Here is a 57,671-nt window from a genome sequence, read left to right as displayed (position 1 = left end):
TAAATACGCACTCAAAAAGCAATAATAGCAATAGAGGAAGAGGCAGAAGATAATTTATCTGCTGTAAGTTGGTGAACTTATAGTTTATCCAAATCGGGTACTGTAAGTTCATCAATTTTCCAATTTGCACGTTTTGCGCCAGCTTGGTAAGCACTTTCTAAAAAATCTAAGACAGCCTGTCTCGGATTGCTAGCATTTTTTACCATTTCATAACTCAATAAAGCCATGGGGCTTCCATTGCTATATTGCCATCTTGCATCATCTGGTTTCAAAATTTCTTCATCAATACCTTCAGGCGCTGGGAATATGTATGAATAATACATGGGTTCGCGCATATTATCGTCGCCCACCCAAAACCCAAAACTAATCTGCTCGTGCGAGTAGCTATCTTTTTCTAAAACCCTTGCAGAGGCATCCATTGGCGGTAATTTCTTTCCAGAGAAGCGCGTTAACACAAGATCTAAATGGTGCCAATAAATATGAACGGGGCATGATTTTCCATAAAATCTACCACTAAATTCCTGGAAAATGCCGTTATTCCATTGCATAATTCTCCAGAATTCTTCAATATATTTCCAGTCATAATGATGGTATTCTGTAATTTTCGTGAAGGGTTTGTCAATATTCACATCAAAAGGCTTTTCCACATATTTTGTGCTTAACCCAGTTCCTTTTATTTTAGAAGTATATTTCTTATAAAATGCAGCGATAGTAGGGTTTTCCTTGAGAGAAATTACAAATTTCTCCCCTGCACTTTGCGTGATTATTATTGCTTTTCTTGCAATATTAAACGTTATTTCAACACTTTCTAATCCTTCATTTACAGAAATACTATTTGTTGTAAACCCCTGAGGCGAAACGAAAAGCGTTAAATTCCACCAATGATTTTTTCGCGGATTAGAGGCAAGTCTAGTTTTACCAATTATTTGAAGGATGAGGTGTACAGTAACGCGCGTATTGTTCCAGTTTTCAAAAGGCAAAACGGGTAGTTTTTCTGAATTCATAAGAGTAATTTTTAATTTTTTATCGGTTATGCTTTCACTATCAACGTACTAAGTTACTTCTAAAAACTAAAATAATCAATAAACAACGTTATTATACCTTTGGCGGAATAGGAGCCGGCACATTGTTTTCCACTGGTTTTATGGTTTTTAAATATGCGAAAATTGCCTTTAAATCTTCATCGGGAAAAAACGAAATTGATTGCCACGGCATAGGTGGAAGTAGATCTCGGCTATTTTCCATTCCTTTATATTTTCCTTTTTTAAGGGCGTAAAGAAATTGAGCTTCGGTCCAATCGCCAATTCCGGTATCGTCAGGTGTTAAGTTCGCCGCAAAGGTCGTGCCCCAGGGGCCAATGGAAGCTGTAAGTCCGGGTGAAAATAAAACATAAGATTTCGCTGTTTTTTCATCATAGGTAGGCAACTTCTCATTAGCGGGATGGCCAGAAAGTAAACGGTCGAGATCTAGAATTGGTCCTGTACTAGTCATCTTTTTCGGGGAATGGCAATCATTACAACCAGCAGCATTTACGAGCATCTCTCCGCGTTTAATTGGAGATATTTCCGTTTCGGCCGTTTTGCCTTCGTACATTGCAGGTGTAGAGTTTTTCTTTTTTTCCGAATCGCAAGCCGTCAATGAAATACAAAGAGCAGCCAGCACTAAAAGTTGTTTTTTCATGATTTTGTTGATTTTAATTGTATTATTAAATGTAAGAAATAAAACGATTTGTTTGAAAAAACAATACTTCTTTTTAACTGAAAACTAGTAAGTTACGTTTTCTTAAAAAATAGGTTCAAACAAATTATATCCACAATAATTTGAATATTCATTTCCCTTTTAGAGTTGCTATCTTTATACCGAAGCAAATTGTAATATGCAAAACCGCAATTCAGAAAATTTATATTTTTTTCAATCCGTAAATGATATTCCAACAACACATTGGAATTTGCTTGTGGCAGATACTAATATTTATTTGTCCATTCCGTATTTATTGGCTTTGGAACAAACAATTGCTTCTAGTGTAAAACCAATTTACCTTTTAGCTTACGATGAAAAAGGACAACCCATAGTAGCGGGCGTGTTTCAAATTTCTATTTTCACCTATAAAAAGGAAGCGCAAAAACACGTATTACTTAGGCTTTTTCACGATTGCCGAACGGAAGATGAAGGGGTTTCTATTAAAGGTTTAGTTTCAGGAAATATTTTCGCAACGGGGGAACATGGATTTGTGCATTCACAGCATACATCAAAAGAATCCGCACTGCAGATTCTGAATAAAGCTGTAAAACAGATCCGAAAAGATGTGCGTTGGAAGGATATGTTTGAAGTAATTCTGTTTAAGGAATTCTGGCCAACCACTCAAAACGGTTCTATTTTAGAAAATTATAAATATCGCGCCTTTCAGGCAGATGTAAATATGGCGTTCAAGCTTCAACCGTCTTGGAAAACTTTTGCCGACTACCTGCATAGTATGAAAGCAAAATATCGTACCAAAGCAAATAGTGCCTATAAAAAGTCAGAAACTCTTGCCATTCGTTCCCTTTCTTCGGATGAAATTGACAAAGAGCAGAACAATATTCAGCAAATGTTTAGTAACGTCCTCAATAGGTCTGAATACCGTTATGGCGAAAATTATCCTGCTTCCTTTTCAGCTTTAAAAGCAAATTTGGGCAATTTGTTTATTTGCAAAGGCGTGTTTTTGGATGATAATTTAATAGCATTTAGCACCGCCTTTGTAAATGGAGATACTTTGGAAGCCAATTATGTGGGCATTGATTATAATTATAATACCAAATATGCAGTTTACGAACGACTGTTGTACGATTATGTGGAAGAGGCCATTGCGTTAAAAGTTTCGCAATTGCATTTGGGCCGTACCAGCGAACTTATTAAAAGTGCTGTTGGCGCTGTGCCGGTTAATATGACTTTATATGCACGCCACACTTCCAAGCTTAAAAATGTACTTTTAAAACCGTTTTTGGAAAATATACAACCAAGTGCGTTTGAGTTGCGGAGACCTTTTGGTGAGCGTTGAAAGATTCTTCAGCAGATTTAAAATTAGTTATACGTTGCAGTTTCTATTCCGTTATTCTTTTCTTTAAATCCATATTTTCGTGTAATATTCTCGTAATCTCAACATAATTTTCGTTTAAAGTTCTGTAGAATATTATATGTCGATTTGGTTTTATTCCGAAAAGTTGCTTTGCTATTCCTTCATAGTTTTTTCCTAAATCTTGATTTTTCGCAATTTCGCGGAAATTAGAAATTAGCGAATCGTAATATGTGTCTGCTTTTTGTTCTGACCAAACTTCAAAAGTATAATTCCAAATCTTCGATAAATCTTTAACAGCTTTGTTCTTAATTTATAATCAGCCATTCAAGCGTTTTTTTGCCTTTAGAGATTCAAGGTGTTTTTGCTCATTTGATTAAAATTTTTCTCGAATTGTACACAATGGTCTTAACTGATAATTTGACGGAGGGTATCAAAAGTACCCTTGTACAAGCAATTGCTTATAATCTTTAATTAATAATAAACCGAAGTTTCAGAATTTGGAAAGGTAAATTTATTATTTCCAGGATAAAAATTATCTATGGTAGGTAAAGTTTCCCGTTTACTTATCATTTCTTTTTTCTGAATTTTTGAACCTTCATTCTCACAATCTCCAATTTCTTCTTGGTAAATAATCTTACCGTTTGAAAGATTATAATCAAAATTATAAAAATAGTCACAAGGTGCGCCAAAATTTACTGTAGCTCCGATTAACTGAAATGCGCCACTTTGATACCTAAACCTATGAGTATAATACCATCTTTGGCGACCTCCTCCTGAATGATTAATTACAAGACAGTTTCTATCAATCGAAATCCCTTCAAATGGATCACCCATCATTCCACCGTGTTTACTTGGTAATATTGCTCCAACAGATTTTTTCCACAATTCCCATTTGGAATGGTTCTTTTTGTAAATGTATATTTGTCTTTCTGTTCCTAGATCAGTTTCTTTTTGAGTATCGTAAACTATAACTTTTTCAAAGATTCCATCTTTGTCTAAATCTCCTACTTTTTCATCAAGAATTTTAAAATATTTTGGTGTTTCGATTATATCTGTTTTTTTATTCTCCTGACTTTCACAAAACATAAACGAAAATAGAAATAGAACTAAAATATATGTAGGTATAGGGTTTTTCATATTGTTGGGAATGTGTTTTTAAGCAAATACAAACTGAATAGAAAATCGGCGAAGATTTTTGTGAGTAGGCTAAAACTAAGCAATTAATTATATGCGTCTTAAGTTTAATTTTTAATAATTGTATACTTTTTTTACATTTCCATTTTCAAAATACTCAATTGATTCTCCTTTCAATTCACCGTTTTTATATTTCCATTCAAATTTCTTTTTTCCACTTTCGTAATATTCTGTCGAAATTCCTTCTGCTATTCCATTTTTATAGCTAAAGTCAGTCTTTTTTTCTCCAGTTGGATAATATGCGATTCCACTTATTAGAATATCATTTTTGAATTCCCAAATTGATTCTTTTTCTCCAGTTTCGTAAAATCTGGTGGCCGTACCTTCTTTTTTACCATTTTTGAAAGTATATTCTTGTAGAAGCTTCCCACTTTTGAAATAGGATTTTCCCTCAATAAGTTGCCCGTTTTCATAATTCCATTCAGAGTAATTTCCGTCTTTGTGATATTCTTTTGGAATTCCATATTCCCTTTGGTTTAAGTTGAAATTTATTTCCACCGGATAACATAATTACTGCATTAGAAGCATACCACTTCTCATAGATTAATTCTCCAATTTTTTCATTGTCACAGGTAAGATAAAAAGCTAGAGAGTCTGTTGAGCTTGCTGTGTAATTAGCCATAAAATATATTTATTTATTAAATTATAAAAGTTCGGTCGTAGCCTAACCGTTAACGTGTTCGTATATGGCAGGTTGTTTTGGTTTAGCAACTAATTTAGCAAATAAAAACTGAATAGATTATCCGCGAGAATAAGTAGGCAAGAACCAAGTCATTAAATATACAATGTAATGTGCATCGTACTTTTAAATAATCAAAATTTCATCAAAAATACTTTTTACGAAAATCCAAAGGCGTCATACCTGTCTTTAATTTGAAAAATTTTGAAAAATACGCGTAATCCGAGAATTCCAGTGTATAAGCAATATTGGCTAAATTCTCGTGTGAATGAACAATCAATCTTTTTGCTTCTAAAATGATTCTTTCAGAAATTAATTGGCTTGTCGTTTTATTAATTGTTTGTTTTACTACTCTATTCAAATGCTTGGTTGAAATGCTTAATTTATCAGCATAAAATTTAGGGAATTTTTGACTATGAAAATGGGCGTTAATTAAATTCTCTAAAGTTTCAAGTATATTGAAATAGTTTGGCGACTTAAACTTTTCAATATTGACGTCAATTGTATACGCCCTTGTTAATTCTATATAAATGTTGTTTAGTGAATTTACTATTTTTAATTCTCTTAAAAGATTGGTTTGTAAATATTCAGCATAAGCTTCTTTAAACTTAAGATTCAATTCGTAAAGTTTTTTAGGAGCTAAATCTAAAAAAGGAGGATTTTGATTCGAATAAAAAAATGGAAATGAATGGAGCTTATGTTCTAAAAACTTTAGTTCATAAAATTCTTGAGAGTGAAAAAAAATAAATCCTTGGGGTTGTGTCTCAAATTTCCAAAAATGTGTTTGTCCTGGTTTTAGAAAAAACACCTTCCCTGGTTTTATACTATAAGAATTAAAATCAATTTCGTGCGTACCTGTACCTTCGGTAAATAGCACACATAGATAGAAATTATGACTATGTGGTTTATTAATTAAATCCTTATTACGCTGTAAGTGATTCGAAATAGAATTTATATACACATCATTTAGAGGTGCGGATTCTTTAAATTGACTAATATTTAAAACAGGTATTTTCATATTATATGTCCTAAAAGTACAAAAAGTTGCGAACATTTTATAAGACTATTAATTATTTACAGTCTTAATTTTGCGCTATAAAACATATTGTGATGAGCAAAGTTATAGATGCATTGAATTGTAAGTGTCCGAATTGTCAAAAAGGAAAGATTTTTATGAATGGTGGGAACATTTTATTGTTGAACATTCCGAAAATGAATGATAGATGTCCAGAGTGTAATTATAAATTTGAAAGAGAAACCGGTTTTTTTATTGGGGCTATGTTTGTGAGTTATGCGCTCGCTGCGGCACAAATGATAACAAGTCTTGTGGTATTTTGGTATTTTATTGATTTGTCGCCTTTAAGAGTTTTCGCCATTATTGCTGTGATCGCATTTTTATTAAGTACGACCAATTTTAAACTGTCAAGGTCTATTTGGATATATTTATTTTATTAAGATGAGCTTTGAAGTTCGTTGTTTGTATTATGCTAACGGTCTTGTATATGAAAAGTAGCGCTGAAAATAAGCGTTATCTATTCGGATGAAACACAAGCCGAATTTTTAAATTTTACTATTTATTTTATTTTGAGAAATCGTCAAATTTAAAAATTTGGCGACTACCTAAAAATGCCCAAACCTTTGTGTTATCAACGACTCGCGCTATTTTTTATATACGTTGTTGCCAGTAGTTTTTATTCTGATTTCTGAACTAATTGAAGAACTTCTAAAACGTCAAATGACAGAACAGTTACAATGTCATCTACAACTTTATTTAGAATTTCGAGTTTTAGAGCTTCTTCTTTTCCTTTTTTGATTGCATTAAGTGCAGGGAATGCTTTTAATATATTCTCTTCTAGCGTATGACCTTGATGGTGAAGATACCAAACCGGAATTTCGATTTGTAAATTATTAACCAACTTTGCATTGGTTGATGTGGTATCTGTTGGTTTAACTATAGTTGAAACTTTTGTGGTAACATAATCAATAATTACTTGAAGTCTTTCTTTTTTAAAATGTTTAAAGTCAATATAAGTTTCACTTAATTCTAGACCTAAATCTTCTTTAGAAACAATTTTTTCTCTTAGTAATAATGCTCCAATCAAAATTGGGTCTAAAATATAATTTTCAATACTATACCTATTACCATTACCTATAGTTTTTATTGCTTCAGTACTTGTATTCGTTGTATCCCAATCAACAATACCCGAAACAAAATTGTTTCCAGCAGTTCTAAGAGTTTCCGTTATATTAATAACTTGTCCACAATTAGATATTTTAATACCGTTTTTGTCTGTTCGACTTTCTCCTGATGAAATGAAAATAAGAGAAATTTCGGGAATCAAATAACTAGATAATTGATGATATAATTTTTCGTAGTATTTAACATCATAAGGACTTTCTACAAATATTTGTCTTCTGTTTTCGTAATTAACACTAAATGATGGAATACCAGCTGTTAATATGTTTAATGCTTTATCTTTATTTACCTTTTCTAATCTAACACCTGTCTTGTTTACAATAAAGATTGATTCATCGGTTGTTAAAGCTACTGTAGATGCAGAATGTGTTGTAATAATAACTTTAACTTTCTTTTCATTTACAAAAACCTCTTGAATAACATCTAAAAACTTTTTAGACATTGTTGGATGAAGAGAAGCATCAGGTTCATCCATAAGCAATACTTTAGGGAATTCAATGTCAAAATTTGAATTATATAATGCTAATGCAAGTGACATTAATACTTTTTCTCCAGATGATAAATCGCCAAATTGGATTTCGGTTTTATTATGATTATTTACAAGCTTTAATTCAAAAGGTGCATCTCTGTGGCTGTTTTCAGGTGAATTGATAAAATAATCTAAGCTAGCTTCTTTTATTATTTTATTTACAAATTCCCAAGGTGCTTCTCCAAAAGTGTTTTCAAATTCTTCTTTGGTTAAAAATGATATTTCTGTATGTTTTTTAATTTGGTTTCTATATTGTCTATATTCATTATCATCAAGCTTATCTTGATACCGCTTAAATAGACTAGAAAAATTTTGATAAAAAACATCTGTTTGACTAAGACCGTCGTCTAAAGGATAGTGATTGAAAAAATCATCTGAACTTAACTCTTCCCTTACTTTATTTGCGCTTTTTGCAATTTTATCTATTAGTTTTATCTGAGGAGCATTTTGTCTAAAAACATTATTTTCAAGTGTGTAATTTGGATTGTTTTTTCTTTGATTTAAGTAACCACTGAATTGTTCCCATAAATTTTGAGTATTGGCATTTAATTGCTCCCGAGTAACAGTCGTACTTTCATTCGGTGATAAAGTTTGTGAAGTGACATATTTTTTTGGATTTAGTTCAACACCATTTGCATCAGTAACTTTTAATAAATTTTGAGTAATTGCGGTTAACAATTGTGTCTTACCAGCTCCGTTTACACCTGTTAGAACTACAAAATTAGGTAGTTCAATTGAAAAAGGTTCTAATGATTTAAATTTTTTCTCTAAAGATAATTTCATTCAGGATATGTTTTTTTAAATTACTGGCAACATGTAAATATACGAATACAGCTTTGCCATATATATCACATATCTACCTCATCTCAATTTGTTTATCCAATCAAATATAAAATAAATCTTCCACCAAACTTTACGGAAATCCGCAGTCCTTCAAAAAAAGTAGAAAACAAAAAAATGCTTCATATTCCAAACGTGAAATAAAAAGCATTTGTGTAAACTTATTAGTACTAAAACGAAAAGTCCTCTACCCTTTTTTAGACTGCGGAATTTGTTTCGGTGGTTGTGGTAAAATGATTGTGTAGCAAATAATAAAAATAGCTTACATAGCTATTTTATCTAATCTGTAGTGAGTCCATCTGGATAAACACATAATTTAACACCTTTTTTCTCAATTTAAAAATCCGCAACAGTCAATACTTCTTTAAAATTATTTTGCAGAAATTCCACGAAAAATACTATGAATACTATAACCGTTGCGTTAGCCCCAGTCCTACCTCCATCTGGCACGTGTGGGACGCTCTCACATTTAATATGTTATTACTTTATTTAAAGTATAAAAAACCTTCTAAGCGATTTTTTAAAAATGCTAAGAAGGTTGAAATACAAACAAAAAATATATTTAATCGTAAAGTCTTTTTTGGAACCAAATATTTTCTAAACTGAGATTGATGGAAATTAAATGAAATTTTTCTTGAATAATGCTATTTGATAGAATGCCCTGTTGGCCATAGGTATACCCTATGTTTAGCATAGAGTTGGTATGTTTATTAAAAGGTAGGCCAAGCCCCAAAGTAATTTGGGAATTTTTTATACGGTTGTTGTTTATTTCTAAATTTCCATTGTCATAATTTACACCACCTCGGTACATTACGCGTTTCCAATATTCTGTGCCATTTTTGTTAGGGATATATTCCATGCCCAATCCCACAAAGTCGTTGTTTACAAAATTTCCACCGTTATCAGTTTGGTCTGTGGCGTTCCAAAAACTTTTCTTGTAATCTACATTTATTAAAAGATTTTCACTCATTCTTGTTTGCAGTCCCATCCCCACTTCTATGGGCAGTTTAAAATTATCCAGGGTTTTAGATAGTGTTTCTGCAGTGTCGCTATCTGCCTGAAATATTGTTAAATCCTGTTCTCCCTTTAAGCTTGTTGGAACATTTATCGTAGCTCCAATGGAAAAATTTTCATTTATATCATATTGCATCCCAGCGGTAAATTGGATACCCCTATAAAAATTTTCTTCACTAATATAGAGCGCATCTCCACCGATATAATTTGTTTCTTCTTCCGTAATTTTTCCAAATAGAAAGGAGGTAGTAAAACCTACACGAAATTTATTGTTAAGAGAATAACCAAAATTTGCTTTTAGGCTATTGAGACCTCCTGAGCCATAAATATCTGAGAAATAGGTGTCTGTAGATCCCTCAATTTCGTTCCTTACGCCTTTAACAAAATAGCCAACATTTGTATATGGCAAAAGGGTTAAACCCATTCCCAATTTTTCTGTAATGGGAAAAGCAAATGCAAGTCCTGAAAAGTTTGCATTGTTTCTCGGTTCGTTTATCCCATCTTCAACAAGTGTCTCGCGCTGAACTTTTATATCTATTTCATATAAAAAGCTATTAGGTGTAATACCACCAAAACTCGCTGGGTTTATAGTATTGATAGTTCCATCAAACGGCGCGGCAATGCCTGTTTTACCCATAGTATTTGATTTTCCTGTATTTAGATTATTAAGCAATCCCAATCCATACAACGAATATGGCGAGCTTGATAAATCATTAGTTTGGCTAGATGCTTTTAAAGCTATTAAAAAACATATTAAAATAAGAAAGCTTTTATTCGTCATTATAGAGGGCATATGTTATTTCGAGTTTAACCCTACGTTTATTTGAACTTTCGTCACCATAAAAAATATATCTATCCATAGAAGAATTGAATTCGTTTGAGTAAATAGCCAAGTAGTAGTTATCATTATTGTTTTCTGTGTCTAATTTAATATTGAGAAATGTTTTTATTGGAATGTTATAATATGCAATTCCGAATTCAGAATTTTGTTCGTCGTAAATACCATAAACCTTATCACCATTTACTGTATAAAGATCTTGAACATAATCGAAGTTATTATCTACAATCATTACATTCAAGGAATCTCGTGGTGTTATTTGTTGAGATAATGTAGTGAGCGCAATTGCAAGGTTCGCACTAATAATAGTTCCTTCTCCCTCAATTTCATAAAGCGTTTTGAGATATGGAATATCAATATGGGTTAATACCCCTACCCCAGATTGAACAAAGGTTTGATTGTCGGCTTGGTCACTTGGCAACAAAATTTCATTATCGTTTAATGTTTCAAGTATGGTGCCCCCTCTGTCGCTATAAATATGATTAAAGCTATTTACTTCAGATCCAGGAATATCATAATAGGCTTCCGTATTTCCATCCTCATCACTAATCTTGTAATAGAGGCGCACCCTACTCTGCTTTCCAAAACCAAGGATTGCAGTATTATTTTCATCAGCCTTTATGGCTAACCCTTTATAATTTAATAGAAATTCATCTAAAGTGTTTATCTCGTTGGTTTGGATAGCTGTGAATAGATTTTGCCCAAAGTCTTGTTGCAATCGTATTTGCAGCGTATCCTTTCCCAAAGGCCTGGGGTAGAAAGTTAAAGTTCCCAGCGCCGCCGCCTCTGTAGTAATGGTGGTAGTATTATAATAACTATCATCCTTCGGTTTAATATTTGCCAAAACTCTTTTTACATTAAAAGTTTGCATTGGAATGGTGTCATTATAATAATACCCATCGTAATTTAATATCAACGCAATGGAATCGAAAACAGCTTCTGAAGGAATGTCATACCCGGTTGGAACAAATTGTACAAAACTTTCACTTGCAGAATTTCCAAATATGGGATCATTATATGAACCAACAAGAAGTCTTGCGGGGCTGCCATCTGAAACTATAAGTGAATCGAATTTAAAAGTTCCTGCCTTAATTGTTAAAGTATCAATAAACAGTAAACGGGTATCACTGTTAATCAAGCTTCCTCCAACCACCAATGATTCGTCTTCATTACTGCAGGATATAATAGCAAACAATAGAAAGCAAATACCCAGAACATATTTCATAGACTTTTTTTGGCAAACCTATTTTTTAAATCCCCCAACGAGAAATTAATTATACCAAGCCCTTAATTTGAATGTAGTAGAGGCGAAAAGTATCTATGAAACCGTATCTAAAGTGTTGGTAGATAGAATTTGTCTCTATGTAGAGAGATAAGCTCTATCCGTCCAATATTTTTTTTAGAATTGAAGAGAGATTCTACATTCGCCAATAAAATTGTTAGGAAAATATAAAATAACTATGGCAAAATTTAAGAACAAAAAAATAAATTATCAATACGCTTTAATACCACTACTGCTATTTATTATGTCCAGCTGTTCATCTGATGATGATACAACTCGAGGAAACTGGATAGTACGTTCTGTATTTGACGGCGCTCCACGAAGCAGCGCAACCTCGTTTGTTATTGATAATAAAGGGTATATGGGTACAGGCTATGATGGCGATGATTATCTTCAGGATTTCTGGGAGTATAATATGGATGGAGACTATTGGGCTCAAAAAGCCGATTTTCCCGGAATTGCCCGCAGTTCTGCCTCCAGTTTCAGCATTGGCTCAATAGGTTATTTAGGAATAGGTTACGACGGAGATACAGCGAGTGAATTATCCGACTTTTATGAATACAATCCTGCAACCAATACGTGGACGCAAAAAAATGATGTTGCAGGTGGAGCTAGAAGAGGAGCAGTTTCCTTTTCAATTGGCGATGCTGGTTTCCTTGGCACTGGTACTGACGGGGATAACGACAAAAAGGATTTTTGGAAATACACCCCCGCAACCGATGAATGGTCGGAAGTAATAGGCTATGGAGGTTCAAAACGTCGCGATGCCACGGTTATAGTAATCAACAATAAAGCTTACATAGGTACTGGTGTAAGTAATGGAATATACCTCGACGATTTTTGGGAATATGATCCCACAAATGAATCTTGGACCCGAAAAAACGATTTGGATGTAGATGATAACTATGCAATAATGAGGTCTAATGCGGTTTCATTTACAATAAATGGTTATGGATATCTTTCGTGTGGGTATAATTTAGGGGTTACTTCCACAACCTGGGAGTATAATCCTTCTTCAGATTTATGGGAATCAATTACCGGATTGGAAGCTAGTAATCGTCAAGATCCAATAAGTTTTTCAACAGGTACTAGAGGATTTGTTTCACTTGGCAGATCGGGAACCCTTTATTTAGATGATGTTTATGAATTATTCCCACAACAATATTATAACGAAGACGACTAATAAATTTTTATAACAAGTATTCCTTTGATTAATATCCCAAGGATTTCTCGATGTTTTACAGTAGATGGTTCACAAAGAGATTTTCTTGGGTTTTTTAACAATACTCACTTCAAATGAAAACAAGAAAATATATTATAGTTTCTTTAATGGCTATTGCAGTTGCACTAACCTATTTTGGCCTTAAGAACCCAGAAGCAGCTATAATAGATAAAGACAGTACTATTAGTATTAAAACCATTGTACTTAAAAATGGTTTTGGATACCAACTAATGAGAAATGACAAAATTCTTATAAAGCAGGAAAATATTCCTGCTGTAAAAGGAAAACAACTTTTTTGTTCTGAAAAGGATGCCAGGACAATTGCTGAAATAATTAAAAATAAAATTGAAAATAAAGAATCGCCAAGTATCTCTAATTTAGAGATAGCAGCGAGCAATATTTCTTTAAAATGTCCACAAAACATCAAAGATGATATCGTTCCTCAAACGTAACCGTACTTTACTACTACATATTATCACGTGGCTTTTATTTATTGCCATATTTATTTTACAGGAATATTATGGCAGAGGTAATGTTTCCGTCATATTTTTTATCAATATTTTCCTAAATATCCTGTTCTTTTACATAAACTACCTCATATTTATCCCTAAGCTCTTAATTAAAAAAAAAATCCTAATTTACTTAATTAGCATCACGGTTTTGTTAGTGATCTCTGGTATTATATTTAATATTTTGACATATTATTTTCCGCCAGATTTTATAGTCGATAAAGGATTTATCAACGATAACAGACCCAAACCAAGATTAATAGGATTTCCAATTATAATTAATCTTTCATTCTTAATTATTGGTACCGCAATTAGAATGTATGTTGAATGGAACCGAAATGAAAACAAAAAAGAGGAAATTGAGAAATTAAGTACAACAAGTCAATTACATTTTTTGAAGAATCAGATAAATCCACACTTTTTTTTTAATTCCCTAAATACCATTTATTCCTTAGCTACAAAAAAATCTCCCGATGCGCAAGAGGCCATAATTACGCTCTCGGACCTTATGAGATATATGCTATACAGAACTAATAAACACTTTGTTCCCCTACAGGAAGAACTCGATTATATTAATAATTATATGGTACTGCAGCGATTAAGAATAGCCGATAACAGTAATGTTTCCATAAATATTTTTGGCAGTGTTGCCAATCAAAAAATATGTCCATTAATTTTAATTTCATTTATTGAAAATGCGTTTAAATATGGTACTGACTATAAAGGGAACACTGAAATTAAAATAATCATTAATATTGAATTAAGCCAGTTGCACTTCTCCTGTGTAAATCTAGTGGGTTCTGGTAGAAAAGAAGATGTAAATTCAGGAATCGGACTTAAAAACACAATGGAAAGATTGAACTTGCTTTATCCAGAAAAGCACGAATTAACTACCAATGAAGAAAATGGTAAATTTATTGTTGACCTAACTTTAAAACTCAATTAAATGAAATGTTTAATAATCGATGATGAGCCTTTGGCAATTGAAGTCATTGAAAATTATATAACTAAGATTGGGGGTTTAACAATCGTAGACAAATGTACCAACCCCTTTCAGGCTATTGATGTTTTAAGTAAACATAAAATAGACTTAATTTTTCTTGATATTGAAATGCCAAACATATCTGGTATAGATCTCGTAAAGTCAGTTGAAAATCTTCCATTATTTATTTTTACCACTGCTTATCCCGAATACGCCTTAGAGGGTTTTGATCTTAATGCAGTAGATTATCTAGTTAAGCCCATCCCCTTTCATCGTTTTATAAAAGCGGTATCCCGTGCAAAAGAAAAATTTGAGACCGAAAACCAGTCCACACTAAAAAACTTAATTTCTGCAAACAATAGTGACCCTAAAAGAGAAAATGAGAGGGATTTTATTTTTGTAAAAGCAGAGTATGAAAACCAAAAAATCAATTTAAATGATATAAAGTATATTCAGGGGCTTAAAGACTATTTAAAAATTCATCTTACAACTTCCACAAAACCATTAATACTTTTATCAAACTTCAACGATATTTTAAATAAGTTACCCGAAAATACATTTATCAGGGTTCATCGCTCCTACATCGTGAATATTTTTCATATAAATGCGCTGCAAAAAACTAAAATTATCATCGAGGACTACAAAATTCCTATAGGAGATACTTATAAAAAAGGAGTAATAGAAAGATTGGGGATTTAAACAAAGATGGATGTTGCATCTTCATTTTTGTAGCTGCGAAAATGGAAATTCCAAATTATGGCAATAGATTTGTGCTGGAAAATTGGCGCTTGGCGCAGCGTGCGGCTTGAAGCGGCGAAAGCAACCAACATCTTTTTGTTCCAAATTAATTGAGCCGCGTGCGAATCAGCAAGGCTAGCGAGTTCGTATCTTTCGGAAGTATAATTTATTAATATTTATTGGAAATTTTCAATTATTACAGAGGAGTGCTATAAATTCGTATACGCTGTTGGCAATAGTTTTTATTCCGTTTTATTTTTTTGTTCAGTTAATTCGTCGTCAATCATTTTCTTTTCAGCAAGACGTTCACCTTTCCAAAAAAATCGTTTTCCAAATTTCCTTAAATGTTTATGCCATTCAGAATCGGTTGTCAATTAACCTTTTCCTTTATTTCCCATTTCTCTATTCTATTGGGTTTTCTACTTGACTTATTTCTCTCAAAACACTTGCTAGTCTATCGAAGTCAACAAATGTGGCAACTCTGTCTTTATCAGTTGTCAATTTTTTTAATTCCATTACATCGTCTTGTAAGTCACCTTGGTCAATTTCAGATGCAGAAAACCAATCTTCAGGTTTCTCAAACTTATTCCACTTTTCGGTTGGAATCAGTCTGTAAATTGTTGTTTTTAATTCCATTTCAGCATCAGAACTGTATTCCGTTTCGAGTTTCTCAATAACTCTTTCGAATAATGTTTTTAGTTCTGAAACTTTAATTGTCCTCATTTGTTTTAATTGTTGCCAACATGTGGATAAAGGCCATTATTGCGTTTATTCCCCTTATATGGTTATATTGTTCAATTCCAAATATAAGTTTTTTAAATACATATTCTATAGCCGCACCAAAAGCCTAAATCCAAAAACTTTATCCTTAAATTTGCCCGCAATTCAGAATATGAAAAACAGTATCATTAAATTAATTGACGCCTTTTACTTTTTATTTCGGCGATTTCTTCCGTTAAAAACATATCGTTATGCGGTGTGTGGCGGCGGCAATTTGGTTTTTGATATTATTCTCTACTTTATAGTTTACAATTTCGTCTTTGTAAAACAGAATGTCGATGTGTATTTTGTAGTGCTAAGTCCGCATATTGCTTCCTTGTTTTTTGTTTTCCCAATAACTTTTGTCACAGGATTTTTACTTCAAAAATTCATCACTTTTGAAGCTTCAAATTTGCCGTGGAAAGTTCAGTTTTTTAGATATATTATTGTGGGAATGGGAGCTTTGGTGCTAAATTATATTTGCTTGAAAGTATTTGTAGATGGTCTAGGGTTTTACCCAACGCCGTCTAAAATATTAGCCACTTTTATTGTCGTGGCATACAGTTATTTACTTCAGAATAAGTTTAGTTTTAAAACTGTTTGATAATTACTGCTTGCTCAATTGCAACCGATATTCTTCGCTTTTTGCCTCTAGAAATTCAATAATTTCGATGCTGCTTTGCTTCATTACCGTTTGATAATCGGGATCGTCTTCGCAGAAAAATATAAAGGAATATACCTTTAACCTGTCTATTTGTAGTCCATCTGTAAAATAGCTTTCAGGAAATTTATCGAGAAGCGTTAGTGTAAGTGCCGCTGTTTTTTCGAATTCTAAATGCTTTTTCAACATTTTTGTTCTGCCCGAAAGCATATTTACAAGCGCATCAACGGGGCCAGAATTTGCGGCATATAATTGCCTTCGGATTTTAGTTAGTTGCGGTAAATCTGCGTTGGGCAAGCCAATGGAAGTGGCGGTAATTGGTTTCTGAATAGGAATTATATTAGCATCTGTTCCTAAATAGCCAGTAAGTGCCCGCCGTAAAGTTACCGTGCTTAATTCATTCATTTTCTCGCTGAGGTTGATAACAATTTTTTTGTTTTTTAGCTGTTCTTCGCCAATAATTAGTGTTGTGCTCTTAATTTGAATAGCAGAAATAGAAAGGGTGTCGTTTACAGCAACCGCAATCTGAAACTCTCCATTTGCAGCGGTTACAGTGCCTTTATTAGTAGAAAGGTTAAAAATATTTATGCCTTCAATCTCAATATCGTCTGCGGTATTTACTTTTCCTTCTAAGTTTGCCCTTTGCGAAAACATACTGTTTGAAGCGAAAATTAGCAATATAATAAGTATCCTTAAAATTGTAGCTTGCTTTCGGAATAGGTTTGTTGAGTCGTTTTGCACCATTTAAAACTATGATTAGTTGTAGCCTTTAAAAGGTAAAAATGCGGGAAGTTTATTTTATAAAATCTATTTTTTCTAATATTTAACTTAAAGTGAATAACAGCAGTCAATTTCCCAATTCGTATTCCGCTTGAGATTTTGATAATTCGAAATTATAAGAGGGGTTTTGCTTATATAAATGTAAAACTTCACCGCAGTTTTATAATAATATATTATGTGCAATTGTGAAGATTAATTTGAAGCCAGACTTTCAAAAACATATTTCATTTCAGTCGCAATCTGCTCGCTACGTTCCATATAAATTTGTTTTTGTAACGATGTGCCGTCAGAACTTTTGGGGTCTTCATAGGTTACAGGAATCCGTTTTTCTGAACCTGTAACAAATGGACAGCCTTGATCGGCTTCGGAGCATGTCATTATTGCCGCAAAACCACTTTGCGGATTCGACTCGTCGTCATATTTTTTTGAAAAGCAAGGAATAGCCGGTAAACTTTCTGAGTAACTAATTTTATATACGGGATTGCTAGCTTCATTTTCTTTGGAAATTTTAAAGCCAACGTTTTCCAAAGTAGAAACCACCATTGGGAAAAGGGCAGTGGCCTCCGTTCCGCTAGAAAAGCATTCAATATTTTGAAAATTAAAATAGGCCGCCGCAGTTTGCGCCCAAATTTGCGCAAAATGACTTCGCCGTGAATTGTGGGTACAGATAAAATTGAGAAGAATGGGTTGGCTTTGCGATGCTTTACTATTTATATAATCAATCAAAGGTTTTAGCAACCCTTTCCGTTCTTCCGAAAGGGTTGCCGCATCCAATTTTTCAATATAATATTTTAGATCTTCGTACAAACCTGGATTGCTTTTCATTAACAGCACCCGGAATTTGGAGCACAGCTAGAACCTTCTTCCTGTAATTCCACCATTTTTAGTTTCGGCTTGTCTGCTTTTGTTCCAGGCTTTTCAGCATAAACAGTGATGCTGAAAATACCCGTTCCTGCATTGTTGAAAGTTTTAACTTCTTCCGAAGAAAGATACTTTTCAAGAATATCATTTGGGATTACGATAGGTTTCTCTTTTTGAATTTGAATATTTTGAAAACCTGCGTCTTTTATAAATTGTAAGTACTCCGTTTTTTGAACGGCACCTGCAACGCATCCTGCGTACATTTCTGCATCTTCTTTTAAAGCTTCGGGTAAGTTTCCTTCTAAAACAATATCGGAAATGCTAAAATGCCCGCCCGGTTTTAAAACTCTGCTAATTTCAGCAATTACTTTTTGCTTGTTCGGCACCAAATTTAAAACACAGTTGCTCACTATTACGTCTGCAACGTCATTGCTTACTGGCATTGCGTCTATATCTCCTTCGCGGAATTCTACGTTATTAAAACCTAATTTTTCTGCGTTTGCACGGGCTTTTTCTATCATTATTGGCGTAAAATCTACACCTATAACTTTTCCTTCGGCACCTGTTTCGTGTCTTGCTACAAAGCAATCGTTACCAGCGCCCGAACCCAAATCGATTACGGTATTGCCTTTTTCAATTTTCGCAAATTGCGTAGGAAGACCACAGCCCAATCCTAAGTCTGCATCTTCTACATAACCGCCCGTTTCAGAGTAGTCGTCCATCATAATATTGTACACTTTATTTGAAGGCGTTGTTGCACCACAACATGAAGCAGCGTTTTCAGCTTTGCCCTGTTCGGCAATTTTAGCGTAACGGTCTTTAACAATGTCTTTTAATTCTTGTTCGTTTTTCATTTTTTGAAATTTTTGGGTTGTATTTCAGTTTAAACTTTTTTAACAACAGGTTTCTTTCGAAATATCTTGGTCTAAAAACTGCATAATTACTTTCTTCATTTTGGTCCAATTTTCTGTATCTATACAATAACAAATGCTAGTGCCATCAATACTTCCCTTAATCAAGCCAAGGTTTTTAAGTTCCTTTAAGTGTTGACTAATTGTAGGTTGAGCCAAGCCAATTTCTAGAACCAAATCGCCACAAATACAAGTGTCTATTTTGTATAAATGCTGAAGAATTGCGACTCTCGCGGGATGCCCAAAGGCTTTAGCAAAAGTTGCAATCTGGTTCTGTTGGTCTGTAAATATCTCAGTTTTAGTGATTCCCATAATTGTTATATATGTTCATTGCAATATTACGATTAAAGAATGATTTTATTGCAGTAGTTGAAGTTTTTTTTTCAAGGATTAGTGAATTAAATCTTCAGCAAATTTTCAAATGTTTCAAAATGATGCGCTTCAGTTCTAAGTGAAATGGTTAAAACGTCATCCTTCAGAATAATAGAATAAACTTCGCCAGACTGAAAAAGATGTTCCAAAATAGGGTGTAGTTTGTTTAAAAGAGTCGCTTTATTTTCCGTGCCACGGATAACGTACTGTTTCAATCCGTAGAATGGTTTTGATTCATTAAATAGCTTCTTTATAAATTCAAAATTTCCTTTTTTTGTAATAGCAAATTCTGAATTAAAAGAGCCAGCCATTTGGGTTGACCATTCAACAAGGGTAAGCAGGTTTTGTTTTTTGGAGGAAAGAATCAAGTTTCCTGTGGAAGTGTAGGTGGCTTTTTTGTATTTTAATTTCCAAGGCAATGGAGCCAATATTTTAGCTTGAATAAAATAAGACCAAGCATTGTAATTGCCTTTTACACTACCATTTTTACTAGCGATGTAGTTTTCAAATTCTCTACAGAAATCTTGGTTTATTTTATAAAAAGGAGAGGTAAGTTCGGAAGAAGCAGCGTTAGATTTTAGCTTCATTAGATAATCTTTTTTAGTAATTTCTCAAAACAAATACTTTTTTCAACTCCTTTGTATTGCCCGTAGTTTTCAGAAATTTGATAGTCACATTTTTTATAAAGCGCAATTGCTTCGGGTTGTTTAATGCCTGTTTCTAAAATACATTTAGTATTGCCTAATTCGGTAGCCCAAGTCTCTAGTTCTTTTAAAATTGCAACCGCAACTCCCTTTCCACGCTGCTCTAGTGGCACAAACATCCTTTTCACTTCCATGGTTCCAGCTGCAAACTGTTTAATGGCGCCGCAGCCAATAGGTGTGTTGTTTTCATCAAAAGCAACGATTACATGTTTTATGGAATCTAACTTATTGAATTGGTCGTAAAAAGCATGGTCGTCGCCATCACGAATGGTGAGCTCAACATCAAGGTGCTTCACCAAAGCAATAAAATCTTGATTTTTAGAATCTGTACGTAAAAGCTTCATTGGAGTTCTCTTTCGATGCAGTGAAGATAAAAAAACGCGTCTAATTTTCACTTAGAAAATCGAACGCGTTCATCTAAAATATAGAAATAGTAGATTTTTATTGAATGATTATTTTTTGAGATGTTGTATTGTTATTGTTTGTTATGTTGAGAACATATTCACCAGCAATTAGATTGCTCACATCTATTGTAATTGAATTTTCAGAATTATTGATTTGCTCTTTTACTTTACGAGCATTTAAATCGAAAATTTCCACTGTAGAATTAATTTGAGATATTGGAAAATTGATTACCAAAATATCTTTGGTTGGCACAGGATAAACTATGTAACCTTGTTTAACTGGAGAATTTGTGCCCAATTGTATTCCGTTGCCTTCAACTACCAAGTAAGTATTATTTTCCTCGATATCAGTAAAAGTTTCCACTGCTCCCGAAGGCCATTCAATTATTACTTCAGAAACAGTTGTAGCATCGCCCAATCCAAAATGGTTAGTAAAACTGTTTTGGCTACAATAACCGCTTGCGGCCTCAATTTGGCGGGTTTGCCAAACCTCATTCCCGTTTATAGAGGCTTTTATTTTAACCTTTGCGCCAACCGCAGAGCCATTTGATGGATTTCCAGCACAGCGAATTTTTATCCAATTATTTCCACTTCCTGTATTTTTAAATAACGAATTGTTCTGGTTTTCGTTAAGTGTATTAGCCAAAATAACATCCATCCAGCCATCATTGTTATAATCGCCAAAGGCACAACCGAAGGTGTTTCCTTGATGGTTTGCCAAGGCACCGTTTGTGATTTTGGTAAAATTGCCGTTTCCGTCATTTATAAAGAGTGAATTTGTAACCTGCCCTGGGAAATATGCGTTACAAACCAACAAATCTAAATCGCCGTCGTTATCAACATCGGCAAAAGCAGAGCCAAAAGAGCTTCCGGTTTCTAGCGCAATTGCAGAATTTGTTTGTTCTATAAAAATCCCGTTTTCATTTATAAAAAGCTGATTGTTTTGTCCGTCCCAATTCGCCACAAAAAGATCGAAATCTCCGTCGTTGTCAACATCTGCCCACGAGCTGCCAGCAGAATTCTTCCCGTTTTGTGTAATAGAAAGATTTGTAATTTGGGTGAAATTATCTGGGCCATCATTTTTGAAAAGTGAATTCTTGGCATTGTTTTCATTCGCAATAAACAAATCACTGTCGCCATCGCCATCGTAATCTATCCAGTTAATAGAGCGTGAAGCTAGAGTTTCACTAGTAATAGACAAGCCAGTTACCGCTTCAAATGAGCCATCACCTTGGTTCTCAAAATAAAGATTTCGGGTTGAAACTACGCTGTTTGTAACGTAAGCATCTAATAATTGGTCGTTGTTGAGATCGATCCAATTTGCCATTTCGGAATACGTTAACGGAATTCCAATGGCGTTATCGGATTCGTATGTAAAAGTGCCGTTGCCATTGTTTCGGTAGAAATAATTTTTTTTCCCTGTGCCATTTCTTCCGTAGGTTACAACTACAGCGTCTAAATCGCCGTCGTTGTCAACATCTGCAAAGCTCGCGCCATCTGAGCGGTCATTGTCCAGAACAATATCGTCGTCATTTACAGTAGTAAAAGTACCGTCGCCGTTATTAATATAAAGCATGTTGTTCTGGCCAGAGGAAGGGCCATTAGTAAAGAATATATCGTCCCATCCATCGCCATTTACATCAATAAAATTTGCACTTCGCGAGGCAGAGGGTGTTGTTGTAATGTCTTGAAAATTTTTTTCTTCAAATGATTGTGCCCTTGTTTTTGGGATGAAAAATAAAGAGGCGCCAAGGATAAAAAGCAGTAATGATCGTGTCATAATTAATGGTTTTTGAATTTGTTTTAAACGGTTACAAGCGTTTTGTAAATGTGAAATTAACACGAAATCTCACTGAAGTATGGGGTTATGTTGTGAACGGAAGAATATTGTTTTGAATCACCTTTTAATTGTTGTAAAAATTAATTCGATATTTAAGTTTTCAAATCGCAAAGCTGAAAACCAACAGTTAAATAGAATGATACAAACAGCTCAATCTTTGATGTGAATCTCCTAAATAAGGGTTTGAAAGATGGTGATTTTGAAATGGATAATTACAAATTCATTAAAATGATTGCTAGGTTTGCTACATTTACTTTTAAATATCTTTAAAATCTAAATTGATTACTCCTTACAATGAATATTAGTTGCCTAATAATTGATGATGAACCTTTAGCAAGAAAACGTTTGCTCACTTTGGTTGACGAAATAGAAGATTTGCAATTGCTCGGGCAATGTAAAACAGGAAAGGAAGCAATTTCGGCTATAGAAAGCTATAGGCCAGACCTTATATTTTTAGATATTCAGATGAAGGATATGAGCGGTTTTGATGTTTTGCAAGAGTTGCATATTTCTAAAAAGCCAATGGTGATTTTTGTTACTGCTTTTGACACTTACGCTGTAAAAGCTTTTGACACCTTGGCACTTGATTATTTGTTGAAACCCTATAAAAAAGAACGTTTTCGACAAGCCGTTGAAAGAGCAAGACAACAATTTAAATCTAAATCTGAAAACACTTTAGAAACTAATTTTCAGAAGTTATTGCAATATATTGAAGATGGAAAAACCAACCATAGAACTGACGATTTAAATAGTAAACTTCCTGTAAAGACTGGCAATACCGTTTCATTTTTAGAATATTCGGATATACAATACATTCTGGCCTCTGGGAGTTATGTTGAAATCTGTACACTCGATAAAAAACATGTGCTTCGCGATTCGCTTCAAAATCTTATGGATCATATGAAAAGCAAAAAAATGCTCAGAATTCACCGCTCCACTATAATAAATACCAATTTTTTAGAGAAAGTAATTCATTCAAATTTTGGTGAAATTGATGCACAAATGAAAGATGGTTCACTTTTCAGAGTAAGTAAAAGTTATCGAAAAGATTTCCAAAAAATTATTGGAGTTTAAACAATGCTGAAAAAATACATAGATATAAAGCTTCTTAAATACTTAGCTATTTTTTACACCATTGTGGTGATATTGGTGCAAATAAAAAAGAGTTATTGGAAAGTTAAGGGCACGAGCAGTTACGGCCCTTTAAGTTGGGGGGAGTTGTTTAGTTATGGCGTTTTTGTAGATTGGATAGTAGTGATTGTTTTTATGGCTTTTATAAGCTACATCACAAAATTAATGTTTGAAAAATGGGGCGCAAAAGGGTGGAAAAAAATTATTTGGGTACACCTTTTCTTCTCCTTTTTTATTGGCTATTTTATTTTTGCAGTAACTGCTCTCATTTCAATAATTGTAGGTGACATAGCTTTGTCTCAGGCTTCGCGATATCTTTCTTTCAATCAATTTATAGCAGTGGTGGAGCTTAATTTCTTGGTGTATTTTGCAATGATAGGTATAATAAATGTCTATTACTACATAAAAAAAGTGCAGAATATTGAGCTTCAAAAGGCTCAAATTGAAATTCAGTTAGCGACATCTAAACTAAATATACTCAAGGCGCAACTGCATCCACATTTTATTTTTAATACGCTAAATAGTATTTCGGCCTTAATTGAGATCGATAAGGAAAAGTCGCAAAATTTAATTGCAGATTTTGGTGATTTGTTTCGTGATATCTTAGATTTTAAAGACGAGAATTTAATAGCACTTCATAAAGAAATAGCGCTTCTCGATAAATATATTTCAATAATATCTGTTAGATTTTCAGACCATCTGTCTATTGAAAAGGATATTAAAAGCGATGTAGAAAATGAATTAGTACCACATATGCTTTTACAGCCAATAGTTGAGAATGCTATAAAACACGGGTATGGATATAATACCACGGAACTAAATATAAATCTGAAAATTTATAAATCGTCTAACTACCTAAATATCGAAATTTATAATGACGGAGAGCTATTAAACGCTTCCTTTAAAAAGTTACTTCAAGCAGGAACGGGTTTAAAAAACACACAAGACAGATTAAATTCGCTTTACGGAAACGATGTTTATTTTACAATTGAAAACGCCGAAGGTAAAGGCGTTTTCACTGTAATAAAAATTCCTTTGAAAAAAGTGATTTAATCTTCTACTTGTTTGCGATTAGGATTGTGATTAAATCCTCCCTTAACAGTATTAAAACGAAGAATACTAAAACCAATTATAGCAGAAAGAGTAGACCCAATAAGGATTCCAATTTTAGCAGAATCTATATACTCTGGACTGCTATTAAAGGCGAGGCTAGCAATAAATATAGCCATCGTAAAACCTATACCTGCCAAGAATGAAACACCCACGATCTGTTTGTTGGAAATGTCTGACGGCACATCTATAATTTTTAGTTTACGGGCGGTAAATATAATTGCCGAAATACCAATACTCTTTCCTAAAATAAGACAGATTATAATGTTTACAATTAAAGCATTTTCCAATCCGCCGTCACTAGTAAGGGCTACCCCAGCATTGGCCAAAGCAAAAACAGGGATTACCAAATACGCCACCCAATTGTGCAGCTTATGCTCTAAATGTTGCAAGGGTGAGCGGTATTTATTTCCCCAACCTTCCAAGTCGTCAATTAGGTGCAATTGTTCAGAAGAAAGTAGCGGTTTTTGAAGGACGGTACTTTGTTTAATGTTACCAACGATTATTTCTAAATGATCTGTAAACTCGTGTGTACTTATTTTTTGACGAACGGGAATTGCAAAAGCCATTAATACTCCGGCTAGAGTAGGGTGTAAGCCAGCTTTTAAAAATAAAAGCCACACAATAATACCAGCAATAATGGTTATAAATTCTGAATAAAGCCCTTTATAACTCATTAAGTAGATTACAGCTAAAAGTCCTAAAGCGGCTGCTAAAAGTACCAGATTTAAGCTACTACTATAAAATACTGCAATAACGAGCACGGCGCCTAAATCGTCAACAATTGCAAATGCTGTTAAGAATATTTTTAAACTTAAGGGCACTCTATTGCCAAGCACTTTTAAAATTGCCAAAGAAAAAGCAATGTCAGTGGCCATTGGTATTCCCCAGCCTTTTAAGGTGTCTGGATTTTCGTTTAAAACAATGTAAAGAATTACTGGCAAGGCAATTCCGCCTAGTGCTCCAAATAGCGGGAACATTACCTTTTTGGTTGTGTTTAGCTCGCCAATTAGAAACTCTCTTTTAATTTCAAGTCCAATTAAAAAGAAGAAAATAGCCATCAACCCATCATTCACCCAAAGTAGCAGCGATTTTTTGAGTTCAAAACTATCAGTAATCACGCCTATTTCATATTGCCAAAAAGATTGATAACTATCGGCGAAGGCAGAATTTGCCCACACTAAAGCAATAATTGTAGTTGCCAACAGCAATATTCCGGTAGAGCTTTGGAGGTTGACGAATTTTTGAAAAGGAGAGAGTACTTTTTGTTTTATCATATTATATTTTCGAAAGTGCAATATACCAAAATCGGCAGAATTTATTTAGAACATACAGCCGTGAATTCATTTCAGAAAAATTTTAAAATTCTTCAAATATTGTTGGTGAAAGCTTCTAAACCGAAGCATAAATGATGAATAATGAAAAAAACCCAATGCTCAACCAAGTCGAAGCACTGAATACTGCCTACTTTTTTTTATCTTTGCACCGCGAACTCCGAAGCATTTATAAAGGGGGTCAACTATTAAATAGAAAGTAAGAATATGTTCGATAATTTAAGCGATAAGCTAGACAAAGCGTTGCACGTACTGAAAGGTCACGGCAGCATTACCGAAGTAAACGTAGCCGAAACTTTAAAGGAAGTACGCCGCGCCCTTTTGGATGCCGATGTTAACTTTAAAACTGCTAAGGAATTTACCAATACAGTGAAAGAAAAGGCTTTGGGTCAAAACGTATTAACTACGTTGCAGCCAGGTCAGTTGATGGTGAAGTTGGTAAAAGATGAGCTTACTGAATTGATGGGTGGCGAAACTGCCGGAATCAATTTAAGCGGCACGCCAACGGTAATTTTAATGTCTGGTCTTCAGGGTAGTGGTAAAACTACTTTCTCTGGAAAACTTGCCAATTATCTAAAAACAAAAAAAACAAAAAAACCACTTTTGGTTGCCTGCGATATTTATCGTCCAGCGGCAATAAACCAATTGCACGTGGTTGGTGATCAAATAGGCGTTGAAGTTTATAGTGAACCAGAAAATAAAAATCCGGTTAAAATTGCACAAAACGCCATAGCATACGCTAAAGAAAACGGCTTTAATGTTGTAATTGTCGATACTGCTGGTCGTCTTGCCATAGATGAGGCAATGATGACTGAAATTGCTGACGTTCATAAAGCAATTGCTCCGCATGAAACACTTTTTGTAGTTGATGCAATGACAGGGCAAGATGCTGTAAACACTGCAAAAACCTTTAATGAAAGACTTAATTTTGACGGGGTTGTACTTACAAAACTAGATGGTGATACTCGCGGGGGTGCTGCAATATCTATTAAAAGTGTAGTAGACAAGCCGATTAAATTTATTGGTACAGGCGAAAAAATGGACGCCATAGACGTGTTTCACCCAGCCCGTATGGCCGATCGTATTTTGGGGATGGGAGATGTTGTGTCTTTGGTTGAAAGAGCACACGAACAATTTGACGAAGAGGAAGCCAGAAAACTTCAAAAGAAAATTGCGAAGAACCAATTTGGCTTTGACGATTTCCTTACCCAGATTCAGCAAGTTAAGAAAATGGGAAGCATGAAAGATTTGGTGGGAATGATTCCCGGCGCCGGAAAAGCGTTAAAAGATGTAGATATTGATGACGATGCTTTTAAAGGCATTGAAGCAATAATTCACTCTATGACCCCAGCCGAAAGAACCCAGCCTACTGTAATAAACGGAAGTCGAAAAAAACGAATTGCTTCAGGAAGCGGAACCAGCGTTCAACAGGTAAATCAGCTGTTAAAACAATTCGAACAAATGAGCAAAATGATGAAGATGATGCAAGGTGGTGGCGGAAGAAAGATGATGCAAGCAATGGGGAAGATGCGTTAAAATAAGTTGCAGTATTCAGTGGCAGTAGGTAGTTGTTTCTGTTTTAAGTTTAGTTAAATATGAGTTTCAAAACTTTATTGGCGTATCAAAAAGGATTTGCTCTTTCAATGGAAATTTTTGAAATCTCCAAAACCTTTCCCAAAGAGGAAACTTTTTCACTTACTGACCAAATTCGATGAAGTTCTCGTTCTGTCTGTGCCAATATTGCTGAAGCTTACCGAAAAAGAAAATATGAAAAGCATTTTATCAGTAAGTTGACTGATAGTGATGCAGAGAATTCTGAAACACAAGTATGGTTACAATTTGCTATGTTTTCGGGGTATATTTCAGTTGAAATAGAAACTGATCTCAATAAAAGAAGTGAAGAAATAGGCAGACTAATAAATTATATGATTGATAATCCTGGCAAATTTGGAGTTTGAGTTACTGAAAACTGCAACTGCCACTGAATACTTTTACAAATGACAATTTTAGACGGAAAAAAAGTAAGCAACGATATTAAAAACGAAATCGCAGCCGAAGTTGATAAAATGAAGGCTAATGGCGAAAAGGTGCCGCATTTAGCAGCTATTATAGTTGGCGATGACGGTGCTAGCCTTACATACGTGGGCAGTAAAGTGCGGGCTTGCGAACGCGTTGGATTTGAATCTACGCTTATAAAAATGCCACATACTACCAGTGAACTGGAATTGCTGAAAAAAATAAAGGAACTTAACGATGACGACAATATTGATGGGTTCATCGTGCAATTGCCACTGCCTCCTCAAATTGATACGCAAAAAGTATTACTTACCGTAGACCCTTCAAAAGATGTTGATGGTTTTCATCCGGAAAATTTCGGAAAAATGGCGTTGGATATGAGTACGTTTATTCCTGCAACTCCATTCGGTATTCTTGAATTGCTTCAACGATATGAAGTGGATACAAAAGGAAAGCATACAGTTGTTATTGGCCGTAGCCACATTGTTGGCCGACCGATGAGTATTTTAATGAGCCGTAGAGGTTGGCCGGGAAATAGTACCGTGACCCTTACACATAGTAACACAAAAAACATTGCACAAATTACTACCCAAGCAGACATTATTATCTCAGCATTGGGCGTTCCAAATTTCTTAAAAGCCGAAATGGTAAAGGACGATGTAGTAATTATAGATGTAGGAATTACTAGAGTTGAAGACGTAAATCATCCCAAAGGTTACGTTATTACTGGCGATGTAGATTTTGAAAACGTTAGTAAAAAAGCATCTTTCATCACACCAGTTCCAGGAGGAGTAGGGCCAATGACTATTGCCATGCTATTGAAAAATACATTACTAGCGCGGGAGCAACGAAAAGCTAATTAGAAAATTTAATTCGATTTGACTGATTTTAAGTAGATTCTGATTCTCCTTCTTTTAATCTCCAGTCTAAATATTTATGCAGGTCGGTTTCAATCCATCCCATACCAATGGAAAGAACTGCCAAGTCATCAATATAACCGATGCCAGGAATAAAATCTGGAATTAAATCTAATGGATTAAAAACGTACAATAAAGCCACTGCAATAGTTGCGATAGTAAACCATGGCACATGTGGATATTTGCCTTTTTTCACATCCTTAAGCATGGCAAACATAATTTTACCCAATTCCGCGTATTTGCGCAGGGGCCCTGCATTGCTTAGTTTTTTTGAAATAGCTTCTTCATTGTCCATTACCAATTCAATTTCGTGATCTTGAATTTTGGTAACTTTTTCTTCCACATAACTTTCACTCACCTTGGAGTCCATCATAGCTATATTGGATAATTTCTTATCTTTCTTTTTTCCGAAAAACATAGTTTATTGTTTTTATTTTAAAAGTAATAAATTGAAAAATGAATACTTTTAAAATTATGTTATAAAAATTTCAGTAGTACGTAAACTATTGAAAATACAAAAAGTAGCAACAGAAACCAATACGGTTTTAATTCTTCCGGATTTTTTCCGAAGAAGAGCTTTGTAAGCATAAACATAAAACTTCGATGCTTTGCTATAAAATTGTAAGTGTGGTCGCTAACATTCGTAAACCAGTTGTATTCTCTGTACCACTTATGCCAGCGCGATGTGCTATCTTCAAAATAAGTAAAACTTTTATAGGCAGAATCGGGACCGCTATATATTGTGCCGTCTGTTTCAATGAGGCGTGATGCTTTTTTAAATTCTTTTAAAGGTATGTCTTTAAAGTATTGAGCAACTTCCTGAAATGTTTTATATTCAATACGATCTTCGGTTTTAGAATGCCAGCGCGTAATCCAATATTTACAAAAACCACATTCGCCATCCCACACCATCATTGGTTTTGTGGTGGGAGGAAAGGCCGTTTTTTCAATTTTCGAAAACATATATATTGTTATTATTACAAACTTTCCAGCTTCGTAATACTATCTTCTTTTCCGTATTCTTTCCTATAAATACGAACGATAACTATAAATAGACTAATAAGTAGCGGGCCAAAAATTAAACCTATAAAACCGAATAACGGCACCCCAACAATTACCCCAATAAGTGTAATTAATGGGTGAACGTTATCTAATTTCTTCAAAACATACAGCCGTATTATATTGTCTGTGGAGCCCACAACCACAAAACCGTAGATAAGTATTCCCCACGCTTGAAAGCTGTGACCGGTGGACAGTGTTAGTACGAATACGGGAAGAATTCCTATTAAGGTTCCCACAAAAGGAATCATACTACCAATGGTAACAATTACGAACCAAAAGAAGGGATCTTCAATACTAAAAATTAAGAATCCAATTAGCGCCACGACACCTTGTGCTACTGCCACCAACGGAATTCCTAAAGCATTGGAACGCACCATCGTTTGAATTTCAGCGCCAATTTCTTTGAGGTTTTTCTGATCCATTGGGATATAATCCTTTAATGAGCCGCGTAATTCCTTACGGTTTGTAAGCATATAATAGAGCATAAAATACATTAGCCCAATTGCAATAAATGCGTTAAATGTTCCTCCTGCAAGACTTTGTAGATTCTCAGAAATCCACCCAGTAATTGCTGATGTGTCAATTTGAGAGCTTAAATCGTAGCCAAATTTATCTTCAATTGTCCCGAGTTGTTTCTTAAAGGCGCGAACAACTTCTTCAGAATTTTGAACTGCTTCACCTATCTTATTTGTAAGCATTAAAACAATACCTGCAACGGGAATAAGTATACCCACAAAAGAGCATAACATAAGTACTGTTGCGGCTAGGGATGGGTTCCAATTTTTTTTATTCACTAGTGTAGACATCCACTTTCGCATTAAAACATAAATGGTAATGGCTCCTAAAACACCCGTAAGATAAGGCAGCATTTCCCTAAAAATAAGGCTGCCCATCAGGATTACAAGCAGAATAACAAATACTTGTCGAATTATTTGAGGGGGTATTTCTTTAATCATTTTGCGAATAATTGTGTTAAATCTGCGAAGGCTTTAAATTCTAGCGCGTTTCCCGCCGGATCTTTAAAAAACATGGTAGCTTGTTCTCCCACCTGTCCTTTAAATCGGACGTAAGGCTCAATGATGAAGGTAACGTTTTTTTGTATTAGTTTTTCAGAATATAGTTTGAAACTCTCCATATCTAGCACAACGCCAAAGTGTGGTATTGGCACATCTTTACCGTCTACCGGATTACTGCTTTTATCTTCTTCAGATATTTTTTCTTTTAAATGAATTACAAGCTGATGACCAAAAAAGTTATAATCTACCCAATGATCGCTGCTGCGACCTTCGGGAAGTTCAAGTGTGTTGCTGTAAAAAGCTCGGCAACGTTCCAGATTATCTACAGGAATTGCCAAATGGAAAGGTCTTAATTGGTTGCTCATTAATTATTTCTTAAAGCGTGAATGAGTTCGTCTTTAATTCTTGGATTTGCCATAACAATGGGTTTAAACATAGAAAACCCTTTGCAAAACAAAGGGTTTTTGTAATTAATATTTATGTTTCGTCTGTGTCTTTTCGGCGTTTTAGGAGTCCGATACCGGCAAAAAAGAAAACTATTCCAAGAATAATCAAAGCCCAAGGACTCATTCCGATGTCCATACTTCCGAACACACCAAGAATTCCCATTACCAAACTAATTCCGCCAGCAATGGTTAAAATAAAACCTAAAATCTTTATCATAATTAATCGAATTTGATGGTTAATTGGATTAAAATTAAAGTAAAAGGTTCAAGTACTAACGCACCTTAACAAAATCTTTGCAGGAAAAATTTATTCACTAGCAGCTTCCCAGCCAATCATAAAATATTTAATTGGCGCATCATCTGGTATTTGACTGGCTTCAATTTCAATATTCATATCGTAGCGAAGTTCTGCCGGAAGGTTTTTCTTATCGATGGTTAAATAAACATCAGTTTCCTTTAAGAAAATCACCACTGCGTTAATAGTAGTTTCTATGTTATCGATAGTGTAATTGGCCTTTACGTCTTTAAAAGTACTTGCAGTATTTAAGCCTTTTTCAGTTTTGTAACGTGAATCGAAAACCTGAATATTAGTGATTGTTGAGTTAGGATCGTTTTCATCATTAGGAGATAACAGTAAAAGTTTTACTCCGCCTTTTTCATAAATTTCTACTTCACCTTGTGTTTCCAGCGCATTGGGAGATGAATTTATTTTTACTATAGAATCTTCTGCAAAAATGGAGTCTATTTGTTTGATTTTTATTTCCTTGTTCAAGTTTCCGATAGCGCCATTGTTGATTGCAAAAGGATCAGTATTTTTTCCGCATTGAACAAAAGCAAGTGAAACTATTCCAATTATTAAAAGTGTCTTTTTCATTTATTGTTTTTAGTTATTTATATTTAAAATTAATTTTATTAATTGCTGAAATTACCGCATCATTTTCCCTAAAATGCCCAAAACACTGCGTATTACAGTGGGGCTAGATAGTGTTTTTATCCACGGGTTTGAAGTGCTCCTGCGACTTGAACTTCTACTAGAACTGCTAGTTCGCCTTACAGATTCTTTTTCTTTTTGTGCTTTTTCCTTTGCTTCTTCTTTGTTAGCTATCTCTATTTTTTCAGTCAGCATTTCGTAAGCACTTTCGCGGTCTGTTACTTCGTTGTACTTCGGAATTAATTTTGACACTTTCAATAAGTCTTTCAATTCACAATCGGTCAGCACATCCATTCTGCTCATAGGCGCACGAAGCATGGTGCGCGCTAGCGGTGTTGGGATTCCTTTTTCGTTAAGGGCACTAACTAACGCTTCTCCTATTCCTAAAGACGTTAAAACCTCGTCTGTTTTATAGTATTCAGAGATTGGGTAATTTTCCGCAGTCAGTTTAATTGCTTTTCTATCTTTTGCCGTAAAAGCTCTAAGCGCATGTTGGATTTTTAACCCCAACTGACTTAAAACAGCGTCTGGCACATCTGTTGGATTTTGAGTTACAAAATAAAGTCCAACCCCTTTTGATCGAATTAATTTTACAATACTTTCTATTTGATTGAGCAGTGCACTACTTGCTTGATTGAAAATTAAATGGGCTTCGTCTATAAATATAACAAGCTCTGGTCTTCCGCTATCGCCTTGTTCAGGAAACGTGGCGTAAATTTCTGCCAAGAGGCTAAGCATAAATGTTGAAAAAAGCTTCGGTCTATCTTGAATATCTGTTAGTCGAATTATATTGATATAACCTCTTCCGTTTTCATCAATTCGAAGTAAATCGTCTGTATCAAAAGATTTTTCACCAAAAAACAAATCGCCGCCCTGTTGTTCCAATTCTACAACTTTCCGAAGTATTGCGCCAGTGGAAGAAGATGAAACACGACCGTATTCTGCAGCAAATTCATCTTTGCCTTCATCGGTAGTGTATTGTAATATTTTTTTGAAGTCTTTTAAATCTAGCAGTGGCATTTTGTTATCGTCGCAATATTTGAAGATAACCGAAACAATACCAGATTGTACATCGCTCAAGTCTAAAATTCTAGAAAGCAAAACAGGTCCAAATTCACTAACTGTAGCCCGAAGACGAACTCCTTCTTGGTCTGAAAGTGTAAGAATTTCAACAGGAAATTTCTTTGCTTCAAATGGAAAACCAATTGCATTATGACGCTCTTGAATTTTAGGATGGTTAGCGCCAGGCTGTGCAATCCCGCTGAGATCACCTTTTATATCCATCATAAGTACTGGAATTCCTTTTTCAGAAAGATTTTCAGCAATAATTTGAAGCGTTTTTGTTTTTCCTGTACCCGTAGCGCCAGCAATTAGCCCATGGCGGTTTAGTGTTTTTAGAGGAATTTTTACGTATGCGTTTGTAACGGTTTCGCCGTCCAGCATTGCCGCGCCAAGATTTATAAAATCTCCCTTGGTGGTATATCCATTATTAATGTGTTCAAAAAAAGCCTCTTTGTTTGCCATGGCACCTAATTTTGCTCAAAAGTAATAAATTATAGGGCACTAAGTTTTTTAAAGTATCAAATTCCAAGTAACTAAACATCTTTATTTGCAATTTGCTTCCCGATTAATTTAATTTAAGTTACAATTCGAGTACTTTTGCGCCCATGACAAATGAAGTGCTGGAATTGGTGAATAAAGGAGTGATGCTCCCTTTAATGGAAGAATTTTACACAATTCAAGGTGAAGGATTCCACAAAGGAACAGCCGCCTATTTTATTAGGGTAGGTGGATGCGACGTTGGTTGCCATTGGTGCGATGTAAAAGAAAGTTGGGATGCAGAATTGCATCCGCCAACGGCTATAGGCCAGATTGTTGAGAATGCCGCCAAACATTCAAAAACCATTGTTGTTACAGGTGGCGAACCCTTAACTTGGGATATGGGCCCGCTAACAGAAATGTTAAAAGCGCAAGGCATGCAAATTCATATTGAAACTTCGGGAGCCTATAAACTAACTGGAACTTGGGATTGGATTTGTCTTTCACCCAAAAAAATGAAACTTCCCACTGACGAAGTTTATAAAGTTGCGAGCGAGCTAAAAGTGATTGTATTTAATAAAGATGATTTTCGCTTTGCAGAAGAGCAAGCGGCAAAAGTGAATAAAGATTGTATACTTTATTTGCAACCGGAATGGAGTAAGCGCGACAAAATGAGTCCGCTAATTGTAGATTACGTTATGCAAAATCCGAGATGGAAAGTTTCTTTACAGACGCATAAATACCTCAATATTCCCTAAAATATATTTCAAAATAAAAGCACCAAATTCCAGCTCTTTCGGAATTTGTGCTTTTATTTTACGACTGTTGAAGTGTTACTACTTTTTGAATGGAATTTCTACATAATGGTCATCCCAACCTATCATTAATGTTGTCCCATCTTTTTCAGGTCGAAATATCATTGAAAGCGACTCGATAGGAGCTACAGCGTCTTTACATTCAACTTTAATGCGCGCAACATCCTTTTCTTTTTTGTAGCTATAAGCGCCCCAAACATTTGTGTCGCTGTTTACAATAACAGTCCATTCGTCTTCGCCAGGAATAGTATAAAGCGTATAAGTTCCGGGTTTCAAAACCGTTTTTCCGAATTTTAACGGGGTGTAAATTGTAAGTTCGGTAGCCTCGTTTGCACCGGTTCTCCACACTTCGCCGTAAGGCACCAAATCGCCAAAAATATCGCGTCCTTTTTTCTGAGGGCGGCTATAGATTACCCTAGCCAACGGTGGGCTATTTTTGTCTTGTATTGCCAAGGCTAAATCCATTGGAGAGGCATCCATCTGTGGAAAACTCTGTGCGTGTAAATTTTGAAAGGCAAGAGAAGAAATTATAAAGAATGTAAAAAGGAATATTTTTTTCATATAAGCTTATTTAAAGAGGTAATACAATTTTAGAATAGGACTACTTTTTAAGTTGAAAGTTTCATTTTCACTTAAAAAAATCACGAATAATATTTATAGCGAACATTTGTTTCGTCGAAAATAGTACACAACTATTACACCAAAATCCGAAACTATTCTAAAACGTCAAAAAAAGAACGTTTTTCCACAGTTATTTGTTAATAACTTATCACTTATAAAATACGTAAACCCCTAGTTTTATTGTGGGTTTGGTTATATTTGTTCGTTACGAAAAAAACTGAAAATCATTCAAATTATTATATGAGCGAAGAACAGAAAAAAGGCAGTTACGGCGCCGACCAGATACAAGCGTTGGAAGGGATGGAGCACGTGCGCATGCGCCCATCAATGTACATTGGAGATGTAGGCCCACGTGGTTTGCACCATTTGGTTTATGAAGTGGTGGATAACTCCATCGATGAAGCAATGGGTGGATTTTGCGATACCATTGAAATGTGGATTAATGAAGATAATTCTATTACCGTAAAAGATAACGGTCGTGGAATTCCAGTAGACCTTCACAAAAAAGAAGGCGTTTCTGCACTGCAGGTTGTAATGACCAAAATTGGTGCAGGTGGAAAGTTCGATAAAGATTCTTATAAAGTTTCGGGTGGTTTGCACGGGGTTGGAGTTTCTGTAGTGAATGCTCTTTCTGAACATTTAACGGCTACTGTACATCGCGATGGTGTAATCTGGCAGCAGGAATACGAGCGTGGTAAAGCAATGTATCCGGTAAAATCTGTTGGTGAAACTGATTACCGTGGAACTGTTGTTACTTTCAAACCAGATCCAGATATTTTTCAACAAACGTTGGAATATAGTTATGATACGCTAGCAAGTAGAATGCGTGAGTTGTCTTATTTGAATAAGGGAATCACCATTTACTTTACAGATAAAAGACATAAAAATGACGAAGGGGAATTTGAAACTGAAAAATTCCACAGTGATGAAGGTTTAAAAGAATTTATCCGCTTTTTGGATGTAAATCGTGAGCCAATTATTGCTGAGGTAATTTCAATGGAAGGCGAAAAGAACGATATTCCAGTTGAGGTTGCAATGGTTTATAATACTTCGTTTAGTGAAAATCTTCACTCTTACGTTAACAATATTAATACGCACGAAGGTGGTACGCACCTTGCCGGTTTCCGATCTGGATTAACCCGTACGTTGAAGAAATATGCCGATGCTTCGGGTATGCTCGATAAATTGAAATTCGAGATTGCTGGAGATGATTTCCGTGAAGGATTAACGGCTATCATTTCGGTAAAAGTACAGGAGCCACAATTTGAGGGCCAAACAAAAACGAAATTGGGTAACCGCGAGGTTACTGCGGCAGTAAGCCAAGCAGTTTCAGAAATGCTTGAAAACTATTTGGAAGAACATCCAAATGATGCAAAAACAATAGTTCAAAAAGTAATACTTGCAGCACAAGCGCGCCATGCGGCACGTAAAGCTCGCGAAATGGTACAGCGTAAAACCGTGATGAGCGGTGGAGGCTTACCAGGAAAACTTTCTGATTGTTCTGAGCAGGATCCAGTAAAATGTGAAGTATTCCTAGTAGAGGGAGATTCGGCGGGTGGAACTGCAAAGCAAGGTCGTGACCGTAATTTTCAGGCTATATTACCGCTTCGTGGTAAAATTCTTAATGTGGAAAAAGCAATGCACCACAAAGTTTTTGAAAACGAAGAGATTAGAAATATCTACACTGCACTCGGTGTTACCATCGGTACAGAAGAAGATAGTAAGGCGCTAAACTTAGAAAAACTACGCTATCACAAAGTAGTTATTATGTGTGATGCGGATGTGGATGGTAGCCACATTGCAACTTTAATTTTGACATTCTTTTTCCGCTATATGCGCGAATTGGTTGAGGCTGGGTGTGTTTACATTGCCACGCCACCGCTATATTTAGTGAAAAAAGGAGCCAAGAAAGAATACGCTTGGAGTGATAAAGCCCGCGACAAATTAAACGAAGAATTTGGAGGCAGCGCTTCTATCCAACGTTATAAAGGTTTGGGTGAAATGAACGCAGAGCAACTTTGGGATACTACAATGAACCCAGAATTCCGTACGTTGCGCCAAGTAACCATAGATAACGGTACTGAAGCAGATAGAATATTCTCAATGCTTATGGGCGATGAAGTTCCGCCAAGACGTGAGTTTATTGAGAAAAACGCAATTTATGCGAATATTGACGTGTAAGCATTTCGTTAAACTTTTTACAAAGACCCTCACCTTTCGGTGGGGGTTTTTTAATTTCAATGTGTTTTAAACAAAAGCGTTATGAAAAACCTAATCTTACTTTTTGGATTATTATCAAGTATTTCGATGATTTCGCAAGAAAATCTTGAAGATCTTTTGGCAGCGGGTGTAGAAGATGCGCAAAGATTTGCTGGAAATTATATTACTCCTGGCGCCGAGGCAATGCTTTACAATACCTCGAACGGTTGGATGCAGTCTGCCGAGGTTAAGAAGCCACTTAAATTTGAAATTTCAATAGTGGGTAATGCAACCTTTATTAAAGATGAAAACAAAACTTTCACTTTAAACACTGCCGATTACAACAATTTAAAATTCAGAGATGGTAGCACTGTGAAGCAAGTGGCAACTGCTTTTGGCGAAAACAATCCAGATATAGTTGTCTATGCCGAAGTTCAAAATGGAGTGTTTACCGAGGATGTTGAATTTTTGTTACCTCAAGGCTTGGCTTCGGTAAATGTAAATGTTTTACCAACCGCCTTTTTACAAGGTCGGATTGGTGTTTTTAAAGCAACGGAATTAAAAGTTCGCTACTTTCCAAAAATTGATCGCGAAGATGTGAAAGTTGGAGTTTTTGGCTTAGGAGTACAACACGAAATTACCGAATGGCTTCCAGCAAATAAAATTTTCCCGGTTGCAATTTCAGGATTGATAGCTTATAATAATTTGAATGCGAATTACGATTTTACCAATGATGATATAATTGAAGGTGAAAATCAACAATTCGATTTGAAACAGAATTCGTGGCTATTTCAACTTCAGGCATCCACAAAACTGCCAATATTCAATGTTTATGGAGGTATAGGTTATCTTTCAGGAACTTCAGATTTTGATGTTTTAGGAACGTATCGGGTAAAAGCTGGGATTCCATTATTCGAAACTACCAGCGAATTTACAGATCCCTTTAGTGTAAAAAATAAAGTTTCGGGAATACGAGGTACGCTTGGAGCAAGCTTAAAATTAGGGTTTTTCGGACTTAACGTAGATTATAATATTGCTGAGTATAACAATGCTACCTTGGGAATGCACTTCGGAATTTAATAGGCTTGTTTCTCGACTTTTATATTAGATAATTGTATTTTTGTGAAACATTTCAACCTTACTAAATTTGAACCGAAAAATAGGTTCGTCTCTAATTAGAAAATAGTAATAATCAATAAAAAATAAATAAATGAAAGTAACAGTTGTAGGAGCAGGTGCTGTGGGCGCAAGTTGTGCAGAGTACATTGCCATCAAGAATTTTGCAAGCGAAGTAGTTTTGTTAGATATTAAAGAAGGTTTTGCTGAAGGAAAAGCAATGGACTTAATGCAGACGGCTTCTTTAAATGGTTTCGACACCAAAATTACGGGTGTAACAAATGATTACTCTAAAACTGCGGATAGCGATATTTGCGTAATTACAAGTGGAATTCCACGTAAGCCAGGAATGACTCGCGAAGAATTAATCGGTATCAACGCAGGAATTGTGAAGGATGTTTCTTCAAGCCTTGTTAAGCATTCTCCTAAAACTATTATAATCGTAGTGAGTAACCCGATGGATACTATGGCGTATTTGGTTCATAAAACATCAGGTTTAGACAAAAGTAAAATCATAGGAATGGGTGGTGCTTTAGATAGCGCACGTTTCAAGTATCGTTTGGCAGAAGCTTTAGGCGCGCCAATTAGCGATGTGGACGGAATGGTAATTGGCGGTCACAGTGACACTGGAATGGTGCCATTAACACGTTTAGCAACTAGAAATAGTGTTCCTGTAAGTAAGTTCATTTCAGAAGAAAGAATGGATCAAGTAATGGAAGACACCAAAGTTGGTGGTGCTACATTAACCAAATTGTTAGGAACTTCAGCTTGGTACGCACCGGGTGCTGCAGTTTCAGGTTTGGTTCAGGCAATTGCTTGCGACCAGAAGAAAATGTTTCCTTGTTCTGTAATGCTTGATGGTGAATACGGATTGAAAGATATTTGTATTGGTGCTCCAGTTATTTTGGGTCGCAACGGTATCGAAAAAATTGTAGAATTAGAGTTGAGCGATGATGAAAAAGCACACATGAAAGAAAGTGCTGAAGGTGTTCGTAAAACGAATGATTTGCTTGAATTATAGTTTAAGTGAAACTTTATAAAATTTAAAAAGCCGGCTTGTGCCGGCTTTTTTATTTGAGAGAAAATTTACTACTATTTCTATTATTTAGACCTGTCAGGTTTTCAAAACCTGACAGGTCTTTTTTATTGAAAAACCCCAAAGGTTTTTAAAACCTTTGGGGTTTTAGTCTTAAGTCTTACAGCTCAGCGGTCTTAAGTCCTACGTCTTTTTTTACCCACATTTTGAGGACCCACAATCTTTGCAAGTCAAACAACCTTCTTGGTAAATAAGCGAAGTACTATTACAGTTTTCACATTTCTGTTTGCGTGCTTCGGTACCATCTGCAACATAACGTTTTAATGCACGAGCAACACCGTTTTTCCAAGTATTAATGCTTTCGGTATCTAATTGAAGACTGTTGATTAATTCTACAGCTTTTTCAATTGGCATTCCGTGACGGAGTGTGCTTGAAATTAGTTTTGCATAATTCCAGAATTCTGGATTGAATTTATGCGAAAGCCCTTCAATAGTGGTTTTATAACCTCTTTTGTTTTTGTATTGAAAATCGTAACGTGACGTTCCGTCTTCATTTCGGTTTTTTATAATAGCACCGTCATTTACCCAACGCGGAATTAAAATACCATCTTCGTCATCTGCAAAACCAGTAAAGATTTCATAAGGTTTTTCGTCAATTAAGCCGATAAAAGCAATCCATTTGTCTTTGCTATTTTGAAAACGAACTACATCTGCATCTAAACTTTCGGGACGTTTGGTTGGGAAAGCGGTAAGTTTTTCGTTTACTTCTTCTTTCTTTTCTTCGTTAGAAATTAAAACTCCAGAACGAGAACCATCACGGTAAACGGTAACACCTTTACAGCCTGCTTGCCAAGCTTCCAAATACAATTTGCCTACTAATTCTTCGGTAGCATCATTTGGTAAATTGATGGTCACAGAAATTGAGTGATCCACCCATTTTTGTACAGCACCTTGCATACGCACTTTGCTCAACCAATCCACATCGTTAGAAGTAGCTTTGTAGTAAGGCGATTTCTTAACTATTTTATTTAATTCTTCTTGGCTGTAATTTTTACTAGTGTCTATGCCTTTAACTTCCATCCATTGCTTAAAACGGTGGTGAAAAACTACATATTCTTCCCAGCTATCCCCCAATTCATCTACAAAGTCAATACGCACGTTTTTGTCGTTCGGGTTAACTTTTCTTCTTCGTTTGTAAACAGGCATAAATACTGGCTCAATTCCAGAACTGGTTTGAGTCATTAAACTAGTTGTTCCGGTGGGTGCAATAGTTAACAATGCAATATTACGACGGCCGTATTCTAACATATCGTAATACAACTTTTCATCGGCATCTTTAAGGCGAAGAATAAACGGGTTGTTTTTTTCTCTTTCAGAATCGAATATTTTGAAAGCACCTCTTTCTTTCGCAGCGTAAACGGAAGCGCGATACGTTTCCAAAGCCATTTTTTTATGGATTTCAACTGAAAAATCGTTACCTTCTTGAGTTCCGTATTTAATGCCTAAAGCAGCTAGCATGTCGCCTTCTGCAGTGATGCCAATACCGGTTCTTCTGCCTTCTTCTGCTTTATGTTTAATATTTAACCAAAGATTTTTTTCAACGGCTTTCACCTCTTCAGTTTGTGGATCTGCGTCAATTTTTTCGATTATGGCATCTACTTTTTCAAGTTCCAAATCGATTATATCGTCCATTATTTTTTGGGCGATACCAATGTGTTTTTTGAATAATTCAAAGTTGAATTCAGCCTTATCTGTAAAAGGATTTTCAACGTATGAAAACAAGTTCATGGCTAACAAACGACAGGAGTCGTAAGGGCATAATGGAATTTCGCCACATGGATTGGTAGAAACAGTTTTGTAACCCAAATCTGCATAGCAATCTGGCACTGATTCATTAATAATTGTATCCCAGAAAAGAATCCCTGGTTCGGCAGATTTCCACGCGTTGTGAACTATTTTTTTCCAAAGTTTACCAGCTTCAATTTCTTTAGTATTCTTTGGGTTTTCACTAAAGATTGGGTATTTCTGGGTGTAATTTTTTCCGTCTTTTACGGCTTGCATAAAAGCATTGTCCATACGCACAGAAACATTGGCGCCAGTAACTTTGCCTTGCTCCATTTTTGCGTCAATAAAATCTTCAGAATCTGGGTGGTTGATGGAAACTGAAAGCATTAATGCTCCGCGACGCCCGTCTTGAGCAACCTCGCGAGTGGAGTTTGAATAACGCTCCATAAAAGGAACGATCCCAGTTGAAGTAAGTGCAGAGTTTTTTACTGGAGAACCTTTTGGGCGAATATGTGAAAGGTCGTGCCCCACACCGCCGCGACGCTTCATTAATTGTACTTGCTCTTGGTCTATTTTCATAATTCCGCCGTAGGAATCTGAATCGCCGTTGTTACCAATTACGAAGCAATTTGAAAGCGAAGCAATCTGGTATGGATTCCCAATTCCTGCCATCGGGCTACCTTGTGGTACTATGTATTTAAAATCTTTTATTGCGTCAAAAACCTCCTTTTCCGTTAATGGATTTGCATAGCGTTGTTCCACGCGCGCAATTTCTTTTGCGATGCGGTGGTGCATGTCATTCGGTGTTTTTTCGTAAATATTCCCGTCAGAATCTTTGAGGGCATACTTGTTTACCCAAACTCGGGCGGCAAGATCATCGCCTTTAAAATATTCAACTGAAGCATCAAAAGCTTCATCTTGTGTGTAGGTTGTCGGAGTGGAGACGGCGTTTTTTATTTGCATATTCTGAAATGGGTTTTGACGGTTATTATAATCATATTTTAAAGTAGGTAAATATAATGAATTAGTATTCCTCATTTCAATATAAAAATTTAAAGTTGTCAAGAAAGCATTGTTAATAGCCTGTAAAACAAGTAAATAAATATTTATTAACACTAAAAAGTTGACAAATTTTGAAAATAATTGTAGGTTGTTAAATTATTTAATCAGGCAAGTTTTTTCGTTTAAATAATACTTAAATATGTGATAAAAATCATTTTTGAGGCCCAATATGCGTAGTATCTTTGACTTGTGAAAAACGTAATTCTCATATCCGCTTGCATAATTATGCTTACAAAACCAATGTGGCCTGTAGTGGAATATGTGTTGAATTATGATTACATAGTTAACGTGCTTTGCGAAAATAAAGACAAGCCGGAAATGCAGTGTAATGGAAAGTGCCATTTATCTAAAGAATTGGCCAAGGAAGCCGGTGCTGAAGATGATAATCCTTTCAGCGGAAAAGCTTCAAAAACTGAAATTCCGCAGTTTATTATTTCAGAAAATATAATAGAATATGTGTTTACATCGGAAAGCGAATTTGCTTCCGTTGAAAATACGGGCTATCAGCCAAATTTAAATTCTTCTCTTTTCATTTCAAAAATTCTTCATCCTCCACAGTTGGGATAATTTATTAGCAACGGTACTTTTTTGAAATTTCTTTAGAATATTTCAGAAATGCCACTCTTTTTAAATTATCAAAACTATTAGAAAATGAAAGCATTTATAAGTGTGTTTCCTTTAAAGGGAATGCTTATGGGTAGCCTTTGGTGTGCACTGTTTTGCGGCACTTTTACGTCGCAATTGATTGCTCAAGAAATACCAACGGATAGCCTAAAATTAATCCAGCTTAACGAAGTGATTGTAATTTCGGCTGGTAAACAATTAGATCATCAAAAACAGCGTAAACCTTTATCTACATTAGATGAGTTTTTAGAATCCTCACGCAGCATAAAAATGGTGAAACGCGGTGCTTACGCTTGGGAGCCAACAATGAACGATATGGCTTCGGAACGGCTGGCGATAACCATTGACGGTATGCAGATTTTTGGAGCGTGTACCGATAAAATGGACCCGATAACATCGTATGTTGATGTCTCAAATTTATCGGAAGCAGAAATAGGTTCTGGGCAGCAGGGCGCAGCTTTTGGAAATACTATTGGCGGCGGAATTAATTTGAAATTGGACAAAAGCAATTTTAAACCCACAGGCTGGACTGGCTCGTTTGAAAGCGGATTTGAAAGCAATAATACGATGCGTGTTTTTGGTGGCGAACTGAATTATTCCGATGAAAAATTCTATTTAAATACCGATGCAATCTATCGAAAGGCAGATAATTACAAAGCTGGAGGCGACAAAGAAGTGAATTTTTCGCAATTCGAAAAATATAACTTCTCCGTAAATTCCGGTTATAAATTGGCTGCCGATAAATCTGTTTCTGCTACCTTAATATATGATGAAGCGAACGATGTGGGCTACCCAGCATTGACGATGGACGTTTATTTAGCGCGGGCGGTGATTGGTTCTGTGAGTTTTAATCAGGATACGTTGTTCGGAAATTTCAGCAATTGGGAATCTAAATTGTACTACAATACCATAAAACACACAATGGACGATACCAAGCGTCCAGACGTGCCAATACACATGGATATGCCGGGTTGGAGTGAAACCGCGGGATTTTATACGCAGGCTAATTTCAACAAAAAAAAGAATCATTTCTTTTTTAAGTTGGATGGTTTTTACAACAAGAGTTATGCAGAAATGACGATGTATCCAGCCAATAGCAATGAGCCGTTGATGTTTATGTTAACCTGGCCAGATGTGCGTACCAAAGATGTTGGTTTTTATGCCGAAGATCATATTGCGTTTAAAAAAGCTTCGCTTAAACTTTCCACACGTTTGGCATATCATTCAAATGCTGTAGCAGATGAGTTTGGGTTGAATAGCTTAAAGATTTTCTATCCAGAAATGGAAAAGACAAATACCCGGTTTTTAAAAAGCTTTTCGGCACAGTACCATAGAATGCTGAATGATTTTCACTTAAACGGTGGTCTGTCGTATGGCGAGCGAGCACCTTCGGTTTCGGAGGGGTATGGTTTTTATTTGTTCAACAGTTTTGATAATCACGATTACATTGGTGATCCTGATTTAAATACTGAAAGCTCTGCAGATGCAAACCTTTCGATCACTTATAAAAAACCAATTTTTGAAATTACTGCTGCGGCAAACTACTTCCACGTTTTTAACTATATAATAGGAGTGGTTGATAATTCGCTTAGTACGATGACTATTGGTGCAGATGGTGTTAAGTTTTACACCAATCTAGATTATGCACAACTTTTTAATGCTTCGCTTTCGGGACGTTACAATATTTCGAATGCTTTTAAATTATCTGGTAGTGTTTCGTATCACAGGGGGGTTGATAATGATGGCGAAAACTTACCATTAATTAGTCCGCTTTCATACAGAAGTGCAATCGATTTTTACAAAAATCAATATTCTGCATCGCTTTCAGCTGACGGGGCAGGGGAGCAAACAAATTACAATCCAGCTTACGGCGAAACGAAAACTGCGGCTTATGCCACGTTATCGGCGAGCTTTGGGAAACGTTTCTTTATAAATGATAATGATCTTTTTGTGAAAGCAGGAATTGAAAACATTCTCGACACTAACTATTCGTCCTATACCGACTGGAACAACATTCCACGGAAGGGCAGAAACTTTTACGCAACTATTTCTTATTCAATAAATTAATTATTCAAAATAAAAATTAAAGATGAAAACACTAAAATATATATTCGCAATTTTAATTTTTTCAGTTTCATTCGTAAGTTGTTCTGATGATGAAAATGATACTCCTGAAGAAGTTAACCCCGTTGAAGGTTTAACCATGATTTATGAAATTCCTGCGACCGATCATACTGTGCAGATTTATTCAGCAAAACAAAATCTTGAAGTTGGTTACAATGAAATTTCCATTAGAATTAAAGACAAAGCCAGTGATAAATTTCTTACCAACGCTGCGCCTACTTGGATGCCGATGATGCATATGGAAACTGTGGAGCATAGTGCGCCACATAGCATGTTGAGCAATACCGAAGAAAGTACTGTTTATAAAGGGTATATTGTTTTTCAGATGGCTGGCAACGACACAGAATATTGGAACGTAACGCTGAATTATTCAATGAACGGACAAGAAATGGAGGAAGCGCTGAGAGTTTCAGTAACCGAGCCAGCAAATGGATTGAAAAAAACACAAGTTTTTGTGGGTAGTGATGATGTGCGCTACATTTTGGCATACGTGAACCCTCAAGAACCGAAGGTTGCAATAAACGATATGCAAGCTGTATTATACAAAATGGAAACGATGATGAATTTCCCAATGGTTGAAAATTATAAAATAACCGTCGATCCAAGAATGACTGGAATGGGTAACCACAGTTCGCCCAATAATGTTGATATGACTTACAATGCTGCAACTAAAACGTACGACGGTAAGTTGTCGTTAACAATGACTGGCTACTGGAAAGTAAATCTAAAACTGATGAATGAAAGTGATGAGGTTTTGAAAGGCGAAGACGTTACAGAAGCCATCCCCGAAAGCAGTCTTTATTTTGAATTAGAGTTTTAAGAGGACATAAGACGAAAGGACGTATGACAAAAGACAAAAAAGCCAAAAAATTTGAAGCAATTATTTTCAAAATGCTTCAAATTTAGTCCTAAGTCTTATGTCCTACTGTCCTACGTCATTTTCTCAATCCTGCATCATTTCTAAAGTTATTTTTTTATATTTGGCGCGTGAACTGGAGATGGTATATTCCTGTATTAATTATTGCCCTTGCTTCTTTTGGAGTAAGTCTGGAGCAATCTACGCTGCCTAATCAGGAAATTGTTGTTCAGTTTAATACTGAAAATGTAAGCGCTTCTGAAGCGAAACAAGCCATTGCCAACGTTACTTCTCAGTTAGAATCTATTGGGATTGCAAATTTTGTAGTTTCCGAAATAGCTAACGGCAAGCTAAAAATTACTTATTATAGCGTAACAGATGTTGCCACAATAAAAGGTTTGTTTAATACGCCTAACAAACTTCAACTCGCCGAAACTGGTTTTAATGAAAAGAATTTTCCTTCTAGCATTCCTTTCAGTGAAAACACGCATATTTATAAATTAGATGTAATCAAAATCCAACAGGATTACGGTTCTAGCATCGGTTTGCAAGGTTTGCCGGTAGTTGTAAAATCTGCCAAGGACCAATATTTAAAACCCTTTTTATCAGTTGGCGACACAGAAACCAAATTTGATATAAAACAAGGTATTGAAATAGTTGCGTTTAAAAACTACCGCAATATTTCACTTTTAATAGATGTTACTTCATATAAAATTCCAGAGGTACGGGCTGGCCCATTATCTTAAAGGAAATCTTCACGTTTTTAATGATGGAAGAAACTACTTCACTTTAGAAAAATAGCTTTGGTTTATCACATTTCCGAAGCAAACAAAATTTATTTTTTAATAACCACGATAATTGTTAGATAACAAGGCAAATGATATATTTGCGCTCCTATTTCGAGGCTTCGGAATTGGGATAAAAAAATCTGACCTAATAATTTAAACATGCAAAATAAAGGACTAGTTACCGTATTTGCCATCCTTTTTGGATTGGTATGTATTTACCAGCTTTCTTTTACGTTCATTGCGAACAAGGTAGAAGATAGCGCCAAGGAATTTGCGAATAGCAAATTTTCTGAAAATGAACCACACGAGCGGGACGCAGCGGAAAATCGCTACCTTGACTCTGTAGCAAATAATCCTGTATTTTTAGGAATTGACTACAATACCGCAAAGGATAAAGAGTTGAATAAAGGTCTTGACCTTAAAGGAGGTATTAATGTAATTCTTGAAGTATCTGTAAAAGATATTTTGAAAGGTCTTGCAAATAATACCAAAGACCCTGCATTCAACCAAGCTTTGGAGAATGCAAAAGATCTTCAGAAAGATAGCCAAGATACTTATTTAGAGTCTTTCTTTAAGGCGTTTGAAGCCCTTCCGGGTGAAAATGATCTTGCCTCGCCAGACATTTTCTTCAATAAGAACTTGGAAGATGTAATTAAAGTTGGAATGACCAACTCACAAGTAAAACCAGTTATTGAGAAGAAAATAGACGAATCTATTACTTCTGCTTTTGAAGTATTAAGAAAGCGTATCGATAAATTTGGTGTAACTCAACCTAACATTCAGCGTTTGGGTAAATCTGCAAGAATACTTGTAGAGCTTCCGGGTGCAAAAGATGTAGACAGGGTAAGAAAATTACTTCAAAGTACTGCCCAACTAGAATTCTGGGATGTATATAAATTTGATGAAGTAGCAAGTTTCCTTCAAGCTGCCGATACTAAAGCAGGTGAAATTGCAATGGCAAACACAGCTGTTACAACAACAGAGGCGACAGAAACTACGGAAACTACTGAAAAAGTAATCGATTCTTCAAAAACAGAAGATGATGACGTTAGTAAACTTTTAGGTGGTCAGGATGTAAGTGACACACTTGTGGACGATAACAAAGCGAACCCAATACTTTCAAAAATGGTTTCTTTGGGTAATCAAGGAGGTCCAGTAATTGCTACTTTTAAACTAAAAGATACTGCAGCTATTAACGGTTATTTGCGCAACTCTCAAATAAAATCGTTGTTGCCAAACGAACTGCGTTACGCAAAATTTGTGTGGGGCTTGCCAGTAGCAGACGCACAATTAAATGGTGAAGAAGTAACTGCGCTATACGCCCTAAAGGGTAACAGAGGTAATGTTCCGCCACTTGGAGGAAGTGTAGTTGTAGATGCAAGACAAGAATTTGACAACTTAAGTCGAATCGTAGTTTCTATGCAAATGAATGGCCAAGGAGCTAAAGTTTGGGAGCAACTAACAGGTGCTGCTTACGAAAACCAAAGCCAGATTGCTATTGTTTTAGATAATATAGTATACTCTGCGCCGGGCGTAACTTCTGGACCTATTTCTGGTGGACGTAGCCAAATTTCAGGAGACTTCACTGTAAACCAAGGTCAGGATTTAGCAAACGTACTTCGTGCTGGTAAACTTCCAGCTTCTGCTGAAATTATTCAAGGAGAGGTTGTTGGTCCAACATTGGGTCAAGAGGCTATTAGTAGTGGTGTGCTTTCTTTTGGAGTAGCACTTATAATCGTTCTTTTATGGATGATTGGTTACTACGGAAAAGCGGGAGCTTTTGCTGATGTTGCCCTATTGGTGAACATTTTGTTCATCTTCGGAATTCTTGCTGGTCTAGGAGCTGTACTTACTTTACCGGGTATTGCCGGTATTGTATTAACGGTTGGTATGTCTGTAGATGCAAACGTGCTAATCTTTGAAAGGATTAAGGAAGAGCTCGCCAAAGGCAAGGCGCAGAAGGATGCCGTCAAAGATGGTTTCAATAACGCGTTATCTTCTATTCTAGATGCAAACATTACAACAGGTCTTACTGGTTTAATTCTTTTGGTATTCGGTACTGGACCGATTCAAGGTTTTGCAACAACTTTATTAATAGGTATTGCAACTTCATTGTTTACTGCAATTTTCATAACAAGATTGTTTATTGATAGATATACTCAAAACGGTAAGTCATTACCTTGTTCTACGTCAATTACTAAGAACTTGTTCACTAACGTGCACGTTTCGTTCTTGAAAAAGCGTAAAACAGCGTATATATTTTCAGCAGTTATGATTGTAATAAGTCTTGGTTCATTGTTTACCAATGGTCTTAACCAAGGTGTTGATTTTGTTGGTGGACGTACTTATACTGTACGTTTTGCGAAAGATGTTAATTCAATTGAAATTCAAGATGATTTAATTGAAGCTTTCGGAAGTGCAGAAGCTAAAACCTACGGTGGTGATAACCAATTGAAGATTACCACAAAATATAAAGTAGATGAAACAGGAACGGACGTTGATGAAGAAATAGAGCATATGCTCTTCGAAACCGTGAAAAAGCATTTTCCAGCAGGTATAACTTACGATGATTTTGTAGGTGATGGCGAAGGAAAAACGATCGGTAGAATGGAGTATTACAAAGTAAGTCCTACTATTGCAGATGATATAAAAACAGATTCATTCTGGGCTGTATTTGGGTCGCTAATAGTTGTGTTCCTTTACATTTTATTACGATTCAGAAGATGGCAGTTTAGTTTGGGAGCAGTTGCGGCTGTATTCCACGATGTGCTTTTAGTATTAGGTGTATTCTCACTAACATACAGGTTTATGCCATTTAGTATGGAGATTGACCAAGCATTTATTGCGGCTATACTTACTGTAATTGGATACTCACTGAATGATACGGTAATTGTATTTGACCGTATTCGTGAATACTTCGGTGAACACCCAGGCTGGAAGATGAATAGAATTATCGATTTAGCTTTAAGTAGTACACTTAGTAGAACGTTGAACACCTCTTTCACCACACTTATCGTGTTGTTGAGTATGTTCTTCTTTGGTGCAGAATCTATCCGCGGGCTACTGTTTGCAATTATTGTAGGTATTGTAGTAGGTACTTATTCATCGTTGTTTATCGCAACGCCTATTATGTACGATACAGTGAAGCGCAAAAAAGTTGAAGATTTAATAGACAAAAAAGAAGAAGAGGAAGCTGCCTTAGAGGCATAGTACTCGAAACTCTTTTGAAGTAAATAAAAAAGACCTTTCCAGTTTGGAAAGGTCTTTTTTTATGGAATAAAAATGATATTCTTATTTCCACATTTTTCCGATTGTATAGGTAATGTTTATATAAGGTATTTTTAAACTTTCAGTTTCGTCAAAATAGTTGGAAGTGCTTGAAGAATATAAACCTACTAACAACTCTACTTTTTGCTTTTTATAGCCAATTGCGATATTAGTCGCAAAAAACTCTAATGTTTCATTGCTAAATGAACTACCTAAAATATTACCTTGATTATCATAAAAAGTAGTCTTATTCATATATTCCGTACCACCGTTTAGCAAAGACGGTCCCACACGGGCAAAAAGCTCTGAATTTTTGAACACTTTAACGTGGTAATCTAAATATAAATGACCTCCCACAATCAACGTTTTATCCGTTTTTTGAAAGCCATTTTCTTGGTCTATTTCATTTACATTTCTGATTAGCACATCGTACCTAAAAGAATTATTAAATCCAATACCTAGGTTTTTGGTTATGAAATAATCAAACCCATAGTGAAATGCTACGCCTGAATTTTGGACATCTATATCGGCAGGTATTCGTTGATCTATTTTACCAAAATCATAGGGTAAGGGCGTAATACGATATTCAGACCCAATCTTAAAAAAGAGTTTGCCCTTTCTTTCTTCTATTTGAGAATAAGAATAGGTTGTGGTTGTTAAAATAATAAGTAGGAATAATTTTTTCATATATTTTATTTAGGGCCATTGAACTTTTGAACAATGGCCATTTTAATTAATTAGCTTAAGGCTACTGTAGTGGAATTAATTGAATCCAACCTTTATAAAAGATTAAAACGACGAGGACTCAATACCTAGTAAAATGTTCCTCTTTTTAAAGCTCATCTATTTACATCATAGTTTTCTTATCTTTTAGAGTTATTAAGAAAAATTATATAAAATGGTTACCTATTAATTGGGGTATAAACAAGTGTATATATGCAGATCTTAAAGTTAAACCGCATCTACGCTACACGTTTGTGTAGTTTTATTGCCAATATAAATCAAAGTAAAATTTCCCAATTACGGCTTTCCGTAAACGAGTAAATTAAAAGGGGAGAAGACCAAATATAGTTTTAACTTTTAAATAACGAGAAAAAAATTAAAATAAAAACCCCGGCCAATGGACCAGGGTTTATTTATTAAATAACTGGTATTTTTTAGGTTTATTTACTGTTGATAAATTCTATTCTATCGCCCTTTTTAAGCTTCCAGGAATCAGAAAGCCCCGCATTTACTTCTAGTACATATTGTGAAGCACCTTCGGAAGGAAGCGAAGTCTGATCGAATGGTTTAGCGTTTTTTTGGATGCTTACTATTTTCTTTTCAGAATCTAAATAGATAATATCCAGTGGAATTTTAGTGTTCTTCATATAAAAAGAACGGGGTTGCATAACTTTAAATACGAAAAGCATTCCCTGGTTTTCAGCCATTGAGTGGCGGTACATTAGCCCTGTTTCAGTTTGGTATTCATCATCGGCTATTTCAATATCCAGCGAAGCTATAATGGAATCGTTTTCAGCTTTTAAAAGTTGAAGTTCACCTTCTTTGGTAAACGTAATTTCTTGCGTTAAGCTTTGTGTTTCTGAATTACCAGCGTCTTTGCAATTATAAAATGTAAGTATAGATCCAACAATTGCTGCTGAAATAAGTATTTTTTTCATTTGAAGAAATTATTAAAAACCACGAATACACGAATAATAATTTAAAAAATATTCGTGTATTCGTGGTTACTTTATTTTATTCAACCATAGGTTTTTTTGAAGCATTCCACATAATGTAGATTCCCGCGAGTACGAAAGGAACACTTAACCATTGTCCGGTGGATAGCAGACCGAGTGCAGATTCAAACCCGCCTTGACTTTCTTTTACATATTCCACGATAAATCGAACCATAAAAAGAAGGATCAAAAACACGCCAAATATGTAGCCTATTTGCTTTCTGCGTTCCGTTTTCCAATACAAATACCAGCATACTAAAAACACAATTACATACCCAGCCGCTTCATAAAGCTGCGCTGGATGGCGAAAGGGAACACTATTAAGTAAATCTGCAAACTGTGGGTTATGTACAATTGCATCATAAGCCTTGCTCGGGTCTTGAATACCGGTTGCTTGCACAGCTTCTCGCTTTAAAATGCCCTCGTGTACAAAACGCACGCCCAGTGGAGAGTCGCCAGATGGCTTACCAATGATTTCAGAATTTAAAAAATTTCCAATTCGAACGAAAATCCCACCTGCTGCCACTGCAATTACAATGCGATCCATAATCCATAAAAATGGTTTTTTAATTACGTTTTTAGTGTAATAATACATTGCTATTAAAATACCGATTGCCGCTCCGTGACTTGCCAATCCTTGAAAACCTGTGAATTCAAACTCTGGTACTGTGCTTATGGGCAAGAAAACCGAAAGCGGATCTTGCACAAAAAGTTCAGATTGATAAAAGATAACGTGCCCCAAACGAGCGCCAATTAAGGTAGCAACAACCATGTAAATAAAAAGACTGTCAAGCTTTTCTTGCGGCATGCCCTCTCGATCAAAAATCTTTTTAGTGAGCACCCAGCCCAAACTAAACGCCACCACAAACATTAAGCTGTAGAAGCGAATCATGAAAAAGCCAAGATCAATCCCTTCAGAAGGGTTCCAGGTAAAACTTAAATAGTGCATAGTGGAGATTTTAAAACGCTGCGTAAAGATAACAAAAGCGAAAAAGTAATAAAGGGAAATTGTTTTATTGTGAAATGTTTAATCTTCTAAACAAATAGGTTGCCAATTATAGGTTCAAATTCACTCCTTTTTTGGTGGCACGGGATCGTAGCCTTGGCCACCCCAAGGGTTACAGCTCCCAATTCGTTTTAAAGCCAGCCAACCGCCTTTTAGCAAGCCGTGTGTTTTTAACGCATCAACTGCGTAATGCGAACAAGTAGGCGAATAACGACACGTATTTGGCGTGAAGGGAGAAATAAAATTTTGATATCCTCTAATTAAAAGTATGAATGGATATGTTAGAATTTTTTTCATAAACTATTCCCGACACCATATTTTTAGTTCAACGAAAAAGAAGTTCCATCTTTTCCATCATTTAACTGAATTCCTTTTGAAGCAAGTTCGTCGCGAATTTTATCGCTCATTGCAAAATCTTTATTGGCACGTGCCTGATTTCTTAATTGAATAAGAATTTCTACCGCAGCCGAAAGTTTTTCGCCATCCTTTGAATTTTCTGAAACAGTATCTTGAAGTCCTAAAACATCAAAAAGAAAACTGTCTGTAGTTTGTTTCAATATTTCTAAATCATTTATAGAAATAGTTTCTTTTCCGTCTTTTATGGCGTTAGCAAACTTCACTATTTCAAAAAGATGGGCGATTAAAATAGGACTATTAAAGTCGTCATTCATTGCGTCGTAACAAGCTTTTCGCCAGCTTTCAACGTCAATGCTACTTTTTGCTGAAGTGTTCAAGTCTGGAAGCATTCGGTAGGCGTCCATCAATCTATTAAATCCTTTTTCTGAAGCTTCCAAAGCATCACTACTGAAATCTAAAATGCTTCGGTAATGCGCTTGATACATAAAGAATTTGGTAACGGTAGGCGAGAAGGGTTTGCTCAAAACATCGTTTTCTCCCGTAAACATATCATTCGGTAAAATGTAGTTTCCGGTAGATTTCGACATTTTTTTGCCGTTAAGCGTAAGCATATTGGCATGCATCCAATAATTTACGGGTGAAGTATGGTTACAGGCTTCTGCTTGTGCAATCTCGCATTCGTGGTGTGGAAATTTCAGATCCATTCCGCCGCCGTGAATATCAAATTGATTACCTAAATATTTCGTACTCATTGCAGTACATTCCAAATGCCAGCCTGGAAAACCGTCGCTCCAAGGCGATGGCCAACGCATAATATGTTGAGGTTCGGCTTTTTTCCAAAGTGCAAAATCTTGTGGGTTTTTCTTGTCGGTTTGAGCGGCAAGTTCGCGAGTGTTGGCAACCATATCTTCAATTTGCCTTCCGCTTAACTTTCCGTAATTGTTGGTTTCGTTGAATTTTAAAACGTCAAAGTAGACAGAGCCGTTTTTTTCGTACGCAAAACCTTGCTCAATTATTTTTTCGACAATATGAATTTGTTCGTAGATGTGTCCGGTTGCTGTAGGTTCAATACTCGGTGGCAACGCCTTGAATTTAGCCATAACGGTATGAAAATCTACCGTATATTTTTGAACAACTTCCATTGGTTCCAATTGCTCAATTCTTGCTTTTTTTAGAATTGGGTCGTCGCCACTTTCGCCGTCGTTTTCCAAGTGTCCAGCATCGGTAATATTGCGAACATAACGCACTTTATAGCCTAAATGCTTCAAATAGCGAAAAATCAAATCGAAAGAAAGAAAGGTGCGGCAGTTTCCTAAATGTACATTGCTGTAAACGGTAGGGCCACAAACATACATTCCTATTGCACCTTCGTGAATTGGGGTGAATTTTTCTTTACTTTTTGAAAGCGAATTGTAAATATATAGGTCCTGCATGGGTTATGACGGAAGACGGAAGACAATTGCCTATCCTGTTTTAATTAATTTTTTATTTAGGCAATTCTTAAAACTCAGTTTCAAGTTTTATATAATCTAAAAATTCCCTACGCACATCAGAATTTTTGAAAGCACCTCCAAATTCGCTAGTTACCGTACTGCTATCAATATCGCGTATTCCGCGAGAATTTACGCAAAGGTGTTTCGCATCAATTACACAAGCTACATCATCTGTGTTTAAAACTTTTTGCAGTTCTTTTACAATTTGCATCGTTAAGCGTTCCTGAACTTGTGGCCTTTTAGCGTAATAATCTACAATTCTATTCATTTTTGAAAGCCCTACAACATTTCCGTTAGAAATGTATGCAATATGTGCTTTTCCAACAATAGGAAGTAAGTGATGCTCACAAGTTGAATAAAGTGTAATATTCTTTTCGACCAGCATTTCCTGGTACTTATATTTATTTTCAAAAGTAGAAGCCTTCGGTTTTCTGTCTGGGTGGAGTCCTCCGAAAATTTCTTGTACAAACATTTTTGCCACTCGGGTAGGAGTACCTTTTAAACTATCGTCTGTAAGATCGAGGCCTAAAGTTTGTAAAATATTTTGGACATCCTTTTTAATACTAGCAATTTTTTCGATGTCACTAAGCTCAAAAGCATCAGGTCTCATAGGGGTTTCGGTTGAACCTGCTATGTGATCGTCGCCCATTGCTTCAATCTCTTTAATTTGTTTTTCTAAATCCATTTATTAAAAAATATGTAATAAGCGTGCAAAGATACGCAATAGCATTGTGGTACTAAAAAGGGAATCTTCTTATTTTAAGAAATTGAGCAAGGCAGTTTCATAAAATTTTCTTAATTTTCGCCGCAATTACGTTACGACAACTATGAACTATAACTACGCCCCGAAAAATTTCTTTTTAACTCTCTTATTATCAGTAATTTCCTTTGCTGCTTTTGCACAAGGTGGAACCTGTGAGAGCATAGAGCCTTTCTGTGCTGGTGATCAGGCATTGATATTTGCAAATTGCAATGATGTTGACCCAGCTTGTACTCCAAGTGCAGAACCTGGTCCAGATTATGGTTGTTTAATAACACAACCTTATCCTGCTTGGTTCTATTTGCAAATTGATCAAGCTGGAAGACTAGACTTTGAGATAGTCCAAAATACGTCCTTTGATGTAAATGGTAATCCAAATGGGACCGGTCTTGATGTTGATTTTATTTGCTGGGGCCCATTCGCCGTAGGAGATGATTTGTGTGATTATACACAATTACAAAGTTTCAATGAAATAGCTTGTAGTTATTCTATTCAACCTATTGAAAATTTTTCGATATTAAATGGTCAGCCAGGTGAAATATATATATTAGTAATTACTAATTATGCGCAAGATGCAGGATTTATTAAATTAGAACAGACTAATGCCGGGGGACCCGGATCTGGATCTACCGATTGCACGATTTTAACTACACAAACTGGTTGTGAAGGTGAGCAGTTTGTTTTGGATGCAACTACCTTGGGAGCCACTAATTATTTGTGGGAATACGATGATGGAACTGGATTTGTAACAATTTTTAACGGTAATTTTCCTTCAATTACAGTTACAGATGCTGGAAATTATAAAGTTACTTTAACCTTTAATGTTGGAACACCTCAAATTCGAGAATATGAAATAATAACTTACCCTCAGCCTATAATTGCAAGTCCGCCGCTAGACTTAACAATTTGTGATGATGGTTCAACACCAGGTATTTTTGATTTAACTGAAAATGATGATGATGTACTGGGAGGTCAAGATCCAGGCTTTAATATTACCTATCATCATAGCGAATTAGAAGCTAGAGATGGAACCAATCCTATCATTCCTGCAAATGCATATCCATTAGTTGGTGCTTCTGAAATTATTTGGGTTAGGATTGAAGATCAAAGCGCATCGTGTTTTGCTGTTGATTCTTTCGAAATATTTTATTCCTCGGCCACTGCAACTGCACCACCAAGTCCGCACAGAGTATGCGATGTAGGAAGTAACGGAACTGAATCTATAAATCTTAACACCATTTTTGATGCTATTATTTTAGGAACTCAAGATCCAACAGAATTTACCGTAACCTACCACAATAATCCTGTTGATGCTATTGCTGGTATTAATGCATTGCCGCAGCCATATGTGTTAACTGGATCAGTTTTTATTTTTGCACGAGTAGAAAATAACACCACTCCCGGTTGTTTTGAGACGACACAATTTAATTTAATTTTAACCCCCCAACCCGTTGCCAACACTCCGGTTAATTTATACCAGTGTGATGATGGCACAACTGCGGGAGTTTTTAATTTAACAGATAACGACGCAAATATTTTGGGTGCTCAGGACCCTGCGCAGTTTACTATAAAATATTACCAAAGCTTCCAAGACAGTTTTGATGACACCAACGAGATTTTGGGCGGTGTGCACATTTTTGTACCACCTTCCCCCCAGACTATTTATGCGCGTATTGAAGACAATAGTGGTACTTGTTTTGCTTTAACAGACTTCAAGATTTATTTCAGCCGTGCGATAATCGGCCTTTTACCCGCCACCGCAAGCTATTGCGATGCTGATGGTGATGGCGGCGAGTTTGTGAATCTTTCTGGTGATTTTAACTCTTATGTTTTAGGCGGACAGCCATCTTCTACATACACTATTACCTATCACGCTACTCAGGCTGATGCAGATAACGATGTCAACCCATTACCGACCCCTTATTTTGTTAACGCTCCGGGCGAGACGGTGTTCATCCGTTTAGAGAATCGTAACGACCCTAGTTGTTTTGATAGCAGCGGTAGTATCGATTTAATTATAGACTACCCACCCACGGTTAACACGGCTCCTGGAAACCTTATTGAGTGCGATGTAAACAACGACGGCTTTGCTGCTTTTGACCTTACCCAGCAGGATTTGGTGATTACTATGGGCGATCCTACCTTAACGGTTACTTACCACGGAACGATGC

General features: G+C 35.6%; 54 protein-coding genes and 2 pseudogenes (1 of these 56 running past the window's edge). 23 read left to right on the top strand and 33 right to left on the bottom strand.

Annotated features, from left to right (window positions below):
* Positions 1 to 53: the 3' end of a DEAD/DEAH box helicase gene (locus AC3RVG_RS13520; protein WP_489692004.1), read on the top strand. 1,222 nt of this gene lie to the left of the window's left edge; only the last 53 of its 1,275 coding nucleotides appear in the window; the start codon falls outside the window, past its left edge; its stop codon occupies positions 51 to 53.
* A 24-nt stretch (positions 54 to 77) separates the two neighbouring features.
* Here AC3RVG_RS13520 and AC3RVG_RS13515 read toward each other — a convergent pair whose 3' ends face one another.
* A complete protein-coding gene (locus tag AC3RVG_RS13515) occupies positions 78 to 1,004 on the bottom strand; it encodes a DUF5996 family protein (RefSeq protein WP_489692003.1) in 927 nt (308 codons plus the stop codon).
* 91 nt (positions 1,005 to 1,095) lie between these two features.
* The gene (locus AC3RVG_RS13510) at positions 1,096 to 1,680 is read right to left on the bottom strand and encodes a diheme cytochrome c-553 (protein WP_489692002.1); all 585 of its coding nucleotides are present in this window, start codon (positions 1,678 to 1,680) and stop codon (positions 1,096 to 1,098) included.
* A 196-nt stretch (positions 1,681 to 1,876) separates the two neighbouring features.
* On the opposite strand from AC3RVG_RS13510, the gene AC3RVG_RS13505 reads away from it, so the two are divergent.
* Positions 1,877 to 3,037, top strand: coding sequence for a GNAT family protein (locus AC3RVG_RS13505; RefSeq protein ID WP_489692001.1), 1,161 nt, complete (start codon positions 1,877 to 1,879; stop codon positions 3,035 to 3,037).
* Positions 3,038 to 3,080: 43 nt separating this feature from the next.
* Here AC3RVG_RS13505 and AC3RVG_RS13500 read toward each other — a convergent pair whose 3' ends face one another.
* The 4 genes from AC3RVG_RS13500 to AC3RVG_RS13485 form a co-directional block, all read right to left on the bottom strand.
* Positions 3,081 to 3,332 carry a type II toxin-antitoxin system RelE/ParE family toxin gene (locus AC3RVG_RS13500; protein WP_489692240.1) on the bottom strand — a complete coding sequence of 84 codons (252 nt, stop codon included), beginning with the start codon at positions 3,330 to 3,332 and terminating at the stop codon, positions 3,081 to 3,083.
* A gap of 194 nt (positions 3,333 to 3,526) precedes the next feature.
* Positions 3,527 to 4,192, bottom strand: a complete 666-nt coding sequence (locus AC3RVG_RS13495; RefSeq protein WP_489692000.1) for a hypothetical protein — start codon at positions 4,190 to 4,192, stop codon at positions 3,527 to 3,529.
* A gap of 111 nt (positions 4,193 to 4,303) precedes the next feature.
* A complete protein-coding gene (locus AC3RVG_RS13490) occupies positions 4,304 to 4,747 on the bottom strand; it encodes a toxin-antitoxin system YwqK family antitoxin (RefSeq protein WP_489691999.1) in 444 nt (147 codons plus the stop codon).
* A gap of 326 nt (positions 4,748 to 5,073) precedes the next feature.
* Positions 5,074 to 5,946 (bottom strand): AraC family transcriptional regulator, encoded by an 873-nt coding sequence (locus tag AC3RVG_RS13485; RefSeq protein ID WP_489691998.1) that lies wholly within the window; start codon positions 5,944 to 5,946, stop codon positions 5,074 to 5,076.
* 92 nt (positions 5,947 to 6,038) lie between these two features.
* On the opposite strand from AC3RVG_RS13485, the gene AC3RVG_RS13480 reads away from it, so the two are divergent.
* Positions 6,039 to 6,383 carry a DUF983 domain-containing protein gene (locus AC3RVG_RS13480; RefSeq protein ID WP_489691997.1) on the top strand — a complete coding sequence of 115 codons (345 nt, stop codon included), beginning with the start codon at positions 6,039 to 6,041 and terminating at the stop codon, positions 6,381 to 6,383.
* 236 nt (positions 6,384 to 6,619) lie between these two features.
* Here AC3RVG_RS13480 and AC3RVG_RS13475 read toward each other — a convergent pair whose 3' ends face one another.
* The 3 genes from AC3RVG_RS13475 to AC3RVG_RS13465 all read right to left on the bottom strand — a co-directional run bounded on the left by AC3RVG_RS13475 (position 6,620) and on the right by AC3RVG_RS13465 (position 11,571).
* Positions 6,620 to 8,437, bottom strand: coding sequence for an AAA family ATPase (locus tag AC3RVG_RS13475; protein ID WP_489691996.1), 1,818 nt, complete (start codon positions 8,435 to 8,437; stop codon positions 6,620 to 6,622).
* 619 nt (positions 8,438 to 9,056) lie between these two features.
* Positions 9,057 to 10,289 carry a BamG family beta-barrel-assembly machinery protein gene (gene bamG / locus AC3RVG_RS13470; RefSeq protein WP_489691995.1) on the bottom strand — a complete coding sequence of 411 codons (1,233 nt, stop codon included), beginning with the start codon at positions 10,287 to 10,289 and terminating at the stop codon, positions 9,057 to 9,059.
* Positions 10,279 to 11,571: a DUF4270 family protein gene (locus AC3RVG_RS13465; protein WP_489691994.1), complete on the bottom strand. Its 1,293-nt coding sequence runs from the start codon at positions 11,569 to 11,571 to the stop codon at positions 10,279 to 10,281. Before AC3RVG_RS13465 ends, bamG begins: the two co-directional genes overlap by 11 nt.
* A gap of 235 nt (positions 11,572 to 11,806) precedes the next feature.
* Between AC3RVG_RS13465 and AC3RVG_RS13460 the strand changes: the two genes are divergently transcribed.
* The 4 genes from AC3RVG_RS13460 to AC3RVG_RS13445 all read left to right on the top strand — a co-directional run bounded on the left by AC3RVG_RS13460 (position 11,807) and on the right by AC3RVG_RS13445 (position 15,040).
* Positions 11,807 to 12,811 carry a Kelch repeat-containing protein gene (locus AC3RVG_RS13460; protein WP_489691993.1) on the top strand — a complete coding sequence of 335 codons (1,005 nt, stop codon included), beginning with the start codon at positions 11,807 to 11,809 and terminating at the stop codon, positions 12,809 to 12,811.
* 113 nt (positions 12,812 to 12,924) lie between these two features.
* Complete coding sequence (locus AC3RVG_RS13455) at positions 12,925 to 13,302, top strand: DUF4907 domain-containing protein (protein WP_489691992.1); 378 nt, start codon at positions 12,925 to 12,927, stop codon at positions 13,300 to 13,302.
* A 241-nt stretch (positions 13,303 to 13,543) separates the two neighbouring features.
* Positions 13,544 to 14,305 carry a sensor histidine kinase gene (locus AC3RVG_RS13450; protein ID WP_489691991.1) on the top strand — a complete coding sequence of 254 codons (762 nt, stop codon included), beginning with the start codon at positions 13,544 to 13,546 and terminating at the stop codon, positions 14,303 to 14,305.
* Positions 14,306 to 15,040 carry a LytR/AlgR family response regulator transcription factor gene (locus AC3RVG_RS13445; RefSeq protein WP_489691990.1) on the top strand — a complete coding sequence of 245 codons (735 nt, stop codon included), beginning with the start codon at positions 14,306 to 14,308 and terminating at the stop codon, positions 15,038 to 15,040. It begins immediately after the preceding gene.
* A gap of 441 nt (positions 15,041 to 15,481) precedes the next feature.
* On the opposite strand, the gene AC3RVG_RS13440 is transcribed toward AC3RVG_RS13445, so the two are convergent.
* Positions 15,482 to 15,802: a hypothetical protein gene (locus AC3RVG_RS13440; protein ID WP_489691989.1), complete on the bottom strand. Its 321-nt coding sequence runs from the start codon at positions 15,800 to 15,802 to the stop codon at positions 15,482 to 15,484.
* A 169-nt stretch (positions 15,803 to 15,971) separates the two neighbouring features.
* Between AC3RVG_RS13440 and AC3RVG_RS13435 the strand changes: the two genes are divergently transcribed.
* Positions 15,972 to 16,442 (top strand): GtrA family protein, encoded by a 471-nt coding sequence (locus AC3RVG_RS13435; RefSeq protein ID WP_489691988.1) that lies wholly within the window; start codon positions 15,972 to 15,974, stop codon positions 16,440 to 16,442.
* Between the two features lie 3 nt (positions 16,443 to 16,445).
* Here AC3RVG_RS13435 and AC3RVG_RS13430 read toward each other — a convergent pair whose 3' ends face one another.
* The 7 genes from AC3RVG_RS13430 to AC3RVG_RS13400 form a co-directional block, all read right to left on the bottom strand.
* Complete coding sequence (locus tag AC3RVG_RS13430) at positions 16,446 to 17,153, bottom strand: carboxypeptidase-like regulatory domain-containing protein (protein ID WP_489691987.1); 708 nt, start codon at positions 17,151 to 17,153, stop codon at positions 16,446 to 16,448.
* A 318-nt stretch (positions 17,154 to 17,471) separates the two neighbouring features.
* A complete protein-coding gene (locus AC3RVG_RS13425) occupies positions 17,472 to 18,104 on the bottom strand; it encodes an arsenate-mycothiol transferase ArsC (RefSeq protein WP_489691986.1) in 633 nt (210 codons plus the stop codon).
* Positions 18,104 to 18,994, bottom strand: coding sequence for an arsenite methyltransferase (locus AC3RVG_RS13420; protein ID WP_489691985.1), 891 nt, complete (start codon positions 18,992 to 18,994; stop codon positions 18,104 to 18,106). The genes AC3RVG_RS13425 and AC3RVG_RS13420 overlap by 1 nt, the downstream gene beginning before the upstream one ends.
* Positions 18,995 to 19,033: 39 nt before the next feature.
* Positions 19,034 to 19,363 (bottom strand): ArsR/SmtB family transcription factor, encoded by a 330-nt coding sequence (locus AC3RVG_RS13415; protein ID WP_489691984.1) that lies wholly within the window; start codon positions 19,361 to 19,363, stop codon positions 19,034 to 19,036.
* Positions 19,364 to 19,449: 86 nt separating this feature from the next.
* A complete protein-coding gene (locus AC3RVG_RS13410) occupies positions 19,450 to 20,010 on the bottom strand; it encodes a hypothetical protein (protein WP_489691983.1) in 561 nt (186 codons plus the stop codon).
* Positions 20,010 to 20,471 carry a GNAT family N-acetyltransferase gene (locus AC3RVG_RS13405; RefSeq protein WP_489691982.1) on the bottom strand — a complete coding sequence of 154 codons (462 nt, stop codon included), beginning with the start codon at positions 20,469 to 20,471 and terminating at the stop codon, positions 20,010 to 20,012. Before AC3RVG_RS13405 ends, AC3RVG_RS13410 begins: the two co-directional genes overlap by 1 nt.
* 97 nt (positions 20,472 to 20,568) lie before the next feature.
* Positions 20,569 to 22,311: an FG-GAP-like repeat-containing protein gene (locus AC3RVG_RS13400; protein ID WP_489691981.1), complete on the bottom strand. Its 1,743-nt coding sequence runs from the start codon at positions 22,309 to 22,311 to the stop codon at positions 20,569 to 20,571.
* 354 nt (positions 22,312 to 22,665) lie between these two features.
* On the opposite strand from AC3RVG_RS13400, the gene AC3RVG_RS13395 reads away from it, so the two are divergent.
* Together AC3RVG_RS13395 and AC3RVG_RS13390 are read left to right on the top strand one after the other, a co-directional pair.
* The gene (locus AC3RVG_RS13395; RefSeq protein ID WP_489691980.1) at positions 22,666 to 23,445 is read left to right on the top strand and encodes a LytR/AlgR family response regulator transcription factor; all 780 of its coding nucleotides are present in this window, start codon (positions 22,666 to 22,668) and stop codon (positions 23,443 to 23,445) included.
* 3 nt (positions 23,446 to 23,448) lie between these two features.
* Positions 23,449 to 24,555 carry a sensor histidine kinase gene (locus AC3RVG_RS13390; protein WP_489691979.1) on the top strand — a complete coding sequence of 369 codons (1,107 nt, stop codon included), beginning with the start codon at positions 23,449 to 23,451 and terminating at the stop codon, positions 24,553 to 24,555.
* Here the strand turns inward: AC3RVG_RS13390 and nhaA are convergent.
* Positions 24,552 to 25,889: a Na+/H+ antiporter NhaA gene (nhaA, locus tag AC3RVG_RS13385; RefSeq protein WP_489691978.1), complete on the bottom strand. Its 1,338-nt coding sequence runs from the start codon at positions 25,887 to 25,889 to the stop codon at positions 24,552 to 24,554. The genes AC3RVG_RS13390 and nhaA overlap by 4 nt on opposite strands.
* Before the next feature lie 264 nt (positions 25,890 to 26,153).
* On the opposite strand from nhaA, the gene ffh reads away from it, so the two are divergent.
* From ffh to AC3RVG_RS13370, 3 genes and pseudogenes are all read left to right on the top strand, one after another.
* Complete coding sequence (gene ffh / locus AC3RVG_RS13380) at positions 26,154 to 27,482, top strand: signal recognition particle protein (RefSeq protein ID WP_489691977.1); 1,329 nt, start codon at positions 26,154 to 26,156, stop codon at positions 27,480 to 27,482.
* A 59-nt stretch (positions 27,483 to 27,541) separates the two neighbouring features.
* Positions 27,542 to 27,904: pseudogene (locus AC3RVG_RS13375) on the top strand (four helix bundle protein).
* Between the two features lie 39 nt (positions 27,905 to 27,943).
* Complete coding sequence (locus AC3RVG_RS13370) at positions 27,944 to 28,825, top strand: bifunctional 5,10-methylenetetrahydrofolate dehydrogenase/5,10-methenyltetrahydrofolate cyclohydrolase (RefSeq protein ID WP_489691976.1); 882 nt, start codon at positions 27,944 to 27,946, stop codon at positions 28,823 to 28,825.
* Between the two features lie 25 nt (positions 28,826 to 28,850).
* Here AC3RVG_RS13370 and AC3RVG_RS13365 read toward each other — a convergent pair whose 3' ends face one another.
* From AC3RVG_RS13365 to AC3RVG_RS13335, 7 genes are all read right to left on the bottom strand, one after another.
* The gene (locus tag AC3RVG_RS13365; protein ID WP_489691975.1) at positions 28,851 to 29,297 is read right to left on the bottom strand and encodes a YkvA family protein; all 447 of its coding nucleotides are present in this window, start codon (positions 29,295 to 29,297) and stop codon (positions 28,851 to 28,853) included.
* 59 nt (positions 29,298 to 29,356) lie between these two features.
* Positions 29,357 to 29,842: a DCC1-like thiol-disulfide oxidoreductase family protein gene (locus AC3RVG_RS13360; protein WP_489691974.1), complete on the bottom strand. Its 486-nt coding sequence runs from the start codon at positions 29,840 to 29,842 to the stop codon at positions 29,357 to 29,359.
* A gap of 14 nt (positions 29,843 to 29,856) precedes the next feature.
* Positions 29,857 to 30,897, bottom strand: coding sequence for an AI-2E family transporter (locus AC3RVG_RS13355; protein ID WP_489691973.1), 1,041 nt, complete (start codon positions 30,895 to 30,897; stop codon positions 29,857 to 29,859).
* Positions 30,894 to 31,322, bottom strand: coding sequence for a VOC family protein (locus AC3RVG_RS13350; protein ID WP_489691972.1), 429 nt, complete (start codon positions 31,320 to 31,322; stop codon positions 30,894 to 30,896). Before AC3RVG_RS13350 ends, AC3RVG_RS13355 begins: the two co-directional genes overlap by 4 nt.
* A 112-nt stretch (positions 31,323 to 31,434) precedes the next feature.
* Positions 31,435 to 31,620 (bottom strand): hypothetical protein, encoded by a 186-nt coding sequence (locus AC3RVG_RS13345; RefSeq protein WP_489691971.1) that lies wholly within the window; start codon positions 31,618 to 31,620, stop codon positions 31,435 to 31,437.
* A gap of 90 nt (positions 31,621 to 31,710) precedes the next feature.
* Complete coding sequence (locus AC3RVG_RS13340; protein ID WP_489691970.1) at positions 31,711 to 32,277, bottom strand: hypothetical protein; 567 nt, start codon at positions 32,275 to 32,277, stop codon at positions 31,711 to 31,713.
* 51 nt (positions 32,278 to 32,328) lie between these two features.
* Entirely contained in the window at positions 32,329 to 33,858 is a 1,530-nt protein-coding gene (locus AC3RVG_RS13335) for a helicase HerA-like domain-containing protein (RefSeq protein WP_489691969.1), read from the bottom strand.
* A gap of 143 nt (positions 33,859 to 34,001) precedes the next feature.
* Here AC3RVG_RS13335 and AC3RVG_RS13330 point away from each other — a divergent pair, with 143 nt between their 5' ends.
* Positions 34,002 to 34,631: a 7-carboxy-7-deazaguanine synthase QueE gene (locus AC3RVG_RS13330; protein ID WP_489691968.1), complete on the top strand. Its 630-nt coding sequence runs from the start codon at positions 34,002 to 34,004 to the stop codon at positions 34,629 to 34,631.
* Between the two features lie 78 nt (positions 34,632 to 34,709).
* Here AC3RVG_RS13330 and AC3RVG_RS13325 read toward each other — a convergent pair whose 3' ends face one another.
* On the bottom strand, positions 34,710 to 35,249 hold the full coding sequence (locus AC3RVG_RS13325) for a DUF2911 domain-containing protein (RefSeq protein ID WP_489691967.1): 540 nt from the start codon (positions 35,247 to 35,249) through the stop codon (positions 34,710 to 34,712).
* Positions 35,250 to 35,549: 300 nt separating this feature from the next.
* On the opposite strand from AC3RVG_RS13325, the gene gyrB reads away from it, so the two are divergent.
* The 3 genes from gyrB (at position 35,550) to mdh (ending at position 39,645) form a co-directional block, all read left to right on the top strand.
* A complete protein-coding gene (gyrB, locus tag AC3RVG_RS13320; protein WP_489691966.1) occupies positions 35,550 to 37,490 on the top strand; it encodes a DNA topoisomerase (ATP-hydrolyzing) subunit B in 1,941 nt (646 codons plus the stop codon).
* An 81-nt stretch (positions 37,491 to 37,571) separates the two neighbouring features.
* A complete protein-coding gene (locus tag AC3RVG_RS13315) occupies positions 37,572 to 38,588 on the top strand; it encodes a DUF6588 family protein (protein WP_489691965.1) in 1,017 nt (338 codons plus the stop codon).
* A 130-nt stretch (positions 38,589 to 38,718) separates the two neighbouring features.
* A complete protein-coding gene (gene mdh / locus AC3RVG_RS13310; protein WP_489691964.1) occupies positions 38,719 to 39,645 on the top strand; it encodes a malate dehydrogenase in 927 nt (308 codons plus the stop codon).
* Between the two features lie 210 nt (positions 39,646 to 39,855).
* Here the strand turns inward: mdh and AC3RVG_RS13305 are convergent, their stop codons facing one another.
* Positions 39,856 to 42,408, bottom strand: a complete 2,553-nt coding sequence (locus AC3RVG_RS13305) for an adenosylcobalamin-dependent ribonucleoside-diphosphate reductase (protein WP_489692239.1) — start codon at positions 42,406 to 42,408, stop codon at positions 39,856 to 39,858.
* A 324-nt stretch (positions 42,409 to 42,732) separates the two neighbouring features.
* Here AC3RVG_RS13305 and AC3RVG_RS13300 point away from each other — a divergent pair, with 324 nt between their 5' ends.
* The 5 genes from AC3RVG_RS13300 (at position 42,733) to secDF (ending at position 50,109) form a co-directional block, all read left to right on the top strand.
* Positions 42,733 to 43,074, top strand: a complete 342-nt coding sequence (locus tag AC3RVG_RS13300; protein WP_489691963.1) for a hypothetical protein — start codon at positions 42,733 to 42,735, stop codon at positions 43,072 to 43,074.
* 84 nt (positions 43,075 to 43,158) lie between these two features.
* The gene (locus AC3RVG_RS13295) at positions 43,159 to 45,198 is read left to right on the top strand and encodes a TonB-dependent receptor (protein ID WP_489691962.1); all 2,040 of its coding nucleotides are present in this window, start codon (positions 43,159 to 43,161) and stop codon (positions 45,196 to 45,198) included.
* A 22-nt stretch (positions 45,199 to 45,220) separates the two neighbouring features.
* Positions 45,221 to 46,075: a hypothetical protein gene (locus AC3RVG_RS13290; protein WP_489691961.1), complete on the top strand. Its 855-nt coding sequence runs from the start codon at positions 45,221 to 45,223 to the stop codon at positions 46,073 to 46,075.
* Positions 46,076 to 46,242: 167 nt separating this feature from the next.
* Positions 46,243 to 46,857, top strand: a complete 615-nt coding sequence (locus tag AC3RVG_RS13285) for a hypothetical protein (protein WP_489691960.1) — start codon at positions 46,243 to 46,245, stop codon at positions 46,855 to 46,857.
* 201 nt (positions 46,858 to 47,058) lie between these two features.
* Entirely contained in the window at positions 47,059 to 50,109 is a 3,051-nt protein-coding gene (secDF, locus tag AC3RVG_RS13280; protein WP_489691959.1) for a protein translocase subunit SecDF, read from the top strand.
* Between the two features lie 81 nt (positions 50,110 to 50,190).
* Here the strand turns inward: secDF and AC3RVG_RS13275 are convergent, their stop codons facing one another.
* From AC3RVG_RS13275 to folE, 6 genes are all read right to left on the bottom strand, one after another.
* On the bottom strand, positions 50,191 to 50,853 hold the full coding sequence (locus tag AC3RVG_RS13275; RefSeq protein ID WP_489691958.1) for a hypothetical protein: 663 nt from the start codon (positions 50,851 to 50,853) through the stop codon (positions 50,191 to 50,193).
* Positions 50,854 to 51,329: 476 nt separating this feature from the next.
* Positions 51,330 to 51,827, bottom strand: a complete 498-nt coding sequence (locus AC3RVG_RS13270; RefSeq protein WP_489691957.1) for a DUF192 domain-containing protein — start codon at positions 51,825 to 51,827, stop codon at positions 51,330 to 51,332.
* A gap of 76 nt (positions 51,828 to 51,903) precedes the next feature.
* Positions 51,904 to 52,833 carry a prolipoprotein diacylglyceryl transferase gene (gene lgt / locus AC3RVG_RS13265; protein WP_489691956.1) on the bottom strand — a complete coding sequence of 310 codons (930 nt, stop codon included), beginning with the start codon at positions 52,831 to 52,833 and terminating at the stop codon, positions 51,904 to 51,906.
* 120 nt (positions 52,834 to 52,953) lie between these two features.
* The gene (yidD, locus tag AC3RVG_RS13260; protein WP_489691955.1) at positions 52,954 to 53,187 is read right to left on the bottom strand and encodes a membrane protein insertion efficiency factor YidD; all 234 of its coding nucleotides are present in this window, start codon (positions 53,185 to 53,187) and stop codon (positions 52,954 to 52,956) included.
* 23 nt (positions 53,188 to 53,210) lie between these two features.
* Complete coding sequence (gene cysS / locus AC3RVG_RS13255; protein WP_489691954.1) at positions 53,211 to 54,680, bottom strand: cysteine--tRNA ligase; 1,470 nt, start codon at positions 54,678 to 54,680, stop codon at positions 53,211 to 53,213.
* 67 nt (positions 54,681 to 54,747) lie between these two features.
* Complete coding sequence (gene folE / locus AC3RVG_RS13250; RefSeq protein WP_489691953.1) at positions 54,748 to 55,425, bottom strand: GTP cyclohydrolase I FolE; 678 nt, start codon at positions 55,423 to 55,425, stop codon at positions 54,748 to 54,750.
* 142 nt (positions 55,426 to 55,567) lie between these two features.
* On the opposite strand from folE, the pseudogene AC3RVG_RS13245 reads away from it, so the two are divergent.
* Positions 55,568 to 57,671, top strand: a pseudogene (locus AC3RVG_RS13245) (hypothetical protein); the annotation flags it as partial.

The organism is Aequorivita sp. IT1282, assembly GCF_058068205.1.
This window is presented reverse-complemented; position numbering and strand designations above follow the sequence as displayed.

What these genes read in the sequence shown, in the direction of transcription:
- AC3RVG_RS13515 (WP_489692003.1), bottom strand. Translation starts at nt 1,004, where the DNA reads ATGAATTCAGAAAAACTACCCGTTTTGCCTTTTGAAAACTGGAACAAT.
- AC3RVG_RS13510 (WP_489692002.1), bottom strand. Translation starts at nt 1,680, where the DNA reads ATGAAAAAACAACTTTTAGTGCTGGCTGCTCTTTGTATTTCATTGACG.
- AC3RVG_RS13505 (WP_489692001.1), top strand. Translation starts at nt 1,877, where the DNA reads ATGCAAAACCGCAATTCAGAAAATTTATATTTTTTTCAATCCGTAAAT.
- AC3RVG_RS13495 (WP_489692000.1), bottom strand. Translation starts at nt 4,192, where the DNA reads ATGAAAAACCCTATACCTACATATATTTTAGTTCTATTTCTATTTTCG.
- AC3RVG_RS13485 (WP_489691998.1), bottom strand. Translation starts at nt 5,946, where the DNA reads ATGAAAATACCTGTTTTAAATATTAGTCAATTTAAAGAATCCGCACCT.
- AC3RVG_RS13480 (WP_489691997.1), top strand. Translation starts at nt 6,039, where the DNA reads ATGAGCAAAGTTATAGATGCATTGAATTGTAAGTGTCCGAATTGTCAA.
- AC3RVG_RS13475 (WP_489691996.1), bottom strand. Translation starts at nt 8,437, where the DNA reads ATGAAATTATCTTTAGAGAAAAAATTTAAATCATTAGAACCTTTTTCA.
- bamG (WP_489691995.1), bottom strand. Translation starts at nt 10,289, where the DNA reads ATGACGAATAAAAGCTTTCTTATTTTAATATGTTTTTTAATAGCTTTA.
- AC3RVG_RS13465 (WP_489691994.1), bottom strand. Translation starts at nt 11,571, where the DNA reads ATGAAATATGTTCTGGGTATTTGCTTTCTATTGTTTGCTATTATATCC.
- AC3RVG_RS13460 (WP_489691993.1), top strand. Translation starts at nt 11,807, where the DNA reads ATGGCAAAATTTAAGAACAAAAAAATAAATTATCAATACGCTTTAATA.
- AC3RVG_RS13455 (WP_489691992.1), top strand. Translation starts at nt 12,925, where the DNA reads ATGAAAACAAGAAAATATATTATAGTTTCTTTAATGGCTATTGCAGTT.
- AC3RVG_RS13445 (WP_489691990.1), top strand. Translation starts at nt 14,306, where the DNA reads ATGAAATGTTTAATAATCGATGATGAGCCTTTGGCAATTGAAGTCATT.
- AC3RVG_RS13440 (WP_489691989.1), bottom strand. Translation starts at nt 15,802, where the DNA reads ATGAGGACAATTAAAGTTTCAGAACTAAAAACATTATTCGAAAGAGTT.
- AC3RVG_RS13435 (WP_489691988.1), top strand. Translation starts at nt 15,972, where the DNA reads ATGAAAAACAGTATCATTAAATTAATTGACGCCTTTTACTTTTTATTT.
- AC3RVG_RS13430 (WP_489691987.1), bottom strand. Translation starts at nt 17,153, where the DNA reads ATGTTTTCGCAAAGGGCAAACTTAGAAGGAAAAGTAAATACCGCAGAC.
- AC3RVG_RS13425 (WP_489691986.1), bottom strand. Translation starts at nt 18,104, where the DNA reads ATGAAAAGCAATCCAGGTTTGTACGAAGATCTAAAATATTATATTGAA.
- AC3RVG_RS13420 (WP_489691985.1), bottom strand. Translation starts at nt 18,994, where the DNA reads ATGAAAAACGAACAAGAATTAAAAGACATTGTTAAAGACCGTTACGCT.
- AC3RVG_RS13415 (WP_489691984.1), bottom strand. Translation starts at nt 19,363, where the DNA reads ATGGGAATCACTAAAACTGAGATATTTACAGACCAACAGAACCAGATT.
- AC3RVG_RS13410 (WP_489691983.1), bottom strand. Translation starts at nt 20,010, where the DNA reads ATGAAGCTAAAATCTAACGCTGCTTCTTCCGAACTTACCTCTCCTTTT.
- AC3RVG_RS13405 (WP_489691982.1), bottom strand. Translation starts at nt 20,471, where the DNA reads ATGAAGCTTTTACGTACAGATTCTAAAAATCAAGATTTTATTGCTTTG.
- AC3RVG_RS13400 (WP_489691981.1), bottom strand. Translation starts at nt 22,311, where the DNA reads ATGACACGATCATTACTGCTTTTTATCCTTGGCGCCTCTTTATTTTTC.
- AC3RVG_RS13395 (WP_489691980.1), top strand. Translation starts at nt 22,666, where the DNA reads ATGAATATTAGTTGCCTAATAATTGATGATGAACCTTTAGCAAGAAAA.
- AC3RVG_RS13390 (WP_489691979.1), top strand. Translation starts at nt 23,449, where the DNA reads ATGCTGAAAAAATACATAGATATAAAGCTTCTTAAATACTTAGCTATT.
- nhaA (WP_489691978.1), bottom strand. Translation starts at nt 25,889, where the DNA reads ATGATAAAACAAAAAGTACTCTCTCCTTTTCAAAAATTCGTCAACCTC.
- ffh (WP_489691977.1), top strand. Translation starts at nt 26,154, where the DNA reads ATGTTCGATAATTTAAGCGATAAGCTAGACAAAGCGTTGCACGTACTG.
- AC3RVG_RS13370 (WP_489691976.1), top strand. Translation starts at nt 27,944, where the DNA reads ATGACAATTTTAGACGGAAAAAAAGTAAGCAACGATATTAAAAACGAA.
- AC3RVG_RS13365 (WP_489691975.1), bottom strand. Translation starts at nt 29,297, where the DNA reads ATGTTTTTCGGAAAAAAGAAAGATAAGAAATTATCCAATATAGCTATG.
- AC3RVG_RS13360 (WP_489691974.1), bottom strand. Translation starts at nt 29,842, where the DNA reads ATGTTTTCGAAAATTGAAAAAACGGCCTTTCCTCCCACCACAAAACCA.
- AC3RVG_RS13355 (WP_489691973.1), bottom strand. Translation starts at nt 30,897, where the DNA reads ATGATTAAAGAAATACCCCCTCAAATAATTCGACAAGTATTTGTTATT.
- AC3RVG_RS13350 (WP_489691972.1), bottom strand. Translation starts at nt 31,322, where the DNA reads ATGAGCAACCAATTAAGACCTTTCCATTTGGCAATTCCTGTAGATAAT.
- AC3RVG_RS13345 (WP_489691971.1), bottom strand. Translation starts at nt 31,620, where the DNA reads ATGATAAAGATTTTAGGTTTTATTTTAACCATTGCTGGCGGAATTAGT.
- AC3RVG_RS13340 (WP_489691970.1), bottom strand. Translation starts at nt 32,277, where the DNA reads ATGAAAAAGACACTTTTAATAATTGGAATAGTTTCACTTGCTTTTGTT.
- AC3RVG_RS13335 (WP_489691969.1), bottom strand. Translation starts at nt 33,858, where the DNA reads ATGGCAAACAAAGAGGCTTTTTTTGAACACATTAATAATGGATATACC.
- AC3RVG_RS13330 (WP_489691968.1), top strand. Translation starts at nt 34,002, where the DNA reads ATGACAAATGAAGTGCTGGAATTGGTGAATAAAGGAGTGATGCTCCCT.
- AC3RVG_RS13325 (WP_489691967.1), bottom strand. Translation starts at nt 35,249, where the DNA reads ATGAAAAAAATATTCCTTTTTACATTCTTTATAATTTCTTCTCTTGCC.
- gyrB (WP_489691966.1), top strand. Translation starts at nt 35,550, where the DNA reads ATGAGCGAAGAACAGAAAAAAGGCAGTTACGGCGCCGACCAGATACAA.
- AC3RVG_RS13315 (WP_489691965.1), top strand. Translation starts at nt 37,572, where the DNA reads ATGAAAAACCTAATCTTACTTTTTGGATTATTATCAAGTATTTCGATG.
- mdh (WP_489691964.1), top strand. Translation starts at nt 38,719, where the DNA reads ATGAAAGTAACAGTTGTAGGAGCAGGTGCTGTGGGCGCAAGTTGTGCA.
- AC3RVG_RS13305 (WP_489692239.1), bottom strand. Translation starts at nt 42,408, where the DNA reads ATGCAAATAAAAAACGCCGTCTCCACTCCGACAACCTACACACAAGAT.
- AC3RVG_RS13300 (WP_489691963.1), top strand. Translation starts at nt 42,733, where the DNA reads ATGCTTACAAAACCAATGTGGCCTGTAGTGGAATATGTGTTGAATTAT.
- AC3RVG_RS13295 (WP_489691962.1), top strand. Translation starts at nt 43,159, where the DNA reads ATGAAAGCATTTATAAGTGTGTTTCCTTTAAAGGGAATGCTTATGGGT.
- AC3RVG_RS13290 (WP_489691961.1), top strand. Translation starts at nt 45,221, where the DNA reads ATGAAAACACTAAAATATATATTCGCAATTTTAATTTTTTCAGTTTCA.
- secDF (WP_489691959.1), top strand. Translation starts at nt 47,059, where the DNA reads ATGCAAAATAAAGGACTAGTTACCGTATTTGCCATCCTTTTTGGATTG.
- AC3RVG_RS13275 (WP_489691958.1), bottom strand. Translation starts at nt 50,853, where the DNA reads ATGAAAAAATTATTCCTACTTATTATTTTAACAACCACAACCTATTCT.
- AC3RVG_RS13270 (WP_489691957.1), bottom strand. Translation starts at nt 51,827, where the DNA reads ATGAAAAAAATACTTATTTCAGCAGCAATTGTTGGATCTATACTTACA.
- lgt (WP_489691956.1), bottom strand. Translation starts at nt 52,833, where the DNA reads ATGCACTATTTAAGTTTTACCTGGAACCCTTCTGAAGGGATTGATCTT.
- yidD (WP_489691955.1), bottom strand. Translation starts at nt 53,187, where the DNA reads ATGAAAAAAATTCTAACATATCCATTCATACTTTTAATTAGAGGATAT.
- cysS (WP_489691954.1), bottom strand. Translation starts at nt 54,680, where the DNA reads ATGCAGGACCTATATATTTACAATTCGCTTTCAAAAAGTAAAGAAAAA.
- folE (WP_489691953.1), bottom strand. Translation starts at nt 55,425, where the DNA reads ATGGATTTAGAAAAACAAATTAAAGAGATTGAAGCAATGGGCGACGAT.